The organism is Leptolyngbya sp. AN02str, from assembly GCF_050565595.1.
Classification (GTDB): domain Bacteria; phylum Cyanobacteriota; class Cyanobacteriia; order Elainellales; family Elainellaceae; genus Kaiparowitsia.
Genome location: NZ_JBNXVR010000002.1, coordinates 230685 through 287464 on the forward strand (window position 1 = coordinate 230685; position 56780 = coordinate 287464).

44 protein-coding genes (1 of these 44 only partly in view) are annotated in these 56780 nt (G+C 51.9%); 16 read left to right on the plus strand and 28 right to left on the minus strand.

Annotation, left to right across the window (positions count from 1 at the left end):
• Positions 1-774, minus strand: partial view of an ABC transporter substrate-binding protein gene (locus ACQ4M4_RS02730; RefSeq protein ID WP_430682920.1) — the 5' portion only. 549 nt of this gene lie to the left of the window's left edge; 774 of the gene's 1323 nt are visible here — the first part of the coding sequence; it begins with the start codon at positions 772-774; its stop codon lies off the left edge, out of view.
• 512 nt (positions 775-1286) lie between these two features.
• On the opposite strand from ACQ4M4_RS02730, the gene ACQ4M4_RS02735 reads away from it, so the two are divergent.
• The 5 genes from ACQ4M4_RS02735 (at position 1287) to ACQ4M4_RS02755 (ending at position 4881) form a co-directional block, all read left to right on the plus strand.
• On the plus strand, positions 1287-2063 hold the full coding sequence (locus ACQ4M4_RS02735; RefSeq protein ID WP_430682921.1) for a Tic22 family protein: 777 nt from the start codon (positions 1287-1289) through the stop codon (positions 2061-2063).
• 17 nt (positions 2064-2080) lie between these two features.
• On the plus strand, positions 2081-3040 hold the full coding sequence (gene prmC / locus ACQ4M4_RS02740; RefSeq protein ID WP_430682922.1) for a peptide chain release factor N(5)-glutamine methyltransferase: 960 nt from the start codon (positions 2081-2083) through the stop codon (positions 3038-3040).
• Between the two features lie 615 nt (positions 3041-3655).
• A complete protein-coding gene (locus ACQ4M4_RS02745) occupies positions 3656-4012 on the plus strand; it encodes a Mo-dependent nitrogenase C-terminal domain-containing protein (RefSeq protein ID WP_430682923.1) in 357 nt (118 codons plus the stop codon).
• A 29-nt stretch (positions 4013-4041) separates the two neighbouring features.
• The gene (locus tag ACQ4M4_RS02750; protein WP_430682924.1) at positions 4042-4278 is read left to right on the plus strand and encodes a hypothetical protein; all 237 of its coding nucleotides are present in this window, start codon (positions 4042-4044) and stop codon (positions 4276-4278) included.
• A gap of 90 nt (positions 4279-4368) precedes the next feature.
• Positions 4369-4881 (plus strand): phosphate-starvation-inducible PsiE family protein, encoded by a 513-nt coding sequence (locus ACQ4M4_RS02755; RefSeq protein WP_430682925.1) that lies wholly within the window; start codon positions 4369-4371, stop codon positions 4879-4881.
• 490 nt (positions 4882-5371) lie between these two features.
• Here the strand turns inward: ACQ4M4_RS02755 and ACQ4M4_RS02760 are convergent, their stop codons facing one another.
• The 6 genes from ACQ4M4_RS02760 to ACQ4M4_RS02785 all read right to left on the minus strand — a co-directional run bounded on the left by ACQ4M4_RS02760 (position 5372) and on the right by ACQ4M4_RS02785 (position 9882).
• A complete protein-coding gene (locus tag ACQ4M4_RS02760; RefSeq protein ID WP_430682926.1) occupies positions 5372-6379 on the minus strand; it encodes a potassium channel family protein in 1008 nt (335 codons plus the stop codon).
• Between the two features lie 250 nt (positions 6380-6629).
• Entirely contained in the window at positions 6630-7283 is a 654-nt protein-coding gene (gene nblB, locus ACQ4M4_RS02765; protein ID WP_430682927.1) for a phycobilisome degradation protein NblB, read from the minus strand.
• Positions 7284-7395: 112 nt separating this feature from the next.
• Positions 7396-7875: a CBS domain-containing protein gene (locus ACQ4M4_RS02770; RefSeq protein WP_430682928.1), complete on the minus strand. Its 480-nt coding sequence runs from the start codon at positions 7873-7875 to the stop codon at positions 7396-7398.
• A gap of 74 nt (positions 7876-7949) precedes the next feature.
• Positions 7950-8108: a hypothetical protein gene (locus ACQ4M4_RS02775; protein WP_430682929.1), complete on the minus strand. Its 159-nt coding sequence runs from the start codon at positions 8106-8108 to the stop codon at positions 7950-7952.
• 27 nt (positions 8109-8135) lie between these two features.
• A complete protein-coding gene (locus ACQ4M4_RS02780) occupies positions 8136-9164 on the minus strand; it encodes a M42 family metallopeptidase (RefSeq protein WP_430682930.1) in 1029 nt (342 codons plus the stop codon).
• Between the two features lie 286 nt (positions 9165-9450).
• Entirely contained in the window at positions 9451-9882 is a 432-nt protein-coding gene (locus tag ACQ4M4_RS02785) for a phage holin family protein (protein ID WP_430682931.1), read from the minus strand.
• A gap of 364 nt (positions 9883-10246) precedes the next feature.
• Here ACQ4M4_RS02785 and ACQ4M4_RS02790 point away from each other — a divergent pair, with 364 nt between their 5' ends.
• The gene (locus ACQ4M4_RS02790) at positions 10247-10432 is read left to right on the plus strand and encodes a YqaE/Pmp3 family membrane protein (RefSeq protein WP_430682932.1); all 186 of its coding nucleotides are present in this window, start codon (positions 10247-10249) and stop codon (positions 10430-10432) included.
• A gap of 284 nt (positions 10433-10716) precedes the next feature.
• Here ACQ4M4_RS02790 and ACQ4M4_RS02795 read toward each other — a convergent pair whose 3' ends face one another.
• The 11 genes from ACQ4M4_RS02795 to ntcA form a co-directional block, all read right to left on the minus strand.
• Positions 10717-12867 carry a polyribonucleotide nucleotidyltransferase gene (locus tag ACQ4M4_RS02795; protein WP_430682933.1) on the minus strand — a complete coding sequence of 717 codons (2151 nt, stop codon included), beginning with the start codon at positions 12865-12867 and terminating at the stop codon, positions 10717-10719.
• Positions 12868-13329: 462 nt separating this feature from the next.
• A complete protein-coding gene (locus ACQ4M4_RS02800) occupies positions 13330-13551 on the minus strand; it encodes a hypothetical protein (protein WP_430682934.1) in 222 nt (73 codons plus the stop codon).
• A gap of 167 nt (positions 13552-13718) precedes the next feature.
• Positions 13719-14435, minus strand: a complete 717-nt coding sequence (sfsA, locus tag ACQ4M4_RS02805; protein WP_430682935.1) for a DNA/RNA nuclease SfsA — start codon at positions 14433-14435, stop codon at positions 13719-13721.
• Between the two features lie 257 nt (positions 14436-14692).
• Positions 14693-14821, minus strand: a complete 129-nt coding sequence (locus ACQ4M4_RS02810; protein ID WP_430682936.1) for a hypothetical protein — start codon at positions 14819-14821, stop codon at positions 14693-14695.
• 9 nt (positions 14822-14830) lie between these two features.
• A complete protein-coding gene (locus tag ACQ4M4_RS02815; RefSeq protein ID WP_430682937.1) occupies positions 14831-16417 on the minus strand; it encodes a bifunctional pantoate--beta-alanine ligase/(d)CMP kinase in 1587 nt (528 codons plus the stop codon).
• 130 nt (positions 16418-16547) lie between these two features.
• Positions 16548-17345, minus strand: a complete 798-nt coding sequence (locus ACQ4M4_RS02820; RefSeq protein WP_430682938.1) for a DUF362 domain-containing protein — start codon at positions 17343-17345, stop codon at positions 16548-16550.
• A 311-nt stretch (positions 17346-17656) separates the two neighbouring features.
• Positions 17657-17791 (minus strand): hypothetical protein, encoded by a 135-nt coding sequence (locus ACQ4M4_RS02825; protein ID WP_430682939.1) that lies wholly within the window; start codon positions 17789-17791, stop codon positions 17657-17659.
• A gap of 515 nt (positions 17792-18306) precedes the next feature.
• Positions 18307-19206 (minus strand): cation diffusion facilitator family transporter, encoded by a 900-nt coding sequence (locus tag ACQ4M4_RS02830; RefSeq protein WP_430682940.1) that lies wholly within the window; start codon positions 19204-19206, stop codon positions 18307-18309.
• A gap of 117 nt (positions 19207-19323) precedes the next feature.
• Positions 19324-19746, minus strand: coding sequence for a resolvase (locus tag ACQ4M4_RS02835; protein WP_430682941.1), 423 nt, complete (start codon positions 19744-19746; stop codon positions 19324-19326).
• A 36-nt stretch (positions 19747-19782) separates the two neighbouring features.
• Complete coding sequence (locus ACQ4M4_RS02840; protein ID WP_430682942.1) at positions 19783-21177, minus strand: DUF3084 domain-containing protein; 1395 nt, start codon at positions 21175-21177, stop codon at positions 19783-19785.
• 265 nt (positions 21178-21442) lie between these two features.
• Complete coding sequence (gene ntcA / locus ACQ4M4_RS02845) at positions 21443-22114, minus strand: global nitrogen regulator NtcA (RefSeq protein ID WP_430682943.1); 672 nt, start codon at positions 22112-22114, stop codon at positions 21443-21445.
• A 441-nt stretch (positions 22115-22555) separates the two neighbouring features.
• Here ntcA and fabI point away from each other — a divergent pair, with 441 nt between their 5' ends.
• Entirely contained in the window at positions 22556-23332 is a 777-nt protein-coding gene (fabI, locus tag ACQ4M4_RS02850) for an enoyl-ACP reductase FabI (RefSeq protein ID WP_430682944.1), read from the plus strand.
• A 236-nt stretch (positions 23333-23568) separates the two neighbouring features.
• Positions 23569-24216, plus strand: coding sequence for an imidazoleglycerol-phosphate dehydratase HisB (gene hisB, locus ACQ4M4_RS02855; RefSeq protein WP_430682945.1), 648 nt, complete (start codon positions 23569-23571; stop codon positions 24214-24216).
• Positions 24217-24449: 233 nt separating this feature from the next.
• Here the strand turns inward: hisB and ACQ4M4_RS02860 are convergent, their stop codons facing one another.
• Positions 24450-25151 carry a nuclease-related domain-containing protein gene (locus ACQ4M4_RS02860; protein WP_430682946.1) on the minus strand — a complete coding sequence of 234 codons (702 nt, stop codon included), beginning with the start codon at positions 25149-25151 and terminating at the stop codon, positions 24450-24452.
• Positions 25152-25467: 316 nt separating this feature from the next.
• Here ACQ4M4_RS02860 and ACQ4M4_RS02865 point away from each other — a divergent pair, with 316 nt between their 5' ends.
• Positions 25468-26346, plus strand: a complete 879-nt coding sequence (locus ACQ4M4_RS02865; RefSeq protein WP_430682947.1) for a radical SAM protein — start codon at positions 25468-25470, stop codon at positions 26344-26346.
• 751 nt (positions 26347-27097) lie between these two features.
• Positions 27098-27796: an MBL fold metallo-hydrolase gene (locus tag ACQ4M4_RS02870; protein WP_430682948.1), complete on the plus strand. Its 699-nt coding sequence runs from the start codon at positions 27098-27100 to the stop codon at positions 27794-27796.
• Between the two features lie 233 nt (positions 27797-28029).
• Here ACQ4M4_RS02870 and ACQ4M4_RS02875 read toward each other — a convergent pair whose 3' ends face one another.
• Positions 28030-29781, minus strand: coding sequence for a SulP family inorganic anion transporter (locus tag ACQ4M4_RS02875; RefSeq protein WP_430682949.1), 1752 nt, complete (start codon positions 29779-29781; stop codon positions 28030-28032).
• Positions 29782-30274: 493 nt separating this feature from the next.
• Here ACQ4M4_RS02875 and ACQ4M4_RS02880 point away from each other — a divergent pair, with 493 nt between their 5' ends.
• On the plus strand, positions 30275-31606 hold the full coding sequence (locus ACQ4M4_RS02880) for an FAD-dependent oxidoreductase (protein ID WP_430682950.1): 1332 nt from the start codon (positions 30275-30277) through the stop codon (positions 31604-31606).
• A gap of 215 nt (positions 31607-31821) precedes the next feature.
• On the opposite strand, the gene ACQ4M4_RS02885 is transcribed toward ACQ4M4_RS02880, so the two are convergent.
• Entirely contained in the window at positions 31822-32226 is a 405-nt protein-coding gene (locus ACQ4M4_RS02885) for an ArsR/SmtB family transcription factor (protein ID WP_430682951.1), read from the minus strand.
• An 83-nt stretch (positions 32227-32309) separates the two neighbouring features.
• Here ACQ4M4_RS02885 and ACQ4M4_RS02890 point away from each other — a divergent pair, with 83 nt between their 5' ends.
• Together ACQ4M4_RS02890 and ACQ4M4_RS02895 are read left to right on the plus strand one after the other, a co-directional pair.
• Positions 32310-32732 carry a YeeE/YedE family protein gene (locus ACQ4M4_RS02890; RefSeq protein WP_430682952.1) on the plus strand — a complete coding sequence of 141 codons (423 nt, stop codon included), beginning with the start codon at positions 32310-32312 and terminating at the stop codon, positions 32730-32732.
• Between the two features lie 235 nt (positions 32733-32967).
• A complete protein-coding gene (locus ACQ4M4_RS02895) occupies positions 32968-33411 on the plus strand; it encodes a DUF6691 family protein (protein WP_430682953.1) in 444 nt (147 codons plus the stop codon).
• A 700-nt stretch (positions 33412-34111) separates the two neighbouring features.
• On the opposite strand, the gene ACQ4M4_RS02900 is transcribed toward ACQ4M4_RS02895, so the two are convergent.
• The 5 genes from ACQ4M4_RS02900 to ACQ4M4_RS02920 form a co-directional block, all read right to left on the minus strand.
• Positions 34112-43399 (minus strand): PAS domain S-box protein, encoded by a 9288-nt coding sequence (locus ACQ4M4_RS02900; RefSeq protein ID WP_430682954.1) that lies wholly within the window; start codon positions 43397-43399, stop codon positions 34112-34114.
• Positions 43400-44182: 783 nt separating this feature from the next.
• Entirely contained in the window at positions 44183-45361 is a 1179-nt protein-coding gene (locus ACQ4M4_RS02905) for an MFS transporter (RefSeq protein WP_430682955.1), read from the minus strand.
• Between the two features lie 343 nt (positions 45362-45704).
• Complete coding sequence (locus tag ACQ4M4_RS02910; protein ID WP_430682956.1) at positions 45705-45908, minus strand: ChaB family protein; 204 nt, start codon at positions 45906-45908, stop codon at positions 45705-45707.
• Positions 45909-45953: 45 nt separating this feature from the next.
• Complete coding sequence (locus ACQ4M4_RS02915) at positions 45954-47120, minus strand: hypothetical protein (RefSeq protein WP_430682957.1); 1167 nt, start codon at positions 47118-47120, stop codon at positions 45954-45956.
• 466 nt (positions 47121-47586) lie between these two features.
• Entirely contained in the window at positions 47587-48384 is a 798-nt protein-coding gene (locus tag ACQ4M4_RS02920; RefSeq protein ID WP_430682958.1) for an SDR family NAD(P)-dependent oxidoreductase, read from the minus strand.
• A gap of 412 nt (positions 48385-48796) precedes the next feature.
• Here ACQ4M4_RS02920 and ACQ4M4_RS02925 point away from each other — a divergent pair, with 412 nt between their 5' ends.
• Both ACQ4M4_RS02925 and ACQ4M4_RS02930 read left to right on the plus strand, forming a co-directional pair.
• Entirely contained in the window at positions 48797-49399 is a 603-nt protein-coding gene (locus tag ACQ4M4_RS02925) for a hypothetical protein (RefSeq protein WP_430682959.1), read from the plus strand.
• Between the two features lie 201 nt (positions 49400-49600).
• The gene (locus tag ACQ4M4_RS02930) at positions 49601-49813 is read left to right on the plus strand and encodes a hypothetical protein (protein WP_430682960.1); all 213 of its coding nucleotides are present in this window, start codon (positions 49601-49603) and stop codon (positions 49811-49813) included.
• A 309-nt stretch (positions 49814-50122) separates the two neighbouring features.
• On the opposite strand, the gene ACQ4M4_RS02935 is transcribed toward ACQ4M4_RS02930, so the two are convergent.
• Together ACQ4M4_RS02935 and ACQ4M4_RS02940 are read right to left on the minus strand one after the other, a co-directional pair.
• Positions 50123-50692, minus strand: a complete 570-nt coding sequence (locus ACQ4M4_RS02935) for a DUF411 domain-containing protein (RefSeq protein ID WP_430682961.1) — start codon at positions 50690-50692, stop codon at positions 50123-50125.
• Positions 50693-50899: 207 nt separating this feature from the next.
• Positions 50900-53344, minus strand: coding sequence for a heavy metal translocating P-type ATPase (locus ACQ4M4_RS02940; protein WP_430682962.1), 2445 nt, complete (start codon positions 53342-53344; stop codon positions 50900-50902).
• A 297-nt stretch (positions 53345-53641) separates the two neighbouring features.
• Between ACQ4M4_RS02940 and ACQ4M4_RS02945 the strand changes: the two genes are divergently transcribed.
• Positions 53642-56563, plus strand: a complete 2922-nt coding sequence (locus tag ACQ4M4_RS02945) for an HAD-IIIC family phosphatase (protein ID WP_430682963.1) — start codon at positions 53642-53644, stop codon at positions 56561-56563.
• Positions 56564-56780: the final 217 nt, after the last annotated feature.

A 56780-nucleotide genomic window follows, 5' to 3' on the forward strand; every position in this document is an offset into this window, starting at 1 on the left:
GGCCACAATCAGCACGGCATCGGGATCGCCACCAAACGCAGCGCTCAATTCAGAATCAAACGTGGTTGCGTTTTCGGCGTACTTGGTGGGGTTGGATTCATTCACAACGGTGCCACCCAATTCCTTGAACGCCGGAATAAAAGCCTGAACCAGACCGTTACCGTAGTCATTGTTAATGGCCAACACCGCAACGGAATTGATGCCCTGCTCACGCGCTAGCTGGGCCAAGGCATCACCCTGAAAGGTATCCGGCGGGGCGGTACGCGCCCAATAGCCCTGGAAGTCGCCATTGGCGGCACGGTCGGTAAAGGTAGGGCTGGTGCTAGAGGGAGAAATTTGCACGACTTTGTTGCGAACTGCAATATCCACAGCAGCACTAGATACGGCGCTACCTGCTGCACCAACTACGCCCGCGACTCGATCGACTTCTGCAAGTTTGGTCATGCCCGATGCGCCCGCAGCAGGGTCGGTTTGGTCATCTTCGGACACGAGCTGTACTGGCTGACCCAGCACGCCATCACATGCATTCACCGTGTTGACCAGCAGGTTTGCGGTGTCCTGCATGGTGGTTCCATACTGAGCCAAGTCGCCCGTGAGAGGAAACAGTGTGCCTAGTTTGAGGGCGGCATCCGAGTCGGCCGCCGGGGCTCCGGGGCTATCGGTCGTGGAATCTGTAGCGGTGTTAGTTTGGCAAGCGGCAACCGAAAGTAACAGGGCGATCGCACCCAGATTTCGAGCCCATAATGTGAATTTGGTGGAATTGAAGAAAAGCATATTAACCCTCGCAGGCCAGTTTCTTAGGGGAAGAATTCTAACAAATCAAAACTTAGTTTAGCCAACCATGCCTACTGTCGTGGAGCTTTGACGGGAAATTCTCAATCTTGCCCTGTGCTCAACATGAGCCTCAACATGGTCTCAATATTGGCGATAAATGGGCGATGGATAGGCGATAGATGCGATGGATGGGCGATCGCAGTTCCCTAGTGGAACAAGCAAAGCCTCGCGCCCGTCTAAGGCGGAAGGGGCAATATGGGGCCGACGCGTGCCCAAGTTGTGATAAAAGTATTACTTTGTAGGCATCAGTTTACAGTTGTATTGCGGTTTAATAACGGCTGAGATTGATGAACTTCAGCCAGAATGAACCCATTCGATTGAACGTGATTGGACTGCATCAACGAAAGTAAGCAACTCAAACATGAGTTAGGCTTACAGATGTTGTGATAGAGCCGCGTCATTCATATTGATTTGCCCCCCCACAGCATGTGAGACAACGTCAAGGAGATGCTATGAAGTCATGGATTCGCTGGGGTGCTGCCCTGGGTTGTATTAGTAGTGTAGTCATGGGCAGCGTGGTCATGAATGCAGAGCAGGCCTTGGCCTTAACACAAGAGCAAGTAATTGAGCGGCTTCAGCCTGTTCCCGTTTTTGCTATTACCAATACGGAAGGGGTGCCCCTGTTGGGCAGTGTTGGTGAGGGCGAACAGGCTGTTTCGGTAGCCAATGTTTTTATTAGTCGCGGCGATGCAGAAGCCTTTTTGACTCAACTCCGCGAAGACAACGCCCAACTGGCAAGCTCTGTTCGGATTACTCCGGTTTCGTTGGCAGAGATTTACGAGCTGGCAACCGATGAAAGCCAGTCTGCCCAAGCAATTCGATTTGCCATTGTGCCCACCGAAGAGGAAGTGCAAGGCGCAGTAAATTTGCTGCAGCAACAGGGCCAGGGCGAGGGCTTTCAAGGGGTGCCCCTGTTCTATGCCGAATCGACCGATAGCGAAGGCGGATACCTAACTGTGCAGCAGGGCGATCGCCAGGTCATTCCCATGTACTTTGATCAGGAAGATTTGGAAGCGCTGTTGACTCGTGTATCTGAGTCGGAGCCCGATCTCGCCTCAACAATGCGAGTTCAGGTGACCAGCCTGGAAGGGGTGATTCAGCTGATGCAGGAAGGCGATGAACCCGAACTCAACTCCATTTTGCTGGTTCCGCCTAAGGAGTCGATCGACTTCATTCGCTCGTTGCCAAATCAGCAGGGTCGTCCCAACCAGCCTGCTCCAGGCAACTAACCAGACGGTCATTTTGGGTGAGTGATATCGAGACCAATCGCACGATAGAGAGTGCGAACGGGACAACTGATTCAACCGCGCGTTGTGCAACGGTGGTGACAGGCGGCGATCTCTGGCGCTGGTACCAATGGGCCCAGCAAGAAGCGATCGCCGCTTCTGTTTCGCAACATGAACTGGACTGGTTTGTGCTAGCTATGTCGGATGTGGATCGGCTGGCGCTGAGATTGCAGACCGTGGTGGCTCGCCCCACCGTTTGCCTCATGCATCCCTTAGATGCGCTTTCACAAAAATGGCAACAGCGCACCCAGCAGCGAGTTCCCGTGCAGTACTTAGTCGGGCAGGTACAATGGCGCGATTTGGTGCTGCAAGTTTCTCCGGCAGTGCTGATTCCTCGTCCCGAAACGGAACTCATCATCGACTTAGCGATCGCCCTCGCCGCCGAGTTACCCACTCATCCTGCTCACTGGGTCGATTTGGGGACTGGCAGTGGAGCGATCGCACTGAGTTTGGCGCAGGCATTTCCTCATGCCACCCTGCACGCAGTAGATGTGAGTGCAGAGGCATTGGCAATCGCTCGACACAACGCCCAAAGCAACCATTTAGCAGACCGAATCCAGTTTTACCAAGGCAATTGGTTTGAGCCGATTGCTCATCTCAAAGGGCAGCTCAGTGGCTTGGTTTCCAATCCGCCCTACATTCCCACAGCAGAAGTTGCCGTACTCCAACCCGAGGTCACGCAGCACGAACCTCACTTGGCGCTAGATGGCGGCACCGATGGGCTAGACTGCATTCGCCTACTGGCAGAACAAGCTCCCCAATTTTTGCGTCCCAGTGGTGTGTGGCTGATCGAAATGATGACAGGCCAGGGCGATCGCGTGGCACACCTGTTGGAACACCACGGCCAATACACCAATATTCAAGTGCATTTTGATCTCGGTGGGTGCGATCGCTTTGTCAGCGCTCATCGCAAACCCTAGCTTTCCTACACAAATCACTTTTTCCAACGTCAGTTTCGGTTAAGGGCTTTTCTGAAGTTTGCGCGGCGCGCAAACTTCAGAAAAGCCCTTAACCAAAACTCAGGTTTTTCAGGACTTACGCAAGCCTACCCAATCTGGTGTGTTGGTGTTGTGGGTAGGGTGCTAAGCACCCTACCCACAACACCAATGCGTAAGTCCAGTTTTTGAAGCATGAATCGTTGCGTGGCTGAGTCGCGCAACAATTCGTGCAGAAAAACTCTTAAAGCAAAGTGGCAAACAAGAGTTGACCTGCATTTTGGTCAGCCAACCCAATCGCTTCGTTAAGGCGGCTTTTAGCGGTTGCCATTTCTAGCGGTTGCCATTTCTAGCGGTTGCCATTTCTAGCGGTTGTCATGTTTTGGGATACAAGGCCAGCGCAAATTCCAAAGACCAACCTCAACCCAATCATCCCAAACGTCCCATCAAAGCCAGTCAATGATGAGCCAAGGCTTTCAAAACGGTTAAGCTAGAGTTATGATATATAAATAAAATTTATATCTTGCTGCCAATTCAATCCGTTGAATTTATAGCTAAGCTAGGGGATAACGAACCTCTACAGTTGATCTCGGTGCAACCATGTTGAACTTTGACAAGCCGTTGAACTTTAACAACCTGTTGAACTTTAACAAACCTGCTGACTCACTAGCTCTGATTTTCAAGAAGGCGACGACATCTCCGATGAGTGGTCTTGATGCAGTTCGTCAATGGCTGAATGGATTGAAGATTCAGAATCGGGCACTGGCTCATTTCATTTGCCGTGTCATTCCAACTCAGTGCCCCTTTGAACGCACGATTCGTATCTTCAATCTAGTTTTGTATATTCCGCCATTGTGTAGGCTGAATCCTCTCTATGAAGAAGTCTTAAGCTTGCGCTTTCGGGCCCTGTCCTATTTAGCTGACGAGTGCCAAGTAGACATCCGCCCCTATTGCTAACGTCCTTACTTCTATCAAGAATCAGAACCATGATGCGTAAAACGACCAACTTCTTGCAAGAGGAAGTGAATAACGGTTGGGCGATTCAAATTTATCGTAGCGATCGCCGCCTTCTATGCTCGCTTTATCCATCTCATGGTTGGGCATTTCTAGCTGGACTGATCATTGGATGCTTCATGACAGTACTTGGGTTACAAGGCCAAGTCGTTCCTCATCCATCTCCAACTGATGTACCTCCAGTAGCCGCCCCACCCAAGCTTGACTAGCCTTCAAACAGGTTGTCAAACAGAGTATTCAGTTCAGTGAGACCGCTCGCTATTCCGTTTCTCAAGATATCCCCTTAACAGGCCATGCTTATGAACGTTCAACCTCCATCGAATCTTCCTTGGTATCGCTGGCTGAATAGTCATCGAGTCATTCGCCTATTAGAAACCGTGCAAGATTTCATTGTGATTTGTTTGTGCATTGGTCTATTTAGTTTCATGGTGCTCCAATTGCGAGAAATGGTGCTATCGCTGCTGCCTCCACTAGAGTTTCAACCTGTTACATCCGATATCCTGTTTTTGTTAATTCTGGTTGAACTATTTCGTCTACTGATTATCTATTTGCAGGAACATCGCGTATCCATTGGAGTTGCCGTCGAAGTATCAATTGTCTCTGTTCTAAGGGAAATTATTGTGCGTGGTGTTTTGGAAACGCCCTGGAGCCAAGTCCTTGTCGCTTGTGTCTTTTTACTGGTATTGGGAACGCTTCTTGTGATTCGAGTTTGGTTGCCTCCAACCTTTGATGGAATTGATCCAGAACACTTTGTCTCCGAACGTCATCGATCGCGCATTACGGATCCTAATCCCATTCACGTAATTGACTGAGAAGTATGCCAACCAGCATATTTCACCGTAAGAGCCAATGTTGTTGCAATCATTCAGCGCAAGCAAATTATCAGCAAGCAGCCATCATTAACCATACAATCCTAGAATTCTGTGCCGCCCGCATTGTGAGCGGCACAGAATTCTAGGGTCGGGGTTTTCATAGTGTCGAGGGACTTAGTTTGCTCAACCGGCTTCATCTAGAGTTACGCCGTTGGATTGTTTTCCGCAAGCTTAGCGGACGAAAAACAATCCAACAAACCGCGCACCTTTTAAGAGTCTGTTGGGTGTGCGTCATGTTGATCATTGGATGAACATGATGCAATTTTCCAGCACAACGTTAGGACTTACGCACTTCAGCCGAAAAACCAGGGGGTTGAATCATGTTTGAGGCGCTAAGCGCCCCAAACATGATTCAACTGCGTAAGTCCTGAACGTAATCACGGATGGTTAGGCTTTTGTGATCCCAAAATCGTACCAAACGGAGCACACGCTAGATTGCATGGTCAGGCCAGTGAAAGCAGCTTTGTTGAACGAATCCCAACAGCAGTCTACGGCGATCGTCCAGGCTTGGAAGTGCTTGCATAAACTCTTCATTGCTGACGACTGGGATGCCTGCCCGACGCAAAAGAGCCAGATCAGGAGCGGGGGGTAAAAGATCCACTGCTTGAATGCCAGCAGATTTTACCGTCTTCAAATAGTTCTGAACGGCTGCTCGGGTTGATATGAGTGAGGCAGGAGATGGACGATAGGGTTTCTGGATTCCATACGTCAAGATGGTCAATGCCTCGTCTAAGATGGCGATCGCAGGAGCACTGCCTTTTTGAACAGAAGCCCCGTGATAATACTGCAAGATGGGATAGGCAATTTGCTGTTCGGTCAACTTACCTAATTGGGAGGCGATTAAAGCCAATTGCAAATCCAAGCCGGAAAACTCTCTCCCATTCCAGCTATTGAGAACCAACTCTTCGGCAGAACTGCCCAGTCCAATAATTTGGCTGGTCAGCGATTGCTTGGTTGTAACCCCTGAAACTACCGATAGGAGAAAGCTAACCACCATTGTGATGAGCAATATTCCCGTAAACGCAGCCAAAGAGGTCATCAACTGCCAACCGCCCCGCTGAGGATATAGTTCTCCATTTCCAAACGTTGTAATGGTGTAGGCAACAAAATAGATGCGATCGCTCAAGGCCGCCAAGGGTTGATTTGAAGCTTCTGAATGAATAATCGACGCAGGATCAGCGCTGAAGATGAACACCCACCCCACCCAAAGGAGCCCCAACCAAACCATCATCGTAACCACCTGGGTTACAGGGCCGCCCAAGCTAAGCCAGTCATGACGTTTGATGCGTAGCCCCTGCACAATGATCCACCAAATGCCACTTGTGACTTGATTGGTTACTGGCCCGGCACCCCCATTCACCCAAAGAACGGTCCACAGCGCATCAAGAATCGAAGTAGCAACCAGCAGTACACCAAGACCCAGCAGCAAAAAATTCACGAAACTAACGATAAAAATTGAGACAACACTTCTGTGTCGTTCATTCTGACTCGAAGTGCCGTTTCTCGAATCTAGCAAGAGGCATAATCTCACTTCCTTCAAGCCTGATGCACTGAGTGCATCAGGCTTGAAGGAATCCTAATTTCTTGCCTATACCCGCAACGCTGGCAGGCCTACAAATTCCGCTGCGAACGTTGCATAGTTGTTCGTTGTCGTTCGCTGCTGTTCGTTGCCGATACGGGGTTAGCGTTTACAGCAATGCTTGTGCATCTTGGGCAACAGGAGGCATTTCATCGTTGACCATACTTTCTAGGACGGCGCGGGTTTCGGGTGTGTTGAGCCGCCCCAAAGCTTGCACAACGCGGTGGCGCACCTGCCAATCGGGGTGGGTCGCATAGGGAATGATCAGGGGCACGGCACGCAAGTCGCCGAGTTCACCTAAGGAGCCGATGGCCGCAGTTCTAACAAGCTCAATGGGAGAGCCTAGCGCTTCTTCCAACAGTTCAAATGACCGGGTATCGCCCAATTCGCCCAGGGCAGAAATAATGCTGAACTGAACCAGCCATTCACTGGTGTTGTGATACAGCCGCTCTAGCTCTTCATAGGCTTGAGTGAGCTTAAGGGCACCAATCGAGTCGGCGGCGGCGGCTTGCAGGTCTGTCTCGCTGTCGGCTAGGCCATCTCGCAAAATCTGTAGCGTTTCATCTAGGTTTTGCGTTCCCAGGGTGGCGAGTTGGCTAATGGCGGCATAGCGAACTCGCACACTTCTGTCGTAAGCTGCTGTTTTAATGAGCTCGTAGGCGATCGCCGGGTCTAGAGTTCGCAATTGGTTTACCGCGCGAAGGCGATCGCCGAAATCTTCAGAATTTAGCAGCTCTTGAACAGATTCGGGAGTCACAGTCATATTTCTAGTTTTTAGTGGTTGGTTAAAAAAATGAATTAGATAAAAGCTGGGCGCGAACCAGCATCGAACCCAACGTTACTGGGCGATCGCATAAAAATCGTTAAGGGTTAGCCTAGCCTTGCAAGGCAGCCATGTGGCGAATAATGTCGCCCCGGGTAATGATGCCGACCAACTTATCGGCAGAGTCGAGCACAAGCACCCGATGAACATCGCGTTCATGCATGAGGTTGGCGGCCTCTCGTAGCGGGCGATCGGCCTGAATGGTGACCAAGTCGCCTTTGCGCTTGGCGCGAGTCATCACTTCGGCCACCGTCGTGCCCAACGCTTTGTGCAATTCCCGGTCATACCGAGCAGGATTTTCCAGATAAATCACGCTATCCAGCAGCATGAAATAGGCCGGAGGAGTCACCCCGGACTCTTGCCACATCAGATCGCCTTCAGAAATGACGCCCACCAGAGCCCCGTCCGCATTTACAACAGGCAGGCCGCTGATGCGTCGCTCAGCTAGGATGCGAACCACCTCATTCAGGGCAGTGTCAGGGTGAACGACAACTGGGTCTCGGGTCATTACATCGGCAACAGTGGTAGTCATAGTTACCATTGGTTAACAGTTCTAGGCCCATTGTAGGGAATTGCGGGTCTCAACCAAACGGGCTTTACAGGTTGTTACGTTGCTGGGTCTGCCAAGGACGGCAATTTTTGCAGTACGGTAATCCGACTGTCATCTGCATCAGCAATCTGGGTTGTGTTCCACATGTGTGGAGGCTGGTTGTAGAAAGGCGGTGGAGCCGACCTGTACAGCCGACCTGTACAGCCGACCTCCATCGGTCCAGAACATCCCCGCAATCAGCATCAACCATTCTCATCAGCGGCTTGAGGAAGTCCAGCGGTGGGCATTTCACAAAATTGGTGAAGAATGGTGAGACAGTTGGCGATCGCCCCTAAATGGGCAATTTCGTACCCGTGGGTATTTTCGGTTGGAAAGCTCAAACACGCGCCCCGGCCCACATGGCCCATCTTCATGGCAATGGAGGCATCGCTACCAAAGCCGCTAATGGTTGCCAATTGCAGAGGCACCTTAGCTTGCTCGGCGGCCTCTCGAAGCTGCTGGTTTAGCCCTTCATCGTATACGCCATAGGCATCCTGCGACAGCAACACCGGAGCTTCGCCGTCTTCGATGGGGTACTCCACGGACAAGGGACAAATTTCGAGGGCGATTAAAGCGCTGAGCTTGGTGCGAGCGGTAAAGAATAGTGCGCCAATGGCTCCCACTTCTTCTTTCGCTGAGGCGACTAGATAGGTGTCAAACCGAGGGCGTTTGAGGGTGGCGGCCAAGCCTAACAAAATCGCCACCGAGGCTTTGTTATCCAGGGTATAGCTGGCAATGTGGTTTTTGAGGCGAAAGGGACGCTTGCGATGGCGACCAATGACGACGCGAGTTCCAGGCCGGATGCCGCACTCATCCAATTCGCTGAGGCTGTATTTGGTTTCCACCCAGGCATCTTCCCACCGGACGGGTGTGTCTTCCTGAAAAGCCTTTTGGGGCGACTCGTGAGACACATGGCGCGACCCAAAGCTGAGAATGCCGCTTACGGTGGCGCGATCGCCCAGCAAATCCACCACGCCTTCGCCATAGACCCAGGGAAATGCTCCACCCAGTTTGCGCACTTGAACACGGCCATCGGTCTCTACCGATTTCACCATACCGCCAATCTCATCTTTATGGGCCGTAATAGCGATCGCTCGACTGGAATCATCTCCAGGAATTTTGGCGATCACATTATCGGCATCATCGACCCAACTCTCAACACCAAACTGCCGAAATTGCTCTTGCAAATACGTATTTATCGCTTGCTCAACTCCACTGGGAGAATGCAACATCACTAATGTTTCGATTTGGGCAAATAAAGTATCGGGAGTGAAGCACTCAGGAAGAGAATTTGATGGGCCAGATTTTTGATTCAAAATGCGATCGCACCTATCTAAAAAACGGTCTATGGCTCATTATCACCATAGACCGCCTTGTATCGCAAAAGGGAAGTTGAAGTTGATAAAAATGCCTACCCACCTCAGCAATTCATTGCAATCAGAACACATTAATTCGGACGCTGAATCATGAAGCTACGTTGCAAGAATTGAATTAAAGCTTCATTGAAGCAACCTGCAATTAAACATTATCAACTGGGGTTTCGCTGGGAGTTCTTGAGGGGGTGTTTACAGTGGGTGAATTACTACCTGCAAGCTGCGCATTGGGGTTGCGCGACACAAAGTAGTTGTTAATGAGTGTAGTTGCCAACGACAACACAACTGGGCCAACGAAAAAGGCCAAAAAGCCCTGAACCATAAATCCGGGGACCAGAACCGCTGCCAACCAAAAACACAATCCGTTGATGACGAAGGAAAACAGACCCAACGTGAGAAAGTTGATCGGCAACGACAACAAGTTAAGAGCTGGCTTAACAAAGGTGTTGATCAAGCCAATAACCAAAGCAGCAACAATCGCCGCTGGGAAATTAGCAATATTCACTCCTGGCACCACCAAATCAACAATCAGCAAAGATAGCGCAGTGATGAGAGGGTTTAACAAATATCCAAGCATGAGCATTTCTCCAACACAGCTTAATTAGACAGACCTTTCAAAACCGTTCAATAAACAAACCTGTCGATCGATTCAATCCATAGCTTCGTATCCAGGGATACTCTTGACATCTGCCTAATGGACTTAAAAGCTATTACTTGTTCGACCAAAACCTGGCTAAGCAAAACGATAGAAACAGCAAAGACGAATGAACGCTCATCCAAAAACAGTTCTTCTGTCTTTTAATCGTCATGCTAACAAAAAATATTGGGAGCCTGGTCTACCCATAGGTTGAACACGAGGTACGGTTTTCTCCCCTAAAATGGTGTCTCGGCTGGCAAATTTATTGCCTATGCTGTTAGTAAAGCTGAGTGGATAAGTTCTTATGAAAATTCTGAAGTATGCGCTTGCAATTCTGGTGCCCCCGGTTGGAGTTTTCCTCTCTTATGGAGTGAGTCAAGCTCTGATTATCAACATTTTGTTGACGCTGCTAGGCTGGCTCCCAGGTTCGATTCACGCTGTTTGGGCGATCGCCAAGCGTGAAGAAGGTTTGGCAAGCCGCAACCTGTAACGAATCGAAACGGATGGTGATTCAGCCAGCGATTAGGCCACAGCCTTATACAACACTGCCCATGCAATCCCTGAGCCTGGACTCTACAATTGGGCATTTTGGCAAACCAAAGCGCCCAATTTTCGATGTCAGTGACATCGAAAATTGGGCGCTTTAGACATGTCGATTGTTCCGGCGAGTGGCCTTAGAGCCAACGACCCAAGCGATAGTTTGGTAAAGCGGATTTGTTGGAAAGCTGGCTTGGGCCAGCCTCCAAACAATCGCAAATGCTTTACGCAACCACCCTAGGCTTCTGCGCTGGCGCGGGCCGCAGCCGCCTCATCAGGATGAATCCCCAAACGGGTGAGGTTAATGCGGCCACGCTGGTCAATTTCGCGCACCTTCACAACCACCTCATCACCCACGGCTAGCTCATCTTCCACTTTGCCCACGCGGTAGTCGGCAATTTGCGAGATGTGAACCATGCCCTCTTTACCCGGCAATATCTCTACAAATGCGCCAATCGGAATGATGCGCGTTACCTTGCCAACATAGACATCTCCAGCGCTGAGCTTGCGCGTCATGCCTTCAATGATGGCGCGGGCCTGCTTGGCCTTTTCGCCCTCGACTGCCGCAATGGTGACGGTACCATCATCTTCAATATCAATTTTGGCTCCAGTTTGTTCGGTAATGCCTTTGATCGTTTTACCGCCGGGGCCAATGATCATGCCGATCATGTCGGGATCGATCTTAATCGTGAGCAGACGAGGCGCAAAAGGAGACAGCTCAGGACGAGGCTTGTCGATGGCTTCGGTCATTTTGCTCAAGATGTGGAGGCGGGCAGCCTTGGCCTGCTTGATGGCATCGGCGACAACCGCAATGGGCAATCCGGTAATCTTCATGTCCATTTGTAGGGCGGTAATCCCGGTATCGGTTCCCGCGACTTTAAAGTCCATGTCACCCAAAAAGTCTTCAATCCCCTGAATATCAGTCAGGATACGGACTTCATCGCCTTCTTTGATCAAGCCCATAGCCGCGCCGCTGACGGGCTTTTTAATGGGAACCCCCGCGTCCATCAGCGATAGGGTAGAGCCACAAACCGACCCCATGGAGGTGGAACCGTTGGAAGATAACACTTCCGAAACGACCCGAATCACGTAGGGAAATTCCTCTTTGGGAGGCAACACGGGCACCAATGCTCGCTCGGCTAGGGCACCGTGACCAATTTCACGACGACCGGGCGATCGCATGGGTCGAGTTTCGCCAACGGAGTAAGGCGGGAAGTTGTAGTGGTGCATGTAGCGCTTTTCATCATCAGGATGCAAGTCATCCAGATCTTGCGCTTCGCCCGGAGTTCCCAGAGTGACCACAGAGAGGACTTGGGTCAGCTCTCGCTGAAATAGGGCGCTACCATGAACCCGCTGAGGCAGCAACCCAGTGCGACAGGTGATTTTTCGCACTTGATCGAGCTTGCGCCCATCTACGCGAACGCCGTCTTCCACGATTTGGCGACGCATCAGCTTTTTGGTCACGCTCTTAAACACGTTGGATAGGGCTTTGGGGTCGGCTTCGGCAGCAGCCCGTACAGGCTCTGCTTCACCCATAGCGGCGATCGCCTCTGCGACCGATTCCTTCACCACATCCAAAGCCGCATCTCGCTCGGGCTTGGTGTATTCAAAGTGCGCCAAGATTTCTTTAATGGCGTCTTTTGAGCGATCGGTGATGAAGTCTTCTAACGTGGAATCGACAACAGGCGGCTCAAGATGCACAATTTCAATGCCCAGTTCCGCAATCAGATCCCGCTGAGCTTGAATGAGATCCCGAACAGCCTCGTAGCCAAAGTCAATCGCCTCGATCATGTCTTGCTCGGGCAGTTGATTGGCTCCCGCTTCTACCATGATTACGCCATCGGGCGAGCCCGCCACCACCAAGTCTAGATCTCCAGCTTCAATCTCTTGGTAAGTGGGGTTAATGATAAAGTCGTCGCCAACCAGACCAACGCGGACCGCTGCCATGGGGCCATTAAATGGAATTTGGGCTAATAGAGTAGCGATCGAGGCTCCCGTTACAGCCAACACATCAGGCGGCACTCGCTCATCCATGGACATGGTGGTGGCCACAACCTGAATATCGTCACGTAGCCAGCCAGGAAAGAGCGGACGCAAGGGACGGTCAATCAATCGGCTGATGAGCGTTGCCTTTTCGGGGGGACGGCCCTCTCGCCGCAAAAAGCCGCCGGGAATGCGTCCAGCGGCGTACATGCGCTCTTCATAGTCCACTAGCAGGGGTAGAAAATCGATGCCTTCTCGCCCGGCCGCGCGAGTTGCGGTCACAAAAACTGCTGTATTTTCAGACTCGACTAGCACCGCCCCACCTGCTTGAGGCGCCAGTAGTCCAACCTTGAGTCGAATATCTCTTCCATCGAAGGATATTGACTTATTGATTTCTTCGATCATGTAGCAATATGTCCTTACCTCTTTTTTTCTTCTGTGGCAATCGTAGCATTGATGTTTGTAGGCGGAATCACCATTCCAGACAGGATTAAAAAAACCTGGATTGAGGTGATGAAGATTGACACAGGATGAGTGAATGAATGGGTTCCATTTTCTCTCGCGTAGGGGTTGATGTTTGCATTTGGTGATTCAACGTTATAAACGCTCAAGTTGTGTATTCACAAGCGGTTGAGCATCGGCGAGAGCGGGTATTCATCGCTATCAGGAGGACCCAAAAGCGGACTCTATTGGGCTTATTTCTAAAAGCTTTCTTAAGTCTATTGAGGTTTGTTTATCTAAGAAGAAGCGTTTGCTTTTAGGAGCAGGTTATGTAAAAAACAAGATATTTTTTTAAGTTTTGTGATGCTCAGCAACAAATTTGATGACAAAAAAAGGGGCGATCGCCCCGTTGAGTTCAGTTCGGAGTTAATTGTCTGGGTTAATACCACCTTCGGGAAACACCCATTTGGGTGGTTCTGTCATTTTGCGGCGGCGGGCAATTTCGGCAATTTCGTGCATGCGATCGAGCGATGTTTCTTGAATAAACTGAGTGGCTTGTTGACGAAACTCCTGGTTAGGGCACTTGTCTTCGCCGAGAACACAACCGTTCTTGCACTGTTCTGCACAGTTAATTTGGGTTACTTCCACAAGTTAGATCCTCTCAAACGATCGGCTATTCATGAAAATCCTATCGCGTGAGATAAGGTGTCGGGATCAGAATCTGGCTGTGGACGTATGGCTGAGGTGGCAGCACAGTGCAGGGAGCGATGCATCAGCGCTGGGTGGTTAGGGATAGGAACGGTTGAGTTGGGGGCTTAGTCCCAGGCGGGCTTGGCTAATCCCAAATATTCGACTCCGGTTAGGGTGTTGTTGAAGCGGCAGGGAAGAATTTCGACGCCTTGGGCGATCGCCGTTCGAAACAGGAGGCCATAGGTGGGGTCGGCGGCATCGCCAGGGGCAAAGTGGGTGCAGTCGCCTCGGTTGATGTAGTAGAGCATGATGGCGCGAGCGTTGGGCAAAAGGTCGGTTAGCTCTTGCAAATGCTTTTGACCACGGGTAGTGACGGTGTCGGGGAATAGGGCTAATGAGCCTTGTACCCAGGTGGTGTTTTTGACTTCGATGTAGATGGGGCGATCGCCCCCGGTCAGCAGGAAGTCAATCCGGCTCTTGTTGTCGCGTCCGTAGGGGACTTCGCAGCGAATGTCGGAGTAATCGCCAATTTCGGGAATCGCCTTTGCTTCGAGGGCGGCTTTAATAACACGGTTGGGCAGGCTGGTGTTGGTGCCAACGAGGGTGGGTAGGGTGTCGGTGAGTTCGATGAGTTCCCAAGTGTAGGCGAGGGTACGTTTGGGGTTGGTGCTGTGGGAGAGCCACACGCGGTTGCCGGGGAGGTAGACGCCGGTCATGGGGCCGGTGTTGGGGCAATGGGCAATGACGAGGTCTCCGGTTTCGAGTTCCACTTCGGCAAAGAACCGCTTGTAGCGCTTGATGAGGGTTCCTGGAACGAGGGGTGGAAATGGGTACAGCAGCATGGAGGAGGATTGGCAAATGAAACAACTGCAGGATGCGTGATTGTCAGCGATATATCCGAAAGCTTTTTTAATGTTGCTTGTTCAGGTCTTATGCCGTGGATTGAGGCTTACACCCTAGCCCCTAGCCTCTAATCCCTAGCCCCTAACCCAAAGACTCTACTCGGGGGACTTCCCCCCAATCCCCCGCTTTCTGGGGGACTCAACTCCCCCAACCCCCCGCAAGGGGTTGACGGCTCAATGCCAATCCGCGCTCCGGGTTAGGGCTGCAACGGGGTGGCGGAGGGGGGCGGATTGGGGTGAATGCTCGAACCGTGCCGAGACATCGGCCCTGCATTGTAGCTAAGGTTCATGCCAGGAAGAGGGGCGATCGCCTCTCTTCCTGGCATGAGGGCTGATTAGCGACGGCGGACGACTTGTTCACGGTAGAGGCTGACGATGTTGGCGACGACATCTTCGACGGCGAGGTGGTCGGTGTTGAGTTCGATGGCGTCTTCGGCTTTGCGCAGGGGGGCGATCGCGCGGCTGCTATCTTTTAGATCGCGCTCGTAGATGGATTTTTCGAGGGCTTCGAGGCTCACTTCGGGTTGGCCTTGCTCTTTGAGGTCGAGCTGGCGGCGGCGGGCACGCTCTTGCACAGAGGCGGTGAGGAAGATTTTGAGTTCGGCATCGGGAAAGACGTGAGTGCCGATGTCGCGGCCATCCATGACGACACCACCGCGACGGCCATAGTCTTGCTGCATGCGCACCAGAGCTTCGCGGACGGCGCGTTGGGCGGCAACAGCAGAAACGTTGGCGGTGACTTCGGCAGAGCGAATGTCACGGGTCACGTCTTGCCCATTGATCCACACTTTTTGGGTGGGGGCAGCCATACCTTGCTGATCGGCGTTTTCGAGGCGAATGTCGCACTCGCTCACGAGTTCGGCGATCGCAGGCTCGTCGGTAACGGCGATGCCCGAATCTAGTACGAGCCAGGTTACGGCGCGGTACATGGCTCCGGTATCCAAATACAAGAGCCCTAGCTCGTTGGCGACGCGGCGCACTACGGTCGATTTTCCAGCTCCTGCCGGCCCATCGATCGCCACAATGGGCTGGCGAGCTTGTAGCACAACGTTGTCAATTAAACGGGCGGAACCCAGATGGGCGGCGATCGCCAACAGTCCGGTTTCTTCGACTTTCTCCAGTGGCTTCATTGTTTTTGGGTGAACCAGATCGATGTATTGAGGTCGCACAACGGGAACCGTCGCTAGCTCGGCAGTAGCGGCGTTAATTAGCTCGTGGCGGTGCGTGATTCCTTGTTGAAATAATTGCTGTGCGCTGTTTAAGGCACGGTAAAGAATTGTAGCGTGCGATCGCTCCTCTGGAGATAAATATCGATTACGAGAACTTAAAGCCAAACCATCGGGTTCGCGCACCGTCGGGCAGGAAACCAGGGTAACGGGTACGTTCAAATCCTGAACCAACCGTTGCAAAATGGCGAGTTGCTGGGCGTCTTTTTGGCCAAAGTAGGCGCGATCGGGCAGCACGATGTTGAGCAACTTGGTCACAACCGTGGCCACGCCTTCAAAATGGCCAGGACGATGGGGGCCGCACAGCACGGCCATCATTTCGGGAGGAGGAACAACTTGGGTGAGCAACCGTTTGTCGGCGGGATCGGCAGAACTGTACAGTTCCGCCACAGAGGGGGCAAAGATGGCATCTACTCCAGCATCTGCGCACAGTTCGCGATCGCGCTCCAGGGTTTTGGGATAGCGATGAAAGTCTTCATTAGGGCCAAATTGCAGCGGATTGACAAAAATACTGACAACCACCACTTTGGTTTCGCGACGGGCCTGCTGCACCAAGCTCAGGTGCCCTTCGTGCAAGGCTCCCATCGTTGGCACCAATCCCACCACGGGTGCCCCATCCCGAAGCCGCTCTGCTGCGCCTTCTCGCTGTTGCCATACATAACTTCGCAATCCTGCGATCGTCTTGAACAGGCGCACCGTTTCCTCCAGGAACCCCTCGTATTCACCCAACTGTTGTTGTAACCTTTCGTAGTTTACTGAATTCTGAATCGCGCTGATTCGTTCAGGACAAGACGAATGGGCTTTCCCAAAAAAAGCAGGCAGTGCCTTAATCCTGTTGGGGCAGGGAATGTCGCTTGGCGATCGCCTCAATATAGCTAGGAACCGCTTCTCCACCCACATGGCAGGCTTCGCGATCCACCTGTAGCAAGTCATCCCCCCAAATCACTTGTCCGACAGGAACCGCATCACCCCGGTCTGGTTTCCAATCATGACTGACAAACTTTTGGTCGGCATCTACAACACCGCCATCAAACCAGTAGCCAATGCAGTCATATACATCTTGCAGGACTTGGGGAACCGAAGGACGATGCAACTGGCCGCGAGAGTTGGCGCTGCGCGCTTTGTAGCGCGATCGGGGAAACAAGCCATACAGATTCTTCAGCGATGCAGAAATGAGGGGTTCATTCTTCAGTAGCGTCCGTTTAAAGGCACTGACTGAGATTCGACAATCCACGTCTTGCAGCAGAGCCGGAGCCCACATCGTTTGAAAGCGCATGGGCCGGGACGATCGGTTGGGATACTCCAGCAGTGGCAGTGTATCCGCATCCAACAGCTGCATTCCCTCATCCATAACGTTGTACAGGCCATTGCGACCAGCAATCTCACTGAGAGAAACCGGCGAACACACCCCTTCCACAATCAAAATTTCGGCCGTTGGGCTAGCTTGGCGCAGCGATCGCAGCACCCCACCTAGTACACCCATACTTACCGTAACCGGCGGCTTTGCAGGGTATCCCAAATTTGGCTTGACCAAAATGCGCGTGGCATTCCAAGCAGCCTTGGGCGGCGTATAGACAAACTCTGGCGTTGCCGCGACCTGCACCGCGTGAACCAATTCCGGCATCGTTCTATCTTAAAAACACGTGTAGGGTGAGCCATGCCCACCCTACCAAAATCTGCCCCAAAGCGAACTCAGCCATCCAAAATAACCTGAGTTTTGAGTAAGCTGAAGTGCCCATTTTTGCGTGCGCGTTGCGCACGCAAAAATGGGCACTTCTGAAGTTTGCGCGGCGCGCAAACTTCAGAAAAGCTTTGAACCGAAACTGACGTTTCAATAGGACTTACGCACCTCATCCCAAAACCAGAGAATTACATGATGTTTGAAGTGCTTGGTACTCCAAACATCATGCACCTGCGTAAGTCCTGTTTAAGCAACTAGGCAACACGACCCTGACGACGCTGATGAGCCTTCCACCGCAGCAGCGCACGCTTCAAACCTGTAGAGCGCCGTTTGGGTTGCTCCACCAAAAGCCCTTGTGTTGTCGTAATTGTGGCGTACGTTAACATCATTCACTCCTCTACATGGCGGCATCATCATTGCAGAATGTTGACCGCGTGTTCAGTGACATGCTAGACACTGGCGATCGCCCCTCTACAGATCGGGAACCCGTCCTTGCCTAGGCGTAAAACCCGAACCCATTTCTGTAACAACCTGGAACCGATTACTAGCTGCCCGATCCCCACAGACGAGCCTCCTCACCCTTATCCCAAAGTCACCCGACAATCCCTCCCAGGTACGAGAACCAGCCCCCACATAAACCTGATCCCATCCCAACCAATGCGAAGCGACCCAACACCCCCACCGATAACCCCTTTGCCGAGGGAGGGTCTGGGAGGGACGGGCTGCCGTCTCTCCCAGTCAGGGGGTTTGGGGGGCGACGCGCCCCCAAGCCAAACCTATAGCCCTAAACATTCGTGCTCTGATACGTCTCAACATCGTCAGCCAAGAGCGTCAAAGAACCGCCCTCATCTCAAAGATCCGTCAACAACCGAAATAATCCAATTTGGGATTTGGGATTTGGGATTTAGTGGTCACCGTAGCTAATTTCATCCGAGCGGTACTGAAACGGCTCCACATGAATATTAATGCGGGCAGGACCATAACACTCATTCAGCCGATCCTCCACCGCTTCGGTAATCGCATGAGCCGTCACCACATCCGTTGCATCCACAATCAAATGCATTTCAATAAACACCTGCCGCCCCAACACCCCACGAGACGCAATGCTGTGGCAATTCACTACACCCGGCACCTGCATCACCGTATCGTGAATCGCTTCCGGGGCGATCGCCATCCTATCCACCAGCCACGGCAAATTTTCCTGCAAAACCGACCAACCACTCAGGAATACCAACAGCGCCACCGGAAACGACAGCACCACATCCAACCACTGAAACCCCAGCGCCCACACCCCCACCAAGCCACCCAACACACTAATCGTCACCCATACATCACTCATGGTGTGACGCGCATCCGCAATCAGAATGGGGCTACCAACACGCCGACCAACACGCCGCTCATAGAACGCCACAAAAATATTGAGACCCAACACCATTAACAGCAACCACAGTTCAAACATGCCAATCTGAACCGGATCGCTCCCGTTAAGAATGCGCCCCACCGCACTCTTCAAAATCTCGAAGCAAGCAATCCCCAAAAAAACCGCAATCCCCAACGCACCGAGCGCTTCAAACTTTTGATGGCCGTAGGGATGATCGCGATCGGGCTCAGGATTCGACAGTCCACTCGTGACCAATCCCAGCACATTATTCGCGCTATCGGTAACACTATGCAGCGCATCGGCCAGCACACTCAGCGACCCCGTTAGCGTGCCCACCATCACCTTAATGCCCATCACCACAATGTTGAGCACCAGAGTTAGCACCAGCACCCGTTGGACTTGTGCCCGATGATCTTTTTGCATGCCCAATCACCCACTGCGAAATCCAATTGCTAGGACTATAGCAGTCGGGTTAGGGAGATAGGAGATCCACCTAATCCCAACGAATCTCAAATCTAAGAATCCAAACTCCCAAACGGCTTACCCTGCATCAGTAAGGCGCTGTAAATACCGCTCAATCAGCAGGATGGCGACAATATCATCAATAGGGCGAGGGATGGTGCGCAGCTTTTGTGGAATCAGGGCTTGCAAGCCCTTAGGAGGAAACATCTGCCAATAGCGATCGCGTGCTTCCAACGTACTGTAGCGCTCGTCAACCAGAACCACCCGCAACGGTTCGGGCAGCTCGCTCTCAAGGCGAGTTTTCCAGAGCTTGGCCGTCGTTTGGTCGCCCATCACCAACAGCGAAATGGGGAACTGTTGACGAAGTTGAGAAATTCGAGCGATCGCCAACGTCGAAGGCACCACCTCATAAAACAGCAATTGGCGATCCAACCCCATCACCGCGAGGCCACACTTTAGCCGACCGGGATCAAACCCTAAAATGGCTGGTTGATCTGTCATTCGTTGACCTGTCACACTTCCTCTTCAACCACTGGCTTAAGGTTGCAGCAAACTTTCCGTTTCGGCTGTGCTGAACAGTACACGATCCCCACTGACAGCCAGCAGATCTAGCTGAGCAGGGCCAGCGGTATAAATGGGCTCCATCGCCACCGCTTGAATGCTAACAGGCTGATTGTAGACCCGAATCTGTCGAAAGAAGTTGACCACCGTTTCAGTGCGGCCATCGGCAATCTGCACCACCTCAGCCAGCAGCCCCAACTGGCGTAGGCGGAACTGCGCCGTACCAATGAGCAAGTTGAACTGCTCAACCAACGCTTCATCCGTAAGCCGTCGGGGATCAGCCGTTGCAGAAGCCACCACCTCACCAGTCCGCAGCAGCAGCTCATTGGGAGCCGCCGCCACAAAAACCTGAATGCAGTCCTCGCCTGATAGCACGCAGGGTTCGCCCACTACATAGTTGCCAGCCGACAGAATTCGCACCACATACTCACGCCCGTTTTGCAATTGCTCCACCAATTGCTCCACCTGGGCATTCGTGACCTGAATGACCTGCCCCTCAACAGCATTCATACCAGGCCGCACCCGCTGGGCTGCAAACCGATTGGCCTCAACCAAAAGCTGAATCACCGCTTGGGGTGCTGCCGCCGGAGTCACAACTCGCACGACCCCCGAAGACAAGGTTTGATTGCGCAAAAGGGCGACACTGCCCTGCCGCAAACCCTGAAATTCCCGTTCCAGCACTTGCACTTCTTGCGTAAGGTACTGCTGCTGCGCTTCTAGCTCTCGAAGTTGGGCTTCGCGCTCCGCAATGCGGCGATCGCGCTCCGCAATTTCCTCTTCTCGCTGCAAAATTTGCTGCTGGCGATCGGCCTGCAATTGTCGAATTTCTTCGCGCAGTGAGTTGGCCTGACCCGATACATTACGCAGCACCGCTTGCGCCTGACGGTAGCTGGTTTCAATTTGCTGTAACTGCGATTGGGTGCTACCGAGTTGGTCTTCAGTCACGCGCAACTGACCTTCAATCCGATCCCGCTGCACATTCGCCTCATCTAGCCGACGGTTAATGCTCGACAGCCGCCGCTGAGCCTCTTGCTGCTCATCCAGTGCAACATCAAGCTCGCGCTGAATGGTTTCCCGTTCACCCTGCGCCTCCCCTAGCTCAATTCGAGCATTGGCCAGATCATCTTGAATGCTCTCTAGCTCAAACACCCCAGTACGCAAGCGATCATCAATTGCAAACAAAATGCCAAACGTGACCGCAGAAATCAAAATCCCGGTCATGATCGTGATTAAGGTGGCAGTTTGCCGGGGACGCAGCCGAAACAAGCTCAGCCGTGCTTTACCAACTCGCATTCCCAGGCGATCGCCAACGGTTGCAATCACCCCTCCCAACACCAAAATCGCCAAAATTAAGACCAGCCCTGTGGTCATCGTCAGCTACGCAGAACTCAGATACAGCCTACTGCATTCTGATAAGAGATTTCAGGAAACGCGCAAACTCTTGCCACACCATTCAACCTGCGGCCCGCGTCGTCTTACTGTCAATCTCCTACCATCAAGCAGCCTCACCCCTAGAAATTGAGTCTCCTCCATTTCCAGTGTGACATTTACGGATCAGCCTATGAGCCAAAATTTGCGAAAAATGAGGATTTTCAGCTTTTTTGCCATCTCACCCATTCATTTAGCCAACCGCGCCCTACGTAAACTGCTGACTTAGCGCAACCGGGTTGTAAACCGTGATCTTCTTTTTGTGAATGGAAATCATATTGTCCGTTCGCAGGTCGCCCAGCAACCGTGTCACCGTCACCCGAGTCGAGCCAATCGCCTCAGCGATCGCTTGATGAGACAGCTTCAGGTCGATCATAATGCCATCCGACGTGGGCACCCCAAAGTCACGACACAAAATCAGCAAAAAGCTCACCAGCCGCGATCCCATATCCCGATGGGCCAACGTTTCAATCATCATCTCAGTTTGCAAAATGCGCGATGACAGACCCTTCAGCATCAACATGCTCAAGTCGGGATTATCCTTCAGCGCCTTTTCCACCTGCTCAATCGGAATCGACAGCAGCTCTACCGGAGTAAACGCCACCGCATGGTAAAAGCGATCGGCCCGTTGCCCTGTAATGAGCGACAGCACCCCAAACACACTGTTCTCTCGCAGCAGCGCCACCGTAATTTCTTCGCCCGCCTCGTACACCCGCGACAGCTTCACCGCTCCCTTCAGCAAAAAGTAAACCCGTTCCGCAGGGTCGCCCGGAAAGAAAATGGTTTTGCCTCGTTCAAACGCCTCCACCATTGGCGGAAACACGCCACCGCTCAACTGTCGGAAAACATCTGCCAACGGCTTATCTTGTGTCGCCACCATACCCCTCGCCTTCTCGGACCCTGTGAGAGTAGTCTTTTTATTAACCAGAAATCAGCCTACGCTTAAGAACAACTACACCATCGAATTGTGCCTAAGTGAGGAAATTTTGACTTTAGAACACTTAAACTAACTTTAGAAGAGTTTTTTGTATCCGATACTACACTTGATTCCTTCAGGAAGCCTGCATGAATACCAGATTTAGCGAAATCGCTCTTGACAAGAGATGCTGCAGACCGTTTTGTGGGCTTTGTCTATCAGGGTATAGCAAGCTACGGTAAATGCGTCATCTTTCGAGATTAGGGTTAGCGGATCGTGGCATTCCAATTCTCATCCAACCACATGAACTGCCACCCAACCCCTACTTTTAGATCCCCTTTTTCAGTATTCTTAATTCGCTGGCACATCTAAAAGCCCAAAAAAATTCATACCCTCCTAACGCCAATGCTGAATTTAACTGGAAAAAATGCCCTCGTTACCGGAATTGCCAACAATCGCTCCATCGCTTGGGGCATTGCACAGCAGCTTCAGGCGGCCGGTGCCAACCTGGGCATTACCTACCTGCCCGACGACAAAGGCAAGATGGAGAAAAAGGTTGCCGATTTGGTTGAACCGTTGCAGCCCAGCCTATTCTTGCCGTTGGATGTGCAAAACGATGGGCAGGTCGAGAGCACCTTTAATACCGTGCGCGACAAGTGGGGCAAGGTTGATATCCTGATTCACTGTTTGGCCTTTGCCAATCGCGATGATTTGAGTGGCGACTTTAGTAACGTATCGCGCGAAGGCTTTGATCTCGCGCTAAATGTCAGCGCTTATTCACTGGTGCAGCTCGCACGTGCAGCCAAGCCGCTCATGACCGAGGGCGGCTCTATTGTGACGCTTACGTACTTGGGTGGGGTGCGGGTGGTGCCCAACTACAATGTAATGGGCGTTGCTAAAGCGGCATTGGAAATGAATGTGCGCTATCTAGCCGCAGAAATGGGGCCAATCAATGTTCGGGTGAATGGAATTTCGGCTGGCCCGATTCGGACGCTAGCCTCCTCTGCTGTGGGTGGCATTCTAGACATGATTCATCATGTGGAAGAGGTGGCACCGTTGCGCCGTACGGTAACGCAAACAGAAGTGGGCAATGCGGCAGCGTTTCTGTGTAGCGATTTGTCGAGCGGCATCACAGGTCAAATTCTATATGTGGATGCGGGCTACGAAATTATGGGCATGTAGGCCTGCCCTGAAGAGGGGGATACAGGGCGCGCGCTGTATCCCTCACGCACACCTTTCATGCACAACCTCGTCATGCACAAACTGCCATAATAGATAGAGCAAATTGGGTTTGATGGTTGGCTCAGCCAAGTGCTCAATGACTGAGTTCTTTTCTTGGGTCAATTGGTTGAGCGAGTCTGCACGTTGATCCCTTGCTTGTTTCTTGTTGACGTCCTCTGTTGCGAAATCCCAGTCTTATGCAAACCCGCGATCCCATCACAACACCGACCGCTTCCGACGTTCCTGTTGTTTCGACAGGTCGCACAGCATCGGTCAGTCGCAAAACCAAAGAGACCGACGTTCAGGTGAGCCTCAACTTAGATGGGCAGGGGCAGTGTCGTGCAGAAACGGGAGTTCCTTTTTTGGATCACATGCTGGATCAGATTTCCTCGCATGGATTGATTGATCTTGATGTGCATGCAACCGGAGACATCCACATCGATGACCACCACACCAACGAAGACGTGGGCATTACGCTCGGTATGGCTTTGGCAAAAGCCGTGGGCGATCGCAAAGGCATTACCCGATTTGGGCACTTTGTCGCTCCACTCGATGAAGCATTGGTGCAAGTCTCCCTGGATTTTTCAGGCCGTCCCCATCTCAGCTATGGGTTGCAAATTCCGACGCAGCGAGTTGGTACCTACGACACTCAGCTCGTGCGTGAGTTCTTTGTCGCTGTGGTCAACCACGCGCAAATTACTCTCCATATTCGCCAGCTCGACGGTATCAACTCCCACCACATTATTGAAGCAACCTTCAAAGCATTTGCACGGGCAATGCGCATGGCGCTCGAAATTGATCCTCGACGAACCAATACCATCCCCAGTTCTAAAGGGGTGCTGTAGCCAATATCTGCTGGGTTCCGCCTCGCCCGTTTTGGCAACGCACGCGCAATCAATCAACTTCGGCTGATCTAAGCCTGACGTTGGAGAGAAAGCCAAAGGCTGTTTGAGATCTCCAGAGCAGAGTATCCAACAGCCTTTGGTTACCAACATTGATGAAGGGCCATCGTTCGCTTGGCGCTCACGAAATGCGTTGGAAAAATGTTGGCGCTTTTTCTGACCAGGATCTGGTCGCTTTAACCCAAACTTTTCAACAAAGGGATCAGTCTTGCTTTTTCTACCACGTAAACGCCGCGCAACTTTCCAGAGGGAATAGTCACTGTTGCGTCTGAAAAAGCAATCATTGGCGTGACAAACTTTTGTCGCTTTTGCTGTTTAATCCGGAGTGCTTGTTTCATCGCCTGTTCTAAAAAGTCTTTTTCAAACGGCTGCTTGTTTTGCCCGATGTAGCGGTAGAGCTGCTCCCCATCGGTTGTCACTTTTCCACGGTGGGATTTGACATCGATGGTGTAGGTATTGCCTTTGGGCGATGTACACACTACATCAACATCGCCCAGGCCACGCAGCTGTCGTCCATACTCAATTTCCCAGCCCAACGCTTCCAAACCCTCCAGTGTTTTGGCGATTTCTTCCTCACCTTTGGCACCTTGGTCAGCATGGTTAGCCCGCTTCCACAAATACAATCCTTTCCAGACGAGACTGGCCGCTGATACCAGCATCAAAAGGCCAAAGAGAAGCTTGAGCTGTGGTGCGATTAGGGGCTGTTGAGTGGCGGTTGTCAGTTGAAGTGAGGTTGCCAAGTTTTCAAACAATCGTAAAAGGACAAGTGGAACAACGAGCACGGCACCAGCCGCAACAAAGCTTTGAATCGCGCGGACGCGGCGACGCATGGCCATGGTGCGAATATTCTGCCCAGCTTGCCGTTTTCCTCGTCTCATTGCTTTATCCCTGGTGTGTGCCATCGCGGCTACAATTCCTGTTCTATTTAGGATAGGAGCATTCGATCGGTACAGGAACGGCAAATTTACGATTCTATTTTTGTATCCCTATCTATGGCGATCGCTTACCAGGAGGGGTATCACTCATCCATTCAAGCCATCCTTGCATTACTATATAGTTATCGAAAATCCAAAATATTGACCACTCTGTGACACCAGTTCGGGATCTATTTCAATTCATGCTTCTCCCAATTTTGTAGAAGCGCGGCGATCGCGTTTAACCTCAAATTTTCTTCCATTTTGTGGAAGCCCAACCATGGCGCAATCTATCACGCAATATCAGCCCAAGCTTAAATCAAGTACACATACATTAAGTACACCTACCCCAACGACATCTACCCCAACTCCATTCACATCCGTATATGGCCCTGTATCATCCTGGCGATTCGGTCAATCATTAGGCATTGATCCCATTGGTCATCACTCTACTTGTTCGTTTCGTTGTGCGTATTGCCAACTTGGCAAAATTGAGCAAGTTCAAACTACGAGGCAAGTTTTTGTATCAACTCGGCATATTGAGCAAGATTTACAAACCTTTGCTCCCTGGGATGTGGATGTGGTCACCCTTAGTGGCAGCGGCGAGCCAACCCTAGCCCTAAACTTGGGCGAAATCATCACCCTGGCCAAAACAGTCACCGCAAAACCGATCGCAGTGTTAACGAATGGAACGCTCCTGCACGATGCCACTGTGCGGGCAGAACTGGCGATCGCCCATGAGGTTGCCGTTAAGCTAGATGCGATCGGGCCTGTCCGGTTTCAGCGCGTCAATCGGCCTGCACCCGGCATGACCCTGGAGCAAATTCTGCAGGGAATCCAACAGTTTCGCCAGGAGTATACAGGCAGGCTGGCCATTCAAACTATGCTGCTATCCCCCTGGAGCGTCGCAGAGCAAGATACCTACATCACCTTTGTGCAGCATCTTCAACCCGACGAAATTCAGCTGAATACACCGACTCGCCCCAAACCTGTGCAACACGAAATGGATGCCCGAGGGAATCATGCTGCTGGCGATCGCCCCTATACCGTCCACCATCTCAAGCCTTTAAGCGAATCGGTTTTGCAACCCATGAGCGATCGCATTCATCGCGCAACAGGCATCCCCGTGCGCCATCCCAAACAGTTGCTCACCCAGTAGATCGACTGCGTAGCTCCTCCGCAACGCAGACTTGTTGGAAGCATGAATCGCTGCACGGTAGAGGCTTACAACGATCCATGCGTCTAGCAACCCATTCCACAGAGCCCCCCAACCTGCCCTCCCGAACCTCCCGTACCGTTCTTTCTGAATACACTGAAGTGCCCATATTTGCAGCCTCGTCGTGTCTGCAAATATGGGTGTTTTGGCAACGCCGCACCGCCTGCCAAAATACCCTTAACCAAAACCTATGCTCCCCTGGCTCTCGATGCACGAATTCGCAATTGCCTACTTTGACCGCCCTATTCAACCTGACAGGACTTACGCAAGCCCACTAAATCTGGTGTGTTGGTGTTGTGGGTAGGGCGCTTGGCACCCTACCCACAACACCAATGCGTAAGTCCAACTGAGTTTTGGATAAGCTGAAGCGCCCATTTTTGCGTGCGCGACGGGCAAACCTCAGAAAAGCTCCTAACCGAAACTGACGTTATTCAAGCCAGAAATTGTCAAAGCAGACTCGTCTTTCAAACTTGTTCCCAATCAGCTGGGTGCTTGCGGTAACTCAAGAAACCTGAAACCCACTCCTCATTAAATAACCATGTGGTAATATAACAAGTAAAGGTAACGAGGCTTTTCTCTCTCTCTCTGCTGGCGTTGGCCTTCATCTTCACTCTCCGGAAACCGCCCGCCAGCCTCTTCAAACCCATACACAACACTTCTTATCCATTCACAACCTCTAGCAGGAGAACGCACTATGCTATTTCGCCAGCTCTTCGACGAAGCAACCTGGACTTACACCTACCTCATCGCTGACCCGGAAACCAACGAAGCAATTTTGGTCGATCCGGTTGCCGAGCAAGTAGAGCGCGATTTGCGAATTCTGCAAGAGTTGGGGCTAACCCTACGCTATTGCCTCGAAACCCATATCCACGCTGACCACATTACTGGAAGCGGCAAGCTCCGCGAAATCACCGGATGCCAAAGCATTGTTCCTGCCAATGCAAAGGCAGCATGTGCCGATCGCTTTATTCAGGATGGGGAACAGGTGCAAATGGGCTCTGTACATATTGAGGCGATCGCCACCCTTGGGCATACCGACAGCCACATGGCCTACCTCATCAATGGAACTCACGTTCTCACAGGCGATTCGCTCTTCATTCGGGGTTGTGGCCGCACCGACTTTCAGAGTGGAGATTCGGGTGCCATGTTCGATTCGGTAACCGAGCGATTGTTCACCCTGCCAGATGACACACTCGTTTATCCAGGGCATGATTACAAAGGCGAAACCGTCTCTACGATTGGCGAAGAGAAGCAATGGAACCCGCGCTTTGCAGGGCACAACCGCGATAGCTTTATCGATTTGATGAGTAACTTGAAGTTGCCCAATCCCAAAAAGATTATGGAAGCAGTGCCCGCCAACGAGCGCTGCGGCAAAGTTGCCGTTTCTGCATAGTTCAGGCTTTCCAATGATTTAGACGCTCACCTAATCCTTTAATCCGTCCCTCTCGCGTGCTGATCCACACGAGAGGGTTTTTTATGAGCAACGTGGACGTTCCTTCGAGGGGAAACATCAGCGAGGATTCAATTCCCAGCAGCATTACAAGAAGCGATCGCAGCTTGAATTACTAGCCATCCATCAAAGCTATCTATCAGAGCAGAAAATTTCGTACCTGGAACTCACATCACCTAAATGCCAGCCAACTCGCGCATGGCTTGATCGGTGGATAGGAAGAAGTGATCTGGGCCGAGGTAATTCACAAAGCCAATGTGCTTCAGCTTATCCATCACGGGACCCTTCACTTCTGAAAAATAAAACTGAATGCCCAAACTCCGAAAATCTGCAATTAGGCTTTCCAACAGCTCTAAGGCGCTGGCATCAATGACATTAATCGCGCTACACACCAATACAATTTTTTTCACCTCTGGACGATCGGCGATCGCATGGGTCAAATAACTCTCCAAATACTTGGCATTGGCGAAATACAGGCTTTCATCTACTCGGACCGCCAGCACATGGGGATTCGTTTTTACCGAGTAGCGCAGCTCATTTCGAAAATGCTCTGATTCGCCTAGGCGACCCACGATTGCAATGTGGGGTTTACTTGTGCGCCATAAATGCAGCGACAGAGCAATCAGCGCCCCCAGCATAATGCCCTTTTCCACCCCCAGCGAGAGTACCGCCGCAAACGTAGCAATCCAGGCGATCGCATCTGCCTTGTCGTACGTCCACATGCGCTTTAGGGTGGCAAAATCCACCAGCTTATACACCGCAGTGATAATAATGGCCGCCAAACTTGCCTGGGGCAAAAAGTAAAACAACGGCGTTAAAAACAGAACGGTGACGGCAATCAGCAGTCCGGTAATGATGGAGGCAAGGCCTGTGTTTGCGCCTGCCGCAAAGTTCACCACCGAGCGGCTCAACCCACCCGTGACCGGGTAGCCTCCCAAGAATGAGGCTCCCAGGTTCGACACCCCAAAGGCAATCAATTCTTGATTGGCATCAATTTTTTCTCGGCGTTTGCTGGCTAGGGCTTGGCCTCCAGCAAAGCCTTCCATATAGCCTACAAGCGCGATCGCCAGTGCCGGCGGCAGCAGCGATCGCAGCATTGCACCATTCAGCACAGACCAATGAATTGCGGGCAAACCAGATGGAATACTGCCCACCACCCTAACTGCCGCCACCTGATCTAAACCCAACGCCCACACCAACCCAGTCCCCACTATAAGAACCAGCAGAGGTGCGCTTTTAGAGACTGGAAGAATCTTTTGGTCGCTCCACCCCAATCGCTTTAATTGGTAAACCAGTGGATTGTTGAAATATAGCAAAATCACAATACTGAGGATGCCAATCATAAATGTTATTCCATTCATACTCGGCAAGGCGCGAATCAGATTGGATAACAGTACAAAGAATGATTCGGTGGATGGAATGGTTAAGCCAAATAAGTGTTTGATTTGGCTAAAGGCGATGATGATCGCCGCCCCGCTCACAAAGCCAGAAATCACCGAACGGCTGAGGAAATTTACCAAAAATCCCAGTCGTAGCAGCCCAAAACCAATCTCAATCACTCCGACTAAACAGGCAAGCGCGATCGCCAATTCCAAGTATTGAGGCGTATCCGGAGCCGCCAAGGAGGCGATCGCCGCAGCCACCATCAGTGAATCGACCGCAACTGGCCCCACAGCCAACACTCGACTGGTTCCAAACAGGGGATACAAAATTGGCGGCGCGATACTGGCGTAAAGGCCAATCTGCGGCGGCAACCCTGCAAGCAGCGCATAGCCCATACTTTGGGGAATCAGCAAACTCGCAACAATAATGCCTGCTGTGACATCCCCTATCCAATATCGCGCTTGGTAGTGTCGCAACCAGTCTAATGCTGGAATGTAGCGTTTGAGCGATCGCACAATTTGCCTATCAGCGCAACGATCCGTCACGTGCTGATTCATAAATCTTGCCCATTTCGACACTGCAAAGAAACGACCACTAACTCGGTGCAGCTCGCAATCCATGCGATTGCACCCCATCAAGGCTTTACCCTATTAAATTACCATATAGCAATATGACATTATTCTAGTTTTATGAAATGTCAACGAAATTTATAGCTGTCGCCAGCGTAGTTGAAACAAGGGCATGTGGAGGGATGGCGAATCCATCCCTCCACATGCCCTAATCAAACTGGCTATCGCTGTAGTAGCCGCAAACAGTCGTGATGTCGTGGGTGCAGGCTAAGGCTGTAGTCCGCGAACCCTGGCCCAAATATCACTCCCCACTCCACAGCTTTAAAGATTTATTGAATGCAGATGAACCGCAGGAATACTCAGTAGTATGTTGGCCTTAATGATGTGTCCCCTTTTGAAGCTCAGGCCCGCACGCATTGGCTTTATACGCATTGACTCCACACTCACAAAGGATATTTGAAGAAAGTCTGTGACATCAACCTCACAAAACCTGCAATCTGTTCAATCCTCCTCTGCGACCTCGACCGCGATAGATTCACACGAGGCACAGCCCAATCTCTCACCCATCCATCATCAAATTGTGATTGTGGGAGGCGGAGCCGCTGGCATTACCGTTGCCGCCCAGTTGCTCAAGCACGACCGCAGCCTAGATGTTGCAATTATCGAACCCTCGGATAAGCACTACTATCAACCGGGGTGGACGTTGGTTGGCGGTGGTGTTTTTCCCATCTCGAAGTTTGTTCGCGATGAGAGAGATGTGATTCCCGATGGAGCGACCTGGATTCAAGCGCGAGTTGCCCAGCTAGACCCCGACCACAATACGGTCGTAACTCAGGCAGGGCAGGCGATCGCCTATGAATATTTAGTGCTGTGCCCTGGTATTCAACTTGACTGGCATCTGATTCAGGGTTTGCCAGAAGCCCTGGGAAAAGCTGGAGTCACAAGCAACTACTCCAAAGACTACGCACCCTACACCTGGGAAACCATTCAAACCTTTAGGGGAGGCAATGCCCTCTTTACTCAACCGGCCACACCCATTAAATGCGGTGGCGCGCCACAAAAGGTAATGTACATGGCAGATGACACCTTTAAGAGCAAAAGTGGGGTTGGGGTCAACACCACGGTCATGTTTTGTACCGCTACGGCAAGCATGTTCTCCGTGCCGGAATACTCGGCAGCGCTAGATACAGTCGTCGCTCGACGCGGAATTACCACCAAATTCAAACACAATCTCAAAGCCATCAAAGCAGACACTCAAGAAGCAATTTTTGACGTGACCACAGATAGCGGCGTGCATGAAGTGAGCATCCACTACGACATGATTCACGTTACGCCACCGATGAGCCCGCCAGATTTTGTGAAGCACAGTCCCTTAGCTGGCGCTGGCGGATGGATCGACGTTCACCCAGAAACGTTGCAGCACACCCGCTACCCCAATGTGTTTGCACTGGGCGATGCATCATCACTGCCAACCTCCAAAACAGCTGCTGCCGTTCGTAAGGAGGCTCCGATCGCCGTGCAAAACTTGCTGTCAAGGATGCGATCGCAGCCCTTTCATGCTCAGTACGATGGCTACACCTGCTGTCCTCTGATCACAGGCTATCATTCCACCATCATGGCGGAATTTGCCTATGGCGGAAAACTGGCCCCATCCTTTCCGCTAGATCCCACAAAAGAGCGTTATTCCATGTATCTTGCCAAGGCTCACGTACTGCCCTGGCTGTATTGGAACCGTATGCTCAAGGGGGAAGGATTTGAAGCAGATGTTCTAAAACCGTTGCAGAAACTCGTTCGACACTAACGTCTTGAGATTTGGTCAACCCATCGCTTCGCAGAATGCACCATTGAACGCGTTTCGTTTGCTTAACGATTAGGTGCAGCATCGGTGGGTCAAGGCATAGTTCTTGAAAGCATGAATCGTTGCATGGTTCTATCATGCAACGATTCATGCAGTAAACCGATAAACGATACCGTTCAAATCGTCACCAAGGGCGTCTCCAAATCCCAACGGTGACATTAACGCTGGCGTAGGTTCGACAGCTGTTGTAGCTGTTGGCTTTGCTGCTCAACTTGAATCGCCAATGCATCACACACCAAGTCGCATAGCTCAAACAGAAACGGATTGGCAATTCGGTAGTAGACACACACTCCACGTTGCTCGCGGGCAACCACACCTGCCTGAGACAGCATTTTCAAATGCTTGGAGACATTGGCTTGCCCCAATCCTGTATCTTCAATAATCTCGGTTACGTTTTTGGCACCTGTTTTGAGCGAACACACAATTTGTAGCCGACTCACTTCCGACAGGACTTTGAAAAAATCTGCCATCAGGCTCAACGCTTCGGGAGAGAGCTTGGCAATCCCACAATCGTCTGAGCTTCGGGGTAGGGAAACTGTGGCTTTGGGAGACTTGGTAGGCATAAAACGCGTTTGGTGAAGTAGGCTATCTTTATTATATTGCCATACGGTAGTATAGTCTTGTACACACGAAAGGTTCACACAGGATGGCAGCATTCAACTGGCCAACAGCCTTGATGGGTGGGATATTCATTGGCATCAGTGCAACGGTTCTGTTGTTAGGAAGCGGTCGCATTGCTGGCATTAGCGGTATGGTCAATGGGGCCATGACGTTTGCACGGCAGGAGATGTGGCGCTGGAGCTTTATTGCAGGGTTGTTGCTGGGCGCGTTGGTGTATGAGTACGGGCTAGCCACAGCACCCACTCCTCATTCAACATTTTCCCCGATTTCGATGATTGTCGGTGGGCTATTGGTGGGTTGGGGAACCCGTATGGGCAATGGTTGTACGAGTGGCCACGGAGTATGTGGTTTGGGGCGGCTGTCGATGCGATCGCTCGTGGCGGTTCTCGTCTTTTTGGGAACTGGCATGCTGACTGTGTTTGTGATGCGTCATGGCGTTGTGAGTTAACCATATCGTGTGAGTTCGCTCACGGGTGTTGGATTTTCTCGACAACTTGACCTAACCTGGCCCAAGAAAGCGGCAAATGTTTGAACAGAGCCGTTCAATTTAAGAACGCTGACAGAGACAGGACTTACGCATTTATGTTGTGGGTGGGGTGCGAAGCACCCCACCCACAACATAAACCCACCAGATTTAGTGGACTTGCGTAAGTCCATAGAGACTTACGAGACGGAACATGACGATGAAACTTCATCTTGTTGCATTACTTTCGGGCACTTTGTTTGGCTTGGGGTTGGGCCTATCGCAAATGATCGATCGCGATCGCGTTTTGGGCTTTTTAGACGTGGCGGGCATTTGGGATCCCACTTTGCTCTTTGTACTGGGCGGTGCTGTGGGAGTCACCGTGATTGCGTTTCGGTTTGTTTTACGACGGCAGCATCCTTTGTTGGGCGATCGCTTCTATATCCCTACCAAGCAGGGGCTTGATGCATCACTAATCGTGGGTGCCGCGATTTTTGGCATTGGTTGGGGCATTTCCGGCTATTGTCCTGGACCAGCCATTACCGCGCTGGTTTTGGGAGTGTGGAACCCAGTGCTGTTTTTAGTTGCGATGGTGATTGGCTCTCTCGCCCAAAAGTGGTTTGCTACCAATGCGTCTCAACTTCGCCCTCGGCAAAATGCTTAAGGGCTCCAGTGTCATGAACACCTAGATTCATGAACACCGTGTCATGAACACCTCGTTGAAATGGGATCAGCGCATTAGGATAAGTCCTGACCCATTCAGGAAAAACCATGATGATTGCGGCGGGGGCAGCGTTGGGCATTGTTGGGGTTGTGCTGTTGGCGTTTTACCAGCTGCTGAGCCCTGACCATCAGCTGCGGTTAGACGCTCTCACGGTTGAGAAGCCGTAGTCTTGGGTCTGTTGAATAGATCTCTTGCGTGAGTTGTGGTGTGGCGCTGCAATAACAATTCACCCTCCCCAAAAATGAAGGGAAAGAATTGGGTGAATAGCCTGAGTTTTGGATAAGCTGAAGTGCCCATTTTTTTGTGCGCGACGCGCACACAAAAATGGGCACTTCTGAGGTTTGCGCACCGCGCAAGCCTCAGAAAAGCCCTTAACCGAAACTGACGTGGTGAATAGGGTCTCTGGTGGGGGGTTGGGGGGTATGGGAGGTTGGGGAATGGGAGTTCAAGGTTTGGCTTGGGGGCGCGTCGCCCCCCAAACCCCCTGACTGGGAGAGACGGCAGCCCGTCCCTCCCAGACCCTCCCTCGGCAAAGGGGTTGATTGATGGGAGGGGTGAGGCCGCTTCGCATCGGTTGGGGTGGGATCAGGTTTATGGGTGGAGCCGGATGGGGAGCGGGGGTAGGGGTTAGGGATGGGGGTTAGGGGTGTGGAGCTTTGGGCCAGGTGAAGTAGAATGTGGCTCCGGCTCCGGGTTGCGAGTCCACCCAAATGCTGCCGCCTTCGGCTTCGATCAGTTTTTTCACGATCGCCAGTCCAATTCCAGTGCTACCGGTGTCTGCTTTGGGTTGGAGTGTTTCAAACACGCCAAAGATGCGCTCGTGGTACATAGGCTCAATGCCAGGCCCTTTGTCGGCGATCGCAAATTCATACCAGTCGGGATGCTCTTGAATGGCGATCGTGACTTCTCCTTGCTGGTTTTCGCAGCCGTACTTAATGGCGTTCCCAATCAGATTGGAGAGTACCTGCTCCAGGTTCAAGCGTCTGGCGTCAAATGTGGGAGTTGGGGTCGTAAACCGAAGTTTTATTTCGGGTGGGAGCGCCCAGGCCAGTTTGAGTTCTTCGACCATGTTGCCCACATCCACCAGTTCAACTTGTTGGTTGGTGCGTCCGGCTCGCGAGTACTCTAGCAAGTCGCTAATGAGCGCATCCATGCGATCTACTTGGCGCACCATGAGCTGGAGTTGTTCTTGGTTGTCTGGTGGAATTTGTCCTTCCAGGTCTTCTTGCAGCCACTCTGCCAGGTTGCGAGCGCCTCGCAATGGCGCTTTTAAGTCATGGGACACAATATAGGCAAACTGATTGAGTTCCTGGTTGCGTTCGCTCAGGTCTCCTGTCAGCTGTTCTAAACGTTGGTTGAGTTGATTGAGTTCCTGTGCCCATTTTTCGCGGGCCTGCTCTGCCTGCTTGCGATCGCTAATATCGACAATAAACTGCACGACTTCGCTACTGTTGAGCGAGGTGGCAGCACACAATCCCCACCAGCGCGATCCGTCTTTGCGAATCAGTTCTTTTTCGTAGGGGGTCGTGCGGCCTGTTGTCTCCAACTCAGCAAACGCCTTCAAAGCCGTTTCCCAATGCTCTGCCGGGGTGAGGCCGCTCCAGTTGAGCTGCCCAGCTTCAATATCCGCATGGCTGTAGCCACTCATGTGCAAAAAGGCTTCGTTGGCTTCGGTAATGGGTCCTTTTAGGTCAAAAAACACAATGCCGACTGTTTCGATGGCGATCGCCCGCCGCAACCGTTCTTCCGATTCTTGTAGCGCAATTTCGGCTTGGCGTTGCTCCACCAAGTCAGCAGCTTGGCGAGCCAGCACATCAAATAGGTTCAGCTCGCGCTCCGAGGGGTGGTAGGGCTTGCACCAATGGGTTGAAATCATGCCCACCAGTCGGCCATTCCGAGAAATCAGCGGCGTGGTTTGCACGGCGCGAATGTTGGATTTTTGGAAGATGGGATGATCTTCGGTGCCCACAATGAGATCACAGCTATCAATATCAGGCACAATCACGCGATCGCCCGTGGTTAGGGCAATTCCACAGGATGCATGGGAATCATACCCGACCCACTCCCAGTAAGCCGCCGAATCTGGGTGGAATCCGCGTGAGTGCATGAGATGCAGCGCACCTCGCTCGGGATCTAGGCTTTGCAAGCTGCCCATATCGGCATGCATAAGGGCGATCGCCGCATCCAAAATTTGCTCATACAGCTGATTGACATCATCTTCCTGCATCAGTTGGGTACTAATGTGCTGAAGCCGCTTGGCATCGGCCAACTCCAACGAAAGACGCGCCTCGCTATCGCGCAGCGCCGCCTCGGCACGAGCCCGCTCCAACCGGGGAAAGATGCGAGCCGCCAGCTCTTGAATCAGATCCAGCTCATCTTTTCGCCAGTTACGCGGCTTGGTGTCAATCACCGACACAAACGATCGCCACTCCCCATGATGAAGATGGGGAACCGTAACAAATGCGTGAATATTCAGCGCGGCATAGTGGTCTGCATGAGTCCGTGAGTCGTTTTGGGTATCGCGCACCACCATCATCTGGCCAGCACGACAAGTCGCCCCAAACGCATCGGTAACATACTCATTCAAGTCGTAGGTGCGCAGCAGATTGGGAGCTTTGCTATCTCGCCACTCGTAGTTAATCGTCAGCGTGGATTGCGATTCATCCACCACACCAAAGTTGCAGGCCGCAATATCCAAATATTCACTCATTTTTGCACCAGCTACCTGCATGATGTCTTCGGGCGTGGAGAGCCGAGCAAAATCACTGGCAATTTCGGCCAGTAGCAAGGCCATTTTTTCGCGGCGTTTGCGATCAGTAATGTCCTTAAATAAAATGGCAACCTTGCGTTCGTGTGGCTCACCAATTCGGAACGAGTAAACATCGTAATATCGACCATCCAATTGCTCGGCCAAGTTCTCAAACCGGGTAGGTTCTCCTGTAAGCGCCACATTGCCATAGGCTTCAAACCAATAGTCCTCGTGCTCAGGCACCAGTTCCCGAGCCGTTTTGCCCAACACATTAACCAACCCGGTCTGCACTTCAAACGCCGTGTTGACTTCCAAAAAGCGATAGTCGTAAGGTCTGCCCATCGGGTCAAACAGCATTTGAACCAGACAAAATCCTTCATCAATCGAGTTAAACAGCGATCGGTATTTTTCTTCGGATAACCGCAGAGCCGCCTCGGCACGAGCCCGCTCCAGTCGCGGAAAGATACGATTCGCCAAGTCTTGAATCAGCTCAATTTCGTCGTCGCGCCAATCGCGCACATGGGATGTCGTCACGACCATGACGTATCGCCACTCACCCGCATGGTGAAATGGCACCGTCACTCCAGCGGCAATACCCAAGTCGGCATACCCCGCCCGATTAAGGCGCGCATCGTTTTGCGCATCCCGAATGATGAAGGTTTGCCCCGCTCGCAGACAGTGCTTTACCTCCACATCAAAAAACTCGGACATGCGATACACCCCAGAGATGTCGGGCACTTCGGGCACTCGCCATCCTTCTGAGACCGTGGAGCGATCGCCGGCTTCGTCAATTTCGGCGAAGTGGCAGGTCGCCAGGTTAAGATGAGCCCCCAGCTTGGCCCCCACGACTTGAAAGATCTCGTCAACGGTAGATAGGCGCGACAGATCTTCCACAATGTCCGACATCAGGGATAAGTTGGCTTCGCGACGCTTGCGCCTCGTAATGTCTTGGAAGACAGAGGCTACGCGGTTGCTGCCCGGTTCGCCTGCCTGAAACATGTAAAAGTCAAACCAACAATTGTGGGGCTCGGAATATCCTTCTAACCGTTCACCCTGTCCGGTGCGAACGACTCGGCCAAAGAGCTCACACCAGTACGGCTTGTCGTAGTCCAGCTCTATCTCACTGAGCCGACGCCCGGTGAAGTCTTGCCCCAGCATGGCGATCGCCGAAGGGTTTGCATCCAAGTACAGGATATCGACGGGCTGGTTGTACTCATCCAAGATGACTTCACTCAGCAGGTATCCTTCATCAATGGACGTAAACAGGTTGCGATACCGTCCTTCCGATTCCCGCAGGGCGGCCTCGGTGCGGGCGCGCTCCACGGCAGCCCAGGTGCGGTCGGCAGTTTCTCGCACCAGCGCGACTTCGGTTTCGGTCCACTGGCGTGGGGTAGCTTGAGTAACGCCCAGGGTTGCCAACAGCCGACCCGCCTTGACGAGGGGATAGGCGATCGCAGCACCAACATGAATGGCTTGATAGGCTGCCCGTTCGGCTTCGGAGTCTGCGGGCACCGTCTGCGTATCGGAAATGATGATGGGACGGTTGGCTCGCAACTCTTGGAAAACATAGGCGCTGTAGTCGCGAATGCGATGTCGGCCTGCAATGCTGGGCACGCGATCGCTGGAGTAGTAATTGTCTGGATTGACGATGTGTTCGTCGTCGGGTTCTACTTCGGCATAGTAGGCCCGATCCACCTGCAAATGTTCTCCCAGTACCTGGCTGGCTACGGCCTTAATCTCGTCGGCAGAGCTAAGCGATCGCAACGCATCACTCAGCTTAAGCAAATACGCCTGTCGTTCTTCGCTGTCGCGCAATGCCTGCTCTACCATGGCCCGTTCCACCACCGACCAAGTGCGCTCAGCCGTCTCTTCCATCAGGGCAATTTCGTCATCCGTCCAATTGCGTGGCTCGGTTTGGTGCACGGCAAAGATGGCAATCAACCGTCCTTCTTTGGTCAGCGGCACGCAAATAAACGCCTGAGCCTGCACCTCCAGGTTCAGTTGGCGCTCCGCCTCGGTAAACCGGGGCTCCTGCTCTACGTTGTTCACCACCAACGTATGCCCAGCTAGCATTTCCACAAAGGAAACGGTGGTAAAATCCTCGACCCAATACCGACCAGCAATATCGGGAACCGTTGGTTTATGGTAGTTGGGCTTGATGTTGAAGTAGCCTCCGGTGGCATCGGTGTCAACCTCGGCGTAAAACACCCGATCAACCCCCATGTACTCGCCCACCACGCGCGACGCCTGGTACTGAATCTCGCCAGGATCAAGGAGCGATCGCAGCGCATCCGACAGCGTTACCCGAAATGCATCCAGCTCAGCCGCACGGCGTGCCTGTTCTTCATTGCGTTTGCGCTCAGTCACATCTTGCGTAATGCCAATCACCCGATCGATTTGGCGATGCTCACCCTCGCCTGTAAAAAAGAGACGACCGCGATCGAGCTGCCAGCGAACTTCTCCATCCGTGCGCACAATACGGAACAGGTGCTCATAGGAGCCCGATTTCTTGTTCTGAGTGTACTGTTCCGTCATGGCCAACATATTGGGCCGATCGTCGGGATGAATAAACTCAAAGAACTGATCAAAGGTAATGGTTGCATCCTCGGGCAACCCATAAAACGATTTCAGCAGGGGTGACCAGTTGAGCTGATTGGTGGACGGAATGTACTCGTAAATGCCAAATATCGCCGCATCCGATGCCAAACGCAGCCGCTCTTCCGAGGCCCGCATTTGGGTTTCGGCCATCTTCAAGTCGTGAATATCGGTGGAGGTGCCAAACCAGCGCACAATATCACCTGTAACCGGGTCACGGGAGGGCTGCGCCCGCGCCAAAAACCAGCGGTATTCTCCCGAAGCCGAGCGCACCCGATGCTCGACGGTGTAGGTTGAACCCGCCGCCGCCGCTTGTTGAAACAACTCCTGAGCGAGCGGGATATCATCGGGATGAACGCAGTCCGACACCATTTCGGCGGTTAGCTCTGGCCCAAAGGGAATGCCCGTGTAGCTTTCCCACTGCTGGTTAAAGAACTCGTAGTAGCCTGCCGAATTGGCAATCCACACGATTTGCGGCACAGCATCGGCCATCAACCGGAACCGTTCTTCGCTGTCGCGCAGGGTTACCTCGGTCAGCTTGCGATCGTGAATGTCGGTGGAGGTGCCAAACCAGCGCACAATCTCCCCCGTACCGGGATCGAAGTAAGGTTCAGCCCGAACCAAAAACCAGCGGTACTCTCCGGTAGCTGAGCGAATGCGGTGCTCAACGCTAAAGGTTGTGCCGGCCTGCTGCGCCCCAGCAAACACTTCCATGGTGCGCTCAGCATCATCGGGATGAATGAAATGGTCACATACATCTTGCGCAGTCTGCGGTATGCCGACTGTTCCGGTGTAGTCATTCCACTGTTTATTGAAGAATTCCACGTTCCCGCTGGAGTCGGTAATCCACACCATCTGGGGCACAACGTTGGTCATCAGGCGGAACCGCTCTTCACTCTCGCGCAGGGTGGCCTCGGCCCACTTGCGATCGCTCACGTCACTGGCTGTCCCAAGCCACTCCACAATCTCACCCTGCTCATTTAGCAGGGGCACCGCCCGCGAAAAGGTCCAGCCAATGCTGCCATCTAGCCGAATGACGCGATGCTCCAGCTCAAACGTTGTTTTGTGGCGAACTGCCTCTTGAACGGCGAGTAGAACGTTGGCCTGATCTTCGAGAGGAATATAGGCATCCAGCCAGGTATAGTTAAACGCTCCCGAACTAACCAGAAAATCTTTGCCCTCCAGGTGCCGCATTTCGCTCCAGTCGGCGCTCATTTTGTACACCGTGTCGGAGCTAGCCGTTACAAACAACCGAAACTGCTCTTCGCTTTGGCGTAAGGCTTCTTCGGCCTGTTTGCGCTCGGTAATGTCGCTCACAATGCCAAACATGCGAATCATTTGGCCGGCTTCATCAAATTCCAGATCCGCCTCAACGTAGACCGTGCGCTCTATGCCATCAGGTCGAATGATGCGATGCTCTGCCTCTAGGGGTCGCTGCTCAGCGATCGCCCCCGTCATAGCCTCCTGTAGTTGAGGCAGATCGTCAGGGTGAACCAGACTGGCCGCCGATTCATAACTCAGCTCAAATTCACTCTCGCCGACCATAATGCGACGAGCTTCGATCGACCAGAACAGATCGTGAGAAGCAGCATCATACACCCAGTGCCCCATCTTGCCGACCCGCTGAGCCCGTTCCAGCAAGGCCGTCCGCTCCTCAAGCTGCCGTTCACTCTCCTGCAAAGCCAAAATCGCCACTTGCTGATCGTGAATATCACTGGCCGCGCCAAACCACTGTGTGATCCGACCGTCGGTATCCAAGGCGGGCTCGGCTTGAATGAGGAACCAGCGGTAGTTGCCATCGGTACCGCGAATGCGATGCTGATCTCGCAAGGGGGCACATTGCTCCACCGCAGCCTGAAACTTGGCCAACGATTCCGCCTGATCATCGGGATGAATGGCAGCCAGCCAGCCATAGCCCTGAGCCTCTTCCATCGTTTGCCCGGTGTAGTCCAACCACCGCTGGTTAAACCAACTGGAATGCCCAGATGCGTCGTTGCGCCACAGCAGATCGGGCACCAGATTGGCGATCGCCTGAAAATCGGCAGCCGCCTCGCGAGCCGCTTCTTCCGCTTGTTTGCGTGCTGTGATATCCAGCACAATCGCCAGCACAAACTTGGGATTTCCTTCAAAATCCCGCACCAGCGACACGCTATTGTTCACCCATACAATGTCTCCATCCTTACGGATGTAGCGCTTTTCAATTTCGAACGGGGTGCCATCTGTTATTAGACGATCGTAGAGTTCGGCGTTGTAGGGCAAATCATCGGGATGCGTAATGTCGTGCATGCGAACATGCTGCAATTCTTCGGCGGTGTAGCCCGTAATATCGCAATACTGCTGGTTGGAGAGCAGGCTGTTTTCACCCACCACCGCATAGGCAACCCCCACCACCGCCTGATCCACCAGCGCCCGATACCGCGCCTCCGAGTCGTAAAGCTGAATTTCGGCCTGCTTGCGCTCGGTAATGTCCTGCGCCACTCCCACAACTCGCATGGCGCGACGCTGCGCTCCCTCCCCTTCAAAAAATACCTGTCCCTTGTCGAGAATCCAGCGAACTTCGCCATCCGTTCGCCGCACAATGCGAAACTCGTACTCATAGGAGGAGGGTGCATCGGGCTGCACCGATTCTTCCAGATAACGCAACGCCTTGTCGCGATCGGCAGGATGAAATAGCTCGGCAAACAGTTCGCAGGTGACTTCGGCATCTTCGGGCAGGCCGTGCATGGTCTTTAGCAGTGGCGACCACTTAACCTGCCGCGTCTCTGGCAAAAATTCGTAAATGCCAAACTGGGCAGCATGGGAGGCCAGCCGCAGCCATTCTTCCGACGATCGCAACTGAGTTTCGGTGCGTTTGCGGTTGGTAATGTCGTTGTAGAGAATGGCCACTCGCCGCTTTTCTGGCTCTTCGACCCGAAAGGCGTACACGTCGTACCAGCGACCCCAACCTTCGGCGTACTGCTCAAATCGGATTGGCTCCCCGGTGCGGGCAACTTGCCCATAAATTTGATACCAATGCTCTTCCAGCTCGGGCGCAAGGGTGCGAATGGTTTTGCCACTTAAGGCCAGTTCGCGCGAGAGGCCCGTCAACCGCTCAAACTGGGGGTTGGTATCGATTATGCGGTAATCCACCGCATTGTCGTATTCATCGAAAATAACTTCGGCAATGCAGTAGCCTTCATCCATTTCGGTGAAGAGCAGGCGGTACTTTTCTTCGGACTGGCGCAACACTTGCTCGGCCAGCCGTTGTTCAATCAAGTCGGCAGCCTGACGAGCCAGCAGATCTAAAAATCGCAGCTCGCGATCGCTCGGTTGGTACGATTCGTGCCAATGGGTAGACACCATGCCCAGCAGCTTGCCCGACCGCGCAATCAGCGGCGTGGACTGAGCGCATCGGTAACCTGCGTCAACCAATAGACGCAACGCCCCATCGGGCTTACCTTGCTCCACCCCACCACAGTCAACAATCGTGCGATCGCCACTTCTTAATGCCTGACCACAGGATGTGTTGGAGCTGGCATCTAGCCGATGGAACTGCTCAACAAGCGAAGGGGCAAAACCCTGGCTAGCCAACAGCACCAGCTCTTGGGTGGCATCATCCCACATTTGTACAGCCCCTGCGTGGGCATGGGTAAGGGCGATCGCCGCCGCCACAATTTCGTCATAGAGGGACTGAATATTTGCCTCAGTGGATAGCCGTTCGCCCAAATCTCGCAGCAGTTGGGTATCCCGCAAATCTGCCGCCACAATTGCTTCGGCCTCTTTGCGCTTGGTAATGTCTTTGAACAGCAGCCCCACCCGATGCTCGTGCGGCTCGTCAATGCGAAAGGCATTCACCTCAAACCAGCGGCCCATCGCCCTGGCATGATCCACAAAATGAACCGGCTCTCCTGTGAGCGCCACCGTTCCGTAAATTTCAAACCAAAACGGCTCCAAATCGGGAACCAGCTCACGCACCCGCTTCCCCAGCACATTCTTCAACCCCGTTTGCTCTTCAAACACGGAGTTGATTTCGAGATAGCGGTAGTCAATCGGCCGCTGGGCTTCATCAAAAATCATCTGCAAAATGCAGAAGCCCTCTCGAATTGAGTTGAACAGGGCGCGATAGCGCTCTTTGGCCACGCAGCGATCGGACGATGTTACCGGGTGCGATCGCACCAAAGCCGCATTCCCATCAGCCGCATCCCCGTCAGCCACATCCCCCGAGGCCATCGCTGTAGAGATAGCCTGATGTAGCGACTCCGCCGTCATCTGGTCAATCACCAAGTAATCTGCCGCGCCCGCCTTCATGGCCTGCACAGCCAAGCCCGCATCATTATCCCCAATCACCACAATAGGAGGACAACGCTTCCCCAGTTCGGCCGTGAGCGCCCTCACCTCCCCTAAGCCACGAGCCCCAATCGAGCGAGCCTCCAGCAAAATGGCACCCACATCCTGAGACTGGAGCAGCGCCAAACCTTGACTCCCAAGAGGCTCTACCAAAACTTGGTACGACACCTCAGCAATCTGTTTCAGCAGCCCTTGATAAGTATCAGCCGTGCCGTGAAAGCCATCAATAACCAGAACCGTGCGATCGGATTTTGCCATCAGAGGAAACGTAACCCTAGCTGCTTGAGCTCACATAGATTTTTTATTAAGACAACGACTGACCTGCCTCACCTTAGAGCCATAGGACCGCATCTTGTTGAATGAAAATATGCCCCGTGGCTTGAGCGTCGAGAACAAAGAGACAAAACCGTTGATTCTTGACAGCTCACCAGCAAACATCCAACAATCTCCGCTCCCTTAGGTGCTTGCTCAAGCCTTGCGGCTTGCACATAAGGTTGTCAACCAAAGACTGGTGTTTACTGAATCAAAGAATCACCAAGGAAATGAAATGCCAGCCTTAACTCATCAGACAGTCTCGACGACTCTTGCTTCGAATTCTATAGCTTTTACTAAGCAAATATAAATCTATCTAAAGAAACAAGAAAATTGGATATTTCGTGCCCGCATTCTATAACTATCGGACGACTAATGAACCTATTCTATATGAACTTTTTGAGTCTACACAATGAAATATAAACAATCAGACACATCCCGAATTTATCCACACTAAAAGGATAACAGCGTCTTCTTCTGTATTAGATAGTAGGCCAATGGTCTGTGTAAAACGAAGGGCGATCGCAACACTGAATTGATCAAGATTAAGAAGACCGATCCCGTCACCATTTTTTGTCACATTGAGATACAAAATCAGTTCAGCTCGGTTGTCTGAAGAGCCAAGTTTTGTGTGCACGTTGCGCACGCAAAAATCGGCACTTCAGCTTATCCATCACTCACGTTTCTAAACGTATGAATCAACCCAGGTTTTGCACACATCTTGTGAACTTAGGTTAATGGCCGAGCCTCGTAGGCAACCAACCAGCGGTGTAACCCCAGCATGACAACCGCCAGCGGCAGCATCACCAGAGGAATCACCTCCAGACCAACGTAGTTAGCCAGCCAGCCCACCCCCGTAGGAATGCTCACTGCACCCACACTGCCCACACTCGACAAAAATCCGATCGCAGCAGGCACCATCGCAACAGGTACTCGGCGGGGCATAAGCCACATCGTTGTGGGAAAGATGGCCGCGAGTGCAAATCCAATGATGGGTAAGCTCCACAACTGCTGAGGTAGTAGCCACCAAATTAGCAAACCCACCATAAGCAAGATAAACGAGCCATTCAACAATCGATTGGCTCCTAACCATTTGATCCATTGCCCCATCAGCAATCGACCTAGCGTTAGGCCAAACCAATACGCAGTAATGCTGTAGCCTGCGATCGCCACCGGGGTTCCCCGGCTTAAGGTTTGCACCGTATAGGCCCAGTTGCCCAACGAGACCTCGACCCCCACATACACGAGCAGCAGCAAGCCTGCGACTAACACAGTTGGCCGCTGCAACGCCAAGCGCAAATTGGCCTCGGCACTATGGTCTGCGGGCACAGGGGCCGAGGCAATCAGGGGAGACTGCTGTGCCACAACCCACACCATGCCAACAACCAACAGCCCCATCACCAAAGCAAATATCCAGTAGGCCGATCGCCAACTCATTCCCATCGTCAGCAAAGCCGTGGCGATCGCTGGCCCCAGCAACGCCCCAACCCCATAAAACGCATGTAACAATCCCATGAGGTTGCCATTATCTGGCTTATGGGCAATGAACGTGTTCATCCCCGCATCAATCAGCCCAACTCCCAGACCAAACAGGGTACCTGCCATCACCATGACACCCCAATGGGGAGTCGAAGCATACACGCACAGGGCCGTTGTCACGCTCGCGGCTGCTAGCAAAATCATGCGTGCCAAACCAATACGATGACTCAACAAACTACTCGTAAGGGCGGCCACGACATAGCCACCGATCTGGCTAAAAAAGAGGGCGGTTACTGTCGCCGTTGTCAAACCATAGGTTTTCAAAATGGAGGGCAGCACAACGCCCAACCCACCTTCGGCAATGGCGATCGCAACAAATGCATAAAACGCCAACCCCACGCCAACCCAAGCAGGCGGCTTATCCCTCATACACTATCTTCCAAATTCCACATGGTTTCTAGCGTATTCCAGTCCGCCCAGCAGTTTCCAAGTCGAAACCGCTATCCATACTCGTTCACACCCAAATCAAGGGATTAAGCATTGCAATCGGCGCATTGTGTCCAACAATTACATCAAAATGTTCCACAAATCATGAGCAGATCCGTTCCACAAATTGCACTTGCCGTTAACCGAATAATGGCATCGGAAGTCCTCCAGAATTGGGAGGTTGGGAGGCGAATGCAGAACATTTGATACTTCTCAGACACCCTCTTAACACTCTCAAAGCCGTATGAGAGCATGCTTTCAAGCACATCCACAGGTTTAACGAGATTTATTCCGGCTTTTTGTGCCACTGCCCATCGTCGGCTTTCTCATAATCGCGCTTCACTGCGCTCCACGCCACGCGAAATGCCCGTTCCTCCTCCTGGTACTGATCGGCCGCACTGTTAAACGCAGCCAAAAAGATTTCTTGAGCATGTTTGGGGAGATGCTCTTTAACCGAGTCTGGCAATTCGTCAATTTGCTGATATGGCATAACAAAACCGATGGATTCAAGCCTAAACAACGCCAAGCGAAAAGGTTAATAACGGAAAATAGCGGCCACTGGTGCATCATCGGGCACCTGTCCAGGCTCTAGGGCATATACCGTTCCACTGTTCAGTAGGGTTTGAATCGCAGCAGCATTCAACAAATCCTCATCGCCCGGTTCCGCATCCGCATGCAGCTGCAATTCATTTGTAGCCGGGTCAAACTTGCCCCACTTTTGCTCACCCACAGCTACAAACAGCTGCTCGACTCGTCCGTAATATGCAGCCGATACCACATCTTCCAGCTTGGAAGTTGCTTTTTCGGTTGTAGCTAATTCTTGGTAAAGCTCCACGGCGTCCTGTTGTGCATGGGTGTAATACGGTTCTGCGATCGCCCAGGCCAGGGTATGCAGTTCCTCCGGCTTCATCACCTTAGGGCTTTCAGAAATCCCCTCGTCCATCAAGTGAGGATAGGTATTGGCCTCGTGATACACAGGCAACAAATAATCTACCCCAGCAAGTACCAGCGGAGCCTGTTGGGTTCCCAAAAACTCATGCACCACCTTGTCAACTTGGTGGAAGAATTGCAGAATATTTCGTTTTTGATCATCGCGATCGGGGCTTCCCTGTCCGTGAAAGCTTCCAGCTCGGTGGGAACCGCGACCAGTTCCAGGCGACGTGCCCAACCGAAACTGCCCTTCACGGGACGTTTCATCATATTGCAGCACTTCATGAATATCCTGGGGCAGATCTTCTACTTCTAGCTCCTGAACACTGTACCGACTACCCTCGTACAGCCGAATTTGCTGCTGGCTCAAAGCCAAAATGTAAAATTGGCCATCCCCCGTCAATAACGGCATCAAAGGCTTGAGGTGAAAGCGATCGCTCACCATGACCAATTCTTCGAACGGCAGAGGCAATCGGTAATAGCGGAAAAAGCCCTCGGCCAGAAACAACGCAAGCCCTTCCTCTTGATGCTGCCAAAACTCGTCTTGATCAAGCCCTTGTGCAGGCCGAAGCAGAGAAGACATCTCTGCGCTGGATATATCACGCCTATACTCCTGCACCTTTGTCTCAACTGAGCGCATGACGTTTTTGAAGCGAATGGGGTTTTGCTGTACTTCTGCTCCCAAGCGAATCATGGGCATGTAAACCGAGACGCACATTTCATGATGTTGTTCGGCAAGCTCTTTCAATTCATCAACAGGTAATACATTCATGAGATTCAATCCTCATTCAACAGCAGTTGCGTTATCTACACTTCAATAGCTGTTTAATTTCTTCCAAAATTGATTAATCTACTTCGCGTTTCAAATTACTCTAATCTCTAGATTCAAGATAGCTTCTACCATGAGTTATGAGATGTACGATTCCATCTATCAAAGGTTATCGAGTCCATCCAATCGCTTTATCTAAAGAGATACAAGCCAAGATTCACACCATGAACTAGTCAACAGCGTCTGGGAAGAAGTAGCAGCGGTAGAGAATTGAGCCTAATACTGCCAATCCAGCTCTGCCAAGGCAGGGAATGAGAGCGATCGCTCCCACCCGCGTAAGCCTTATGTCACCACCTTAGAGAGTGGTTACCACTTTTTCCTCCAACTCTTGGGGCATCTTAGTGCAGTGCAGGAGTATGCCCCAAGACAGAAGGTTGCGTGAACCTCTGAAGCAGAGATTTGCAGAGACTTAATGATCAGAGCCGGGTTCAGTTAGCTGACGATGCTGCTCAGCCTTCACGGTATCCGGCAGTATCTTGCTAACATTGCCCTGCAATTTTGTTTTGACAGACCCTGCAATAATTGCATCTTTTCCTGCCATCAGGGCTTCAAATCCCTGTTTCGCCACTAGTGCTGGATCATCTTTTTGACTAGAGCCTGCCTTGGTATCATCCATTCCAGCCCGATGAAAGAAGTTGGTATCTGTAGGGCCAGGCATGAGCGAGGTGACCGTCACGCCTGTGTCTTTCAGTTCGTTGCGCAACCCTTCGGAAAACGAGTGTACAAAGGCTTTAGAAGCTGCATAGACGGCCTCAAACGGCCCCGGCATCAGGGCAGCAATAGAAGAGGTAAACAGCAAACGGCCACGACCACGAGCCACCATATCTTTTACAACCCGCTTGGCCAAATGCACCGTTGAAACAACATTTAGGTTAATCAGATTCAACTCATCATCTAAGCTTGTTTCGCGGGCAAAATCTCCGCCTACGCCCACACCCGCATTGATAGCGATCGCTTCTACAGGCCGTCCAATGGATTGAATTTTGCTGTAGAGCGATTCAACTCCATCATAGGTCGTGAGATCGACCTCTACCGTTTCAACATGGGTTCCTAAGTCTTCAAATGCTTGGGCGGCTTCACGAATACTCGAACTTGTAGCCGTGATGAGGAGATCAAATCCATGTTCAGCAAATTCTTTTGCCAATTCGTAACCAATGCCATTTGACGCTCCGGTCACAACTGCGAGAGGACGAGTCACAGTACTCATGATGTAGGCTCCTGTTGCTCAAAGCTGTACAAACTTAAGCGCAATGACTTTCATTCAGATCACGCACACAGTACAGCTTAGGGTTTGTGGTATGCCACCATCCTAAAGAGACCACCAAATCCTGCCTTCCACCTATTGAAAGATTCATATAAAGGTTCATATATTGATGAGTTCTTGAACAGAACTAGAAATGAAATCGTGCACCGCTACATCATACGAGCGCAACTGATCTCATTCAAAAAACGTAAACCTAAATTTGAACAAAAAATAGAGTCTTTAATAAACGAAAAACAATAAATCTATCCAAAAGAAGAAGGGGTTTATCGGCACCTCGATACTTAATACAGGCGCGTATCGGCAAGTTGAATCGTTAAACTATTAATTCGTTGAGGAAGTTGGAACTAAATGAGAAATGAGCAAGAAAAAACGTAAGAAAAACAAAATTGATTCTCAAAATTACAATCGCTACAGCGAGCCCGACAGTGAAAAGGACACTCGGTCAAGCCAGCAGGATAACCTAAACGATAATCAAGGCTCTGCTGATTTTTTGGGGTTGGATGTGAGACGAATTGGGGCGGCTGTTGCGGGCGTGTTGGTTGCTGAAATTGCAGAGGCCGCGATTCAGCGACTTGGCCAGTCGAGTTCGCATCAAGGCCAAGACCGATCGCGCGATCGCAATGACACCTCCGACGATCGCTCCAATGTGCTAAAAAATGCCGCTTCTAGCGTAAAAGAGCAGGCTGAAACCATTGGCTCTTCTACAAAACAGGCTAACCACACAATTCGCACCTCTGCCAACAACTTAACGCTGGACTTAACAGATATCGTGAACGTACTTCAGGATGTAGGCCAGCGCTTACAAGAAAAATCGAACCATGCATTCACACCTTCTGCAAACGCTGTTATGAGTAGCGTGACCCAAGGTGTTACACATGGTGCAACGGCTGTGCTGGATCGCGTGTTGCCCAGTCACAGCAACAATAAGAAAAAGGGCAAGAAGAAGAAGAAGCACTGATTTGAGAGATTGCAGCGTGAAGCTGTTCAACTTTAAGAAGAAAGGGGCGATCGCAACTCGATTCCACTTTGCAGGATTGAATGGCCGGGTCAAACTAGGACGGGCTATCCATCACGCAACAACCTGCGACAGAGGTAATCCAAACGCTTTTTTTCTAGCTTAGAGAAACCAAAACAAAAACATCACTGAGGGTCACAAGTTATGAACTTCAAATACCGTTGGAAAAACGGTTCTCCACCGAACCGGGATAAAGCAGCCGGTGAAGGAAACCTGCTGGATGAAAGCCAATTTGAAACTGCTGAGGATCAGCAATTAGCAGAAAATATGGCTCGAAAGCAACTGAATGTGCCCCTTCAACCTGCTGATGCAAACAATCCGCCACTTCCCCAAGCCGTCCCTCAAAAAGAAGGTTGACGTTGGATTTTTCTAGCTTTCCTTTGCACACAGCTTGGTAGCTGTTGTTGAATTGATGACGCAGCACTACCTAGGTGAGCAACAGGTTTATTGCATGAATCGTTGCACAGCTCTGCCCTGCAACGATTCATGCTTTTCAAAAAATAACTTGTGCTGGAGATCTCATCTTCAGAGCTTTTTGCGCGACGTTGTGTGAATTTCATCAAAAACCAGTTAGAGATAGAGATATTCCTATCTCTAACTGGTTTTGAAAATATTGCAGTCAATTTATTGCTGTTCACTCATGAGAACAGGTGAAGCCAGTCTGTATCAGGCAGGATAGTGATGAAATGCGTCGGCATTGCCTTGGGCATCAAAGGTTAACACGGTAAAAGGTTCATGGGTGTCTCCCTCTTCCATGCCGGGCGAGCCAATGGGCATTCCCGGTATGGCTAAACCAACTGCGTCCGAAGCGACTGCCAAAAATTGCTGAATATCTCCGGCGGGAACATGTCCTTCAATAACCTTGCCGTCAATCATGGCGGTATGGCAGGAGGTTAGTTTATCGGGGATGCCATGGTGTTGTTTGATCGAAGCCATGTCGGCTTGTTGCACTTCAGACACACGAAACCCGTGCGATCGCAAATGGGTCATCCAGCCTTCGCAACAGCTACAGTTTGGGTCGCGGTATACGGTCACATCCCCTCCATTCACCCGAAAAGCTTGAGCCAGCCGTCGATTTGGAGATGGAACCGTTGCAGCCGAGAACGCAGTTGGGAAAGTGCGATTTGCGCTGGCCACCCCAGGATGCAAGAGGGCGATCGCCCCCATAACAACAATCACAAGCCCCACAATTGCACCAGCCCTGATTGCTTGAAAAACCTTATGCTTTGAAAGCATGTTCAACCTCATGAATTCCCATTAAGTGAGGATGCGTCCTTGGTTAGGTAAGCTCCAAATCCGTCACCCAAAGACCACAACGTTATCTTTGTTCTAGCAAAGTTCTAGCAAAATCCTACCTAACGTGAGTTTTGGATAAGCTAAAGTGCCCGCTTTTGGGAGGCTGCGCGCGACGCACACGCAAAAAGCCCTTAACTGAAACTGACGTTACCTCAGCACACGAGTTGCATTCAGAATTGACAACAGCGCAACCCCAACATCTGCAAACACAGCTTCCCATAGGCTAGCCACCCCCAGCATGCCCAGCAAAATGAACAGCCCTTTAACTCCCATGGCAAAGACTATGTTTTGCACCACAATTCTGCGAGTCTTTCTCGCCATCTGAATCGCCTCTGCGACCTTGGAAGGGGCATCGGTCATGATGACCACATCAGCCGTTTCAATGGCCGCATCCGAGCCCAAGCCGCCCATGGCCATGCCAACATCGGCTCTGGCAATCACAGGCGCATCGTTGATGCCATCCCCCACAAATACCACCTTGCCATTGCCTGTGGGATCTAATAGCTGCTCAATGGCTGCGACTTTGTCTTCGGGCAACAGTTCCGCTTGGTAGGTGGTCAGCCCCAACTGGCCAAAGATCGCGTGGGCGACCGATTTGTTATCTCCAGTGAGCATGACCGTTTGCTCAACGCCAGCTTCCTTCAGTGCCTGAATTGCCTGGGCTGCATCTGGTTTCACCTCATCCGCAATGAGCAGGTAGCCTGCATAGTGGCGATCCACGGCGAGATGCACAACCGTTCCTTGAATGTGGCAGGTATCATGGGCAATGTTTTCTCGATGCAGGAGGCGATCGCTCCCCGCGAGCACCACGCGTCGCTCCACCCTGGCCCGCACCCCATGCCCTGCAATCTCTTCATAATCGGTTACATCTGCCGGGTCAATTGCAAAACCATAAGCCTCGCGAATCGACTGCGCAACCGGATGGCTAGAGTGAGTTTCTGCTTTGGCTGCCAACATCAACAGTTCCGCTTCAGAAAACCCGTTGTAGGCCACCACTTCGGTTACCTTAAAAATGCCTTGCGTGAGCGTTCCGGTTTTATCAAACACAACAGTTCTCACAGCCGTTAAAGCATCCAGAAACGTTGCGCCTTTCACCAAAATGCCGCGCTTGGCCGCACCACCCACGCCACCAAAATATCCCAAAGGAATGCTAATCACCAGCCCGCACGGACACGAAATCACCAACAACACCAACGCTCGATAAATCCATTCGCGGTGGGTTGCTCCAGCCAAAAATAGGGGAGGCAACAGAGCAACCGTAAGCGAGAGCACCACCACCACTGGAGTGTAGTAGCGAGCAAACCGAGTCATAAACTTCTCAGTCGCGGCTTTCTTGCTGGTGGCATTTTCAACCAGATCCAAAATTTTGGCGATCGACGATTCCCCAAATGGTTTGGTGACTTGCAGAGTCAACACTCCTGTTTGGTTGATCATGCCTGCTAACACAGTGGCACCCGGACGAGCAGTGCGCGGCACAGATTCTCCCGTTAATGCCGATGTATCCACCTGAGACGTTCCTTCCAGGACATTGCCATCCAGCGGAATTTTTTCTCCTGGTTTGACGAGAATGAGGTCGCCAACGTGAACAGATTCAGGGGAAACAGCGCGAATCGTGCCATCAATCTTGAGATTCGCCGTATCTGGACGAACTTCCAACAAGGCTTTGATTGACCGACGCGATCGCCCAACCGAATAGTTTTGAAACAGCTCTCCAATGCGATAAAACAGCATCACACCAACGGCTTCAGGCAGTTGGTGAATGGCGATCGCCCCCACCGTTGCAATCGTCATCAAAAAGTTTTCATCCAGCACCTGCCCCCGCATAATGTTGCGGCCTGCCGTCTTCAACACCGTCCAACCGCTTAGCAAGTAAGCGGGGAGCAGCACTGCATACTCGCCACTGTGAAACGGGGTCTGATGCAAAGGCTCCTCAAAAATCATGCCAATTGCCAGCAAGGCTACCACCAGCACCACCGAAAGGATTTCGGACTTAAGCATCGACTCTCCAGAGCCATGATGCCCCAAACTCCGATGGTGCCCCGAACTGTGATGATGCCCTGAGCCATGATGGGCATGTTCGGCTCCGGTTTGAGATACACCCTGGTAGGCACCCTCCCAAAACAGCACCGGATATCCCAACGTCTGAATTCGTGCTTGCAAGACGGCTTCGCTGGTGTGTTGTGGGTCGTAGACAACCCGTAGCTTCCCGGTCGCAAAGTTCACAGATGCCTCTGCTACGCCTACGATCGCTTCAAGCGCAGCAGAAATTTTATTCGCACACGATGGGCAGTCCATACCCCCAATGCCAACATCTGCCGTTTGAAGCCTGACCTGCGGCTCTACCGCTTGACCATGCCCCGGTGACTCTTGCCGCACCGTGTACCCCAAAGCCACAATTCGATGCTGAATAGCCGCTTCCGTGATTTGACTAGGGTTATAGGTAATGGTTAAACGCTCGGTCGGCACACTGACAGCCACATCAGCAACGCCCATCAGCCGCTCCAGCGCGACTTCTATCTTGGCGGCACAACTCGCACAATCCATCCCGCCAATTTGCATGTGCTGAGTTTTCAACGATGAAGAGGATGCCATAACTGAAAGCGCAAACAGAATTGTCTTGCACTCTAGCACAAACCTGTCAATATCTGAACATTTATTCAGATATTGACAATATGGCTTGTGATTGGCTGATTTGAACCAACTCCGCAAACTGGGCAGCGACATTTTCGGCTGAATCAGCAGATTTTTGAGTGGCGGCTGAATTTTAAAGTTGATGTGAGCTGATCTTTAAGTTTTTGTGAATCCAAACAAATGGATTCAGATTTCTCAGCTTGCTCTCAGCTTGCTTCGATACATCATGAAGCATTCAAACTGATGTTGAAACCTGTTATGCAATCTGCCAGATCGATTCCATTTGTTAGCCAAGAAGTAAAGCAAGTCAAACTTGCGATCGCTGCAAGCTTCACGGCCGAGCCAATCGAAACGAGTTTGTCATTTTGGATGGAAACGCTGTCCATTCCCTCAACCATCGAATTTGCTCCCTACAATCAAATTTTTCAACAACTTTTAGATCCTGCTAGCCTGCTGTCTAGCAACCGTCAGGGTGTCCATCTCCTGCTTTTGCGCGTCGAAGATTGGTACCGCTTCAACCAAGACGATCCATCCGTTGATATTGCGGCCCTGCTGCAGCGCAATGCCCAAGACTTGGTGACAGCCCTTACCACGGCTGCAAGTCGCTCATCCACTCCGTATATTCTCTGTCTTTGCCCTTCTGCTCCAACACCGCATCGCCAGCCTGAGCAAATCGAGCTATTTCAGCAAACAGAAGCCTGGATAGTTGAGCAACTCAGCGGCGTGAAGGGTCTACACCTAATGCGCAATGCAGAAGTGCAGGCACGCTATCCCGTTGAGGAGTATTACGATTCCCAGCGCGATCGCTTGGGCCACATTCCCTTTACCCCCGATTTTTTTGCAGCTTTGGGCACCGCTATTGCTCGCAAAATTTATGTCTTGAAAAAGCAACCCTATAAGGTGATTGTGCTGGATTGCGACAATACCTTGTGGAAAGGGGTCGTGGGTGAAGATGGAGTTCACGGACTTGACCTTTCCAAAACCTGGCAAACTGTTCAGTCGTTTATGCTGGCGCAGCAACAGTCAGGCATGCTGTTGTGCCTGTGCAGCAAAAATAACGAAGCCGATGTTATGCAAGTTTTTGAACATCGGCAAGACATGACATTGAAGCGCGAGCATTTGGTCGCGTGGCGGATCAACTGGCTCCCCAAGTCAGCCAACCTCAAGTCTCTTGCAGCAGAACTCAATTTGGGGTTGGACAGTTTTATTTTTATCGATGACAATCCGGTTGAATGCGCGGAGGTCAGTTCCAATTGTCCAGAGGTGTTGACACTTCAGCTACCGAGTGAAGATGTGCAGCAATTTCTCAACCATGTTTGGGCATTTGACCACCTCAACACGACCGAGGAAGACGCCCAACGCACCGTTCTATATCAGCAAAATTTAGAACGTCAGCGCTTTCAGCAAGAATCGCTAACCCTGGATGAGTTTCTCAATGGGTTGGAAATGACGATCGAGATTGCCGAACCCGATGCCATGCAGATTGGCAGGGTGGCTCAACTGACCCAGCGCACCAATCAATTTAACTGCACCACTATCCGCAGAACAGAAGCTGAGATTCACCAGTCCATGCAGTTGGGCATGGAGTGTCGTGCTGTGACTGTGCGCGATCGCTTTGGGGATTATGGGCTCGTTGGGGCCATGCTGTTTGCTCCGCAAGGCAATGCGGTGCAGGTGGATACTTTTTTGCTGAGCTGCCGAGTGTTGGGGCGCGGGGTGGAACATCAGATGGTGCGCCATTTGGCCAAATACGCCGAAGATCACATGTTGACCCATGTTCACCTGAACTACAGTCCAACTCAGAAAAATCAACCTGCACTGAACTTTTTGGAGGCGATCGCCAAACCCTATCAACACTCAACAAACAGCGGTTCCTGTTTCGAGATCCCCGTCCAAATTGCCGCTGCCGTCACCAATACCTTACAAAGCGCAGAAGCAACCACTAAAACGACCAGCGAAGCAACCACAGAGCCAACTTCAGTCCAAAGCCAACCCTCTTCTCAACGGTCAGTTGCCACCACCGCAGCATCGCCCATCAGTCAATCTCAACGTCAGGGCCGGATTGCAAAAGAGCTCAATTCCCCTCATGCTGTTTTGGCAGCGATCGAAAGCCAAAAGTACGCTGATCAGCTAGATCAGCAGCGCTCGATCACGTATCCTCGAACGGCAACCGAACACGACTTAAAAGTGCTGTGGCAAGAAGTTTTGGGAATTTCGGCGATCGACCTGAGAGATAACTACTTCGACCTGGGCGGCACCTCGTTGCAAGCGGTAGAGCTATTTGCCAAGATCGAACAGTTCTTTAGCAAGCGGCTGCCGTTAACTGCCTTATTAGAAGCGCCAACCATCGAAGACTTAGCCCAGCGGATTGATGCCAATCCGCAAGAGTTAGAAGCAAACTCAACCAGCTCTGTCCTAGCGCTAAATACTGGGCATGACACTGCACCGCGCCTGTTTCTCATCCATCCCGGAGGTGGAGATGTTTTGCTGTACCGCAGCTTAGCCCGATATCTACAACCCGATGTTGCGGTCTATGCCATCAAACCGTGCACCCAGCGTGGTTTCCCCATTCTGCACACTCACATTCCCGAAATGGCTGCTTACTATATTGAGCAGATTCGGGCCGTACAGCCAGAAGGGCCTTATCTTTTGGGAGGGTTTTGTGCGGGTGGTGCGATTGCATTGGAAATGGCTCTACAGCTTCAGCGCCAAGGGGTTGCGGTTCCGCTGGTGGCCATGATGAACTCGGTGCAGTCCCAAGAACAACGCAAGCGCAAACGCGCTCATCAAAGCTTGAGTACGCTTAAAGCGGATGCCAGAATGCACCTCAAGGTATGGATCTATCGCACATGTTTGGCCACCTTAAAGTATGCGCCACGCGTACTGCAACGGATGTCTCCCTTATCAGTTTGCACGGTGGCGGCCAATCACTACAAACCGCAAGGCCAGTTTCAGGGAGAGCTAGTGCTGTTTAAGTCCGAAGAGGCTGCGCCAGACTCAACTGACCGCGATCGCCTCTTGCCTGATCACGCCAATGGTTGGGGTCATGCCGCAACTCACGAAGTCAAAGTATATGAAAGTAAGGGGAATTTCCACGGCATTTTGCAAGAGCCTTTTGTGCGAGAGATGGTTGACCAGTTGCGGGCATCGATCCGCCAAGTGAGTACACCTCAATCATAATTACCCAGTAACGATTGGCTCCCTTGTTTGAACCCCTGAGTTACGATAGGGGCGATCGCTCAATAATACCGATCGCCCAAATACTGCTCGCTCAATACCGCTCATCGCTTCTGCATCCTGTTGAAACCCTGATCATGCAAAGTTGCACAAGAGTTTCGACAATTCATCGGACTTACGCATTGGTGTTGTGGGTAGGGTGCTTCGCACCCTACCCACA

What these genes read in the sequence shown, in the direction of transcription:
- ACQ4M4_RS02735 (WP_430682921.1), top strand. Translation starts at nt 1,287, where the DNA reads ATGAAGTCATGGATTCGCTGGGGTGCTGCCCTGGGTTGTATTAGTAGT.
- ACQ4M4_RS02745 (WP_430682923.1), top strand. Translation starts at nt 3,656, where the DNA reads ATGTTGAACTTTGACAAGCCGTTGAACTTTAACAACCTGTTGAACTTT.
- ACQ4M4_RS02750 (WP_430682924.1), top strand. Translation starts at nt 4,042, where the DNA reads ATGATGCGTAAAACGACCAACTTCTTGCAAGAGGAAGTGAATAACGGT.
- ACQ4M4_RS02755 (WP_430682925.1), top strand. Translation starts at nt 4,369, where the DNA reads ATGAACGTTCAACCTCCATCGAATCTTCCTTGGTATCGCTGGCTGAAT.
- nblB (WP_430682927.1), bottom strand. Translation starts at nt 7,283, where the DNA reads ATGACTGTGACTCCCGAATCTGTTCAAGAGCTGCTAAATTCTGAAGAT.
- ACQ4M4_RS02770 (WP_430682928.1), bottom strand. Translation starts at nt 7,875, where the DNA reads ATGACTACCACTGTTGCCGATGTAATGACCCGAGACCCAGTTGTCGTT.
- ACQ4M4_RS02775 (WP_430682929.1), bottom strand. Translation starts at nt 8,108, where the DNA reads ATGGAGGTCGGCTGTACAGGTCGGCTGTACAGGTCGGCTCCACCGCCT.
- ACQ4M4_RS02780 (WP_430682930.1), bottom strand. Translation starts at nt 9,164, where the DNA reads ATGTTGCATTCTCCCAGTGGAGTTGAGCAAGCGATAAATACGTATTTG.
- ACQ4M4_RS02785 (WP_430682931.1), bottom strand. Translation starts at nt 9,882, where the DNA reads ATGCTTGGATATTTGTTAAACCCTCTCATCACTGCGCTATCTTTGCTG.
- ACQ4M4_RS02790 (WP_430682932.1), top strand. Translation starts at nt 10,247, where the DNA reads ATGAAAATTCTGAAGTATGCGCTTGCAATTCTGGTGCCCCCGGTTGGA.
- ACQ4M4_RS02795 (WP_430682933.1), bottom strand. Translation starts at nt 12,867, where the DNA reads ATGATCGAAGAAATCAATAAGTCAATATCCTTCGATGGAAGAGATATT.
- sfsA (WP_430682935.1), bottom strand. Translation starts at nt 14,435, where the DNA reads ATGCTGCTGTACCCATTTCCACCCCTCGTTCCAGGAACCCTCATCAAG.
- ACQ4M4_RS02810 (WP_430682936.1), bottom strand. Translation starts at nt 14,821, where the DNA reads ATGCCAGGAAGAGAGGCGATCGCCCCTCTTCCTGGCATGAACCTTAGC.
- ACQ4M4_RS02820 (WP_430682938.1), bottom strand. Translation starts at nt 17,345, where the DNA reads ATGCCGGAATTGGTTCACGCGGTGCAGGTCGCGGCAACGCCAGAGTTT.
- ACQ4M4_RS02825 (WP_430682939.1), bottom strand. Translation starts at nt 17,791, where the DNA reads ATGATGTTAACGTACGCCACAATTACGACAACACAAGGGCTTTTGGTG.
- ACQ4M4_RS02830 (WP_430682940.1), bottom strand. Translation starts at nt 19,206, where the DNA reads ATGCAAAAAGATCATCGGGCACAAGTCCAACGGGTGCTGGTGCTAACT.
- ACQ4M4_RS02835 (WP_430682941.1), bottom strand. Translation starts at nt 19,746, where the DNA reads ATGACAGATCAACCAGCCATTTTAGGGTTTGATCCCGGTCGGCTAAAG.
- ACQ4M4_RS02840 (WP_430682942.1), bottom strand. Translation starts at nt 21,177, where the DNA reads ATGACCACAGGGCTGGTCTTAATTTTGGCGATTTTGGTGTTGGGAGGG.
- ntcA (WP_430682943.1), bottom strand. Translation starts at nt 22,114, where the DNA reads ATGGTGGCGACACAAGATAAGCCGTTGGCAGATGTTTTCCGACAGTTG.
- fabI (WP_430682944.1), top strand. Translation starts at nt 22,556, where the DNA reads ATGCTGAATTTAACTGGAAAAAATGCCCTCGTTACCGGAATTGCCAAC.
- hisB (WP_430682945.1), top strand. Translation starts at nt 23,569, where the DNA reads ATGCAAACCCGCGATCCCATCACAACACCGACCGCTTCCGACGTTCCT.
- ACQ4M4_RS02860 (WP_430682946.1), bottom strand. Translation starts at nt 25,151, where the DNA reads ATGAGACGAGGAAAACGGCAAGCTGGGCAGAATATTCGCACCATGGCC.
- ACQ4M4_RS02865 (WP_430682947.1), top strand. Translation starts at nt 25,468, where the DNA reads ATGGCGCAATCTATCACGCAATATCAGCCCAAGCTTAAATCAAGTACA.
- ACQ4M4_RS02870 (WP_430682948.1), top strand. Translation starts at nt 27,098, where the DNA reads ATGCTATTTCGCCAGCTCTTCGACGAAGCAACCTGGACTTACACCTAC.
- ACQ4M4_RS02885 (WP_430682951.1), bottom strand. Translation starts at nt 32,226, where the DNA reads ATGCCTACCAAGTCTCCCAAAGCCACAGTTTCCCTACCCCGAAGCTCA.
- ACQ4M4_RS02890 (WP_430682952.1), top strand. Translation starts at nt 32,310, where the DNA reads ATGGCAGCATTCAACTGGCCAACAGCCTTGATGGGTGGGATATTCATT.
- ACQ4M4_RS02895 (WP_430682953.1), top strand. Translation starts at nt 32,968, where the DNA reads ATGAAACTTCATCTTGTTGCATTACTTTCGGGCACTTTGTTTGGCTTG.
- ACQ4M4_RS02900 (WP_430682954.1), bottom strand. Translation starts at nt 43,399, where the DNA reads ATGGCAAAATCCGATCGCACGGTTCTGGTTATTGATGGCTTTCACGGC.
- ACQ4M4_RS02905 (WP_430682955.1), bottom strand. Translation starts at nt 45,361, where the DNA reads ATGAGGGATAAGCCGCCTGCTTGGGTTGGCGTGGGGTTGGCGTTTTAT.
- ACQ4M4_RS02910 (WP_430682956.1), bottom strand. Translation starts at nt 45,908, where the DNA reads ATGCCATATCAGCAAATTGACGAATTGCCAGACTCGGTTAAAGAGCAT.
- ACQ4M4_RS02915 (WP_430682957.1), bottom strand. Translation starts at nt 47,120, where the DNA reads ATGAATGTATTACCTGTTGATGAATTGAAAGAGCTTGCCGAACAACAT.
- ACQ4M4_RS02920 (WP_430682958.1), bottom strand. Translation starts at nt 48,384, where the DNA reads ATGAGTACTGTGACTCGTCCTCTCGCAGTTGTGACCGGAGCGTCAAAT.
- ACQ4M4_RS02925 (WP_430682959.1), top strand. Translation starts at nt 48,797, where the DNA reads ATGAGCAAGAAAAAACGTAAGAAAAACAAAATTGATTCTCAAAATTAC.
- ACQ4M4_RS02930 (WP_430682960.1), top strand. Translation starts at nt 49,601, where the DNA reads ATGAACTTCAAATACCGTTGGAAAAACGGTTCTCCACCGAACCGGGAT.
- ACQ4M4_RS02935 (WP_430682961.1), bottom strand. Translation starts at nt 50,692, where the DNA reads ATGCTTTCAAAGCATAAGGTTTTTCAAGCAATCAGGGCTGGTGCAATT.
- ACQ4M4_RS02940 (WP_430682962.1), bottom strand. Translation starts at nt 53,344, where the DNA reads ATGGCATCCTCTTCATCGTTGAAAACTCAGCACATGCAAATTGGCGGG.
- ACQ4M4_RS02945 (WP_430682963.1), top strand. Translation starts at nt 53,642, where the DNA reads ATGCAATCTGCCAGATCGATTCCATTTGTTAGCCAAGAAGTAAAGCAA.